The organism is Salmonella sp. NW177, assembly GCF_051811585.1.
Lineage (GTDB): Bacteria > Pseudomonadota > Gammaproteobacteria > Enterobacterales > Enterobacteriaceae > Salmonella > Salmonella enterica.
Genome location: NZ_JAMMZV010000001.1, coordinates 1 through 57,671, shown reverse-complemented (window position 1 = coordinate 57,671; position 57,671 = coordinate 1). Strand labels below are relative to the sequence as shown.

Annotated in this window: 54 protein-coding genes, 1 tRNA gene and 1 pseudogene (1 of these 56 running past the window's edge); 31 read left to right on the top strand and 25 right to left on the bottom strand. The window is 51.8% G+C overall.

Annotated features, from left to right (window positions below; all coding sequences use genetic code 11):
* A protein-coding gene (gene mhbT, locus NA986_RS00280) for a 3-hydroxybenzoate transporter MhbT (RefSeq protein ID WP_023216782.1) crosses the window boundary here: on the bottom strand, positions 1-939 show its 5' portion. The gene continues 420 nt to the left of window position 1, outside the view; the window shows 939 of its 1,359 coding nt (coding positions 1-939); the start codon lies at positions 937-939; its stop codon lies off the left edge, out of view.
* A 125-nt stretch (positions 940-1,064) separates the two neighbouring features.
* Here mhbT and NA986_RS00275 point away from each other — a divergent pair, with 125 nt between their 5' ends.
* The 8 genes from NA986_RS00275 (at position 1,065) to preA (ending at position 8,046) form a co-directional block, all read left to right on the top strand.
* Positions 1,065-1,973 carry a LysR substrate-binding domain-containing protein gene (locus NA986_RS00275; protein ID WP_000024658.1) on the top strand — a complete coding sequence of 303 codons (909 nt, stop codon included), beginning with the start codon at positions 1,065-1,067 and terminating at the stop codon, positions 1,971-1,973.
* 131 nt (positions 1,974-2,104) lie between these two features.
* Positions 2,105-2,503 carry a CidA/LrgA family protein gene (locus NA986_RS00270; protein ID WP_000045719.1) on the top strand — a complete coding sequence of 133 codons (399 nt, stop codon included), beginning with the start codon at positions 2,105-2,107 and terminating at the stop codon, positions 2,501-2,503.
* Positions 2,500-3,195: a CidB/LrgB family autolysis modulator gene (locus tag NA986_RS00265; RefSeq protein WP_000989296.1), complete on the top strand. Its 696-nt coding sequence runs from the start codon at positions 2,500-2,502 to the stop codon at positions 3,193-3,195. Before NA986_RS00270 ends, NA986_RS00265 begins: the two co-directional genes overlap by 4 nt.
* 153 nt (positions 3,196-3,348) lie before the next feature.
* The gene (gene cdd, locus NA986_RS00260; RefSeq protein WP_000553526.1) at positions 3,349-4,233 is read left to right on the top strand and encodes a cytidine deaminase; all 885 of its coding nucleotides are present in this window, start codon (positions 3,349-3,351) and stop codon (positions 4,231-4,233) included.
* Positions 4,234-4,409: 176 nt separating this feature from the next.
* Positions 4,410-5,129 (top strand): outer membrane permeability protein SanA, encoded by a 720-nt coding sequence (sanA, locus tag NA986_RS00255; RefSeq protein WP_000920081.1) that lies wholly within the window; start codon positions 4,410-4,412, stop codon positions 5,127-5,129.
* Complete coding sequence (locus NA986_RS00250) at positions 5,126-5,371, top strand: DUF2542 family protein (RefSeq protein ID WP_023216781.1); 246 nt, start codon at positions 5,126-5,128, stop codon at positions 5,369-5,371. The genes sanA and NA986_RS00250 overlap by 4 nt, the downstream gene beginning before the upstream one ends.
* Before the next feature lie 204 nt (positions 5,372-5,575).
* Positions 5,576-6,817, top strand: a complete 1,242-nt coding sequence (locus tag NA986_RS00245) for an NAD(P)-dependent oxidoreductase (protein ID WP_023216780.1) — start codon at positions 5,576-5,578, stop codon at positions 6,815-6,817.
* A complete protein-coding gene (gene preA / locus NA986_RS00240) occupies positions 6,811-8,046 on the top strand; it encodes an NAD-dependent dihydropyrimidine dehydrogenase subunit PreA (RefSeq protein ID WP_023216779.1) in 1,236 nt (411 codons plus the stop codon). Before NA986_RS00245 ends, preA begins: the two co-directional genes overlap by 7 nt.
* A 74-nt stretch (positions 8,047-8,120) precedes the next feature.
* Here preA and mglC read toward each other — a convergent pair whose 3' ends face one another.
* The 6 genes from mglC to folE all read right to left on the bottom strand — a co-directional run bounded on the left by mglC (position 8,121) and on the right by folE (position 15,295).
* Positions 8,121-9,131, bottom strand: coding sequence for a galactose/methyl galactoside ABC transporter permease MglC (gene mglC, locus NA986_RS00235; RefSeq protein ID WP_001275101.1), 1,011 nt, complete (start codon positions 9,129-9,131; stop codon positions 8,121-8,123).
* A 15-nt stretch (positions 9,132-9,146) separates the two neighbouring features.
* A complete protein-coding gene (gene mglA, locus NA986_RS00230; RefSeq protein ID WP_000535913.1) occupies positions 9,147-10,667 on the bottom strand; it encodes a galactose/methyl galactoside ABC transporter ATP-binding protein MglA in 1,521 nt (506 codons plus the stop codon).
* A 133-nt stretch (positions 10,668-10,800) separates the two neighbouring features.
* The gene (mglB, locus tag NA986_RS00225) at positions 10,801-11,799 is read right to left on the bottom strand and encodes a galactose/glucose ABC transporter substrate-binding protein MglB (protein WP_001036937.1); all 999 of its coding nucleotides are present in this window, start codon (positions 11,797-11,799) and stop codon (positions 10,801-10,803) included.
* Between the two features lie 498 nt (positions 11,800-12,297).
* On the bottom strand, positions 12,298-13,320 hold the full coding sequence (gene galS / locus NA986_RS00220) for an HTH-type transcriptional regulator GalS (protein WP_000628631.1): 1,023 nt from the start codon (positions 13,318-13,320) through the stop codon (positions 12,298-12,300).
* 149 nt (positions 13,321-13,469) lie between these two features.
* Positions 13,470-14,612, bottom strand: a complete 1,143-nt coding sequence (yeiB, locus tag NA986_RS00215; RefSeq protein WP_001619000.1) for a DUF418 domain-containing protein YeiB — start codon at positions 14,610-14,612, stop codon at positions 13,470-13,472.
* A gap of 14 nt (positions 14,613-14,626) precedes the next feature.
* On the bottom strand, positions 14,627-15,295 hold the full coding sequence (gene folE, locus NA986_RS00210; protein ID WP_001139611.1) for a GTP cyclohydrolase I FolE: 669 nt from the start codon (positions 15,293-15,295) through the stop codon (positions 14,627-14,629).
* A gap of 329 nt (positions 15,296-15,624) precedes the next feature.
* Between folE and fghA the strand changes: the two genes are divergently transcribed.
* Complete coding sequence (fghA, locus tag NA986_RS00205) at positions 15,625-16,482, top strand: S-formylglutathione hydrolase (protein WP_000425488.1); 858 nt, start codon at positions 15,625-15,627, stop codon at positions 16,480-16,482.
* Here fghA and NA986_RS00200 read toward each other — a convergent pair.
* The gene (locus NA986_RS00200) at positions 16,471-16,860 is read right to left on the bottom strand and encodes a helix-turn-helix domain-containing protein (RefSeq protein ID WP_000876817.1); all 390 of its coding nucleotides are present in this window, start codon (positions 16,858-16,860) and stop codon (positions 16,471-16,473) included. The two genes, fghA and NA986_RS00200, sit on opposite strands and share 12 nt — an antisense overlap.
* A 4-nt stretch (positions 16,861-16,864) precedes the next feature.
* The gene (locus tag NA986_RS00195; protein ID WP_020899017.1) at positions 16,865-18,232 is read right to left on the bottom strand and encodes an L-serine ammonia-lyase; all 1,368 of its coding nucleotides are present in this window, start codon (positions 18,230-18,232) and stop codon (positions 16,865-16,867) included.
* Between the two features lie 216 nt (positions 18,233-18,448).
* On the opposite strand from NA986_RS00195, the gene serB reads away from it, so the two are divergent.
* Both serB and NA986_RS00185 read left to right on the top strand, forming a co-directional pair.
* On the top strand, positions 18,449-19,336 hold the full coding sequence (gene serB, locus NA986_RS00190) for a phosphoserine phosphatase SerB (RefSeq protein ID WP_070794477.1): 888 nt from the start codon (positions 18,449-18,451) through the stop codon (positions 19,334-19,336).
* A 32-nt stretch (positions 19,337-19,368) separates the two neighbouring features.
* Positions 19,369-20,691: an MFS transporter gene (locus NA986_RS00185; protein WP_000023806.1), complete on the top strand. Its 1,323-nt coding sequence runs from the start codon at positions 19,369-19,371 to the stop codon at positions 20,689-20,691.
* Between the two features lie 43 nt (positions 20,692-20,734).
* Here NA986_RS00185 and cirA read toward each other — a convergent pair whose 3' ends face one another.
* The 3 genes from cirA to yieE form a co-directional block, all read right to left on the bottom strand.
* The gene (gene cirA, locus NA986_RS00180) at positions 20,735-22,726 is read right to left on the bottom strand and encodes a catecholate siderophore receptor CirA (RefSeq protein WP_023216886.1); all 1,992 of its coding nucleotides are present in this window, start codon (positions 22,724-22,726) and stop codon (positions 20,735-20,737) included.
* A gap of 345 nt (positions 22,727-23,071) precedes the next feature.
* Positions 23,072-24,541, bottom strand: coding sequence for a lysine-specific permease (lysP, locus tag NA986_RS00175; RefSeq protein ID WP_000534999.1), 1,470 nt, complete (start codon positions 24,539-24,541; stop codon positions 23,072-23,074).
* 189 nt (positions 24,542-24,730) lie between these two features.
* Complete coding sequence (gene yieE / locus NA986_RS00170; protein WP_000548316.1) at positions 24,731-25,594, bottom strand: DNA-binding transcriptional regulator YeiE; 864 nt, start codon at positions 25,592-25,594, stop codon at positions 24,731-24,733.
* Positions 25,595-25,714: 120 nt separating this feature from the next.
* Between yieE and NA986_RS00165 the strand changes: the two genes are divergently transcribed.
* Positions 25,715-26,764: a YeiH family protein gene (locus NA986_RS00165; RefSeq protein ID WP_000137966.1), complete on the top strand. Its 1,050-nt coding sequence runs from the start codon at positions 25,715-25,717 to the stop codon at positions 26,762-26,764.
* A 78-nt stretch (positions 26,765-26,842) separates the two neighbouring features.
* Complete coding sequence (gene nfo / locus NA986_RS00160; RefSeq protein ID WP_000873912.1) at positions 26,843-27,700, top strand: deoxyribonuclease IV; 858 nt, start codon at positions 26,843-26,845, stop codon at positions 27,698-27,700.
* 64 nt (positions 27,701-27,764) lie between these two features.
* On the opposite strand, the gene fruA is transcribed toward nfo, so the two are convergent.
* Genes fruA through fruB form a run of 3 tightly spaced genes read right to left on the bottom strand, consistent with a single transcriptional unit; the run spans position 27,765 to position 31,538 of the window.
* Positions 27,765-29,453 carry a PTS fructose transporter subunit IIBC gene (fruA, locus tag NA986_RS00155; RefSeq protein ID WP_000854408.1) on the bottom strand — a complete coding sequence of 563 codons (1,689 nt, stop codon included), beginning with the start codon at positions 29,451-29,453 and terminating at the stop codon, positions 27,765-27,767.
* A 16-nt stretch (positions 29,454-29,469) separates the two neighbouring features.
* Entirely contained in the window at positions 29,470-30,408 is a 939-nt protein-coding gene (gene fruK / locus NA986_RS00150; protein WP_000091249.1) for a 1-phosphofructokinase, read from the bottom strand.
* A complete protein-coding gene (gene fruB / locus NA986_RS00145) occupies positions 30,408-31,538 on the bottom strand; it encodes a fused PTS fructose transporter subunit IIA/HPr protein (protein ID WP_000487280.1) in 1,131 nt (376 codons plus the stop codon). The genes fruK and fruB overlap by 1 nt, the downstream gene beginning before the upstream one ends.
* A gap of 369 nt (positions 31,539-31,907) precedes the next feature.
* Between fruB and setB the strand changes: the two genes are divergently transcribed.
* Entirely contained in the window at positions 31,908-33,089 is a 1,182-nt protein-coding gene (setB, locus tag NA986_RS00140) for a sugar efflux transporter SetB (RefSeq protein WP_000551926.1), read from the top strand.
* A 64-nt stretch (positions 33,090-33,153) separates the two neighbouring features.
* Here setB and NA986_RS00135 read toward each other — a convergent pair whose 3' ends face one another.
* The 3 genes from NA986_RS00135 to NA986_RS00125 all read right to left on the bottom strand — a co-directional run bounded on the left by NA986_RS00135 (position 33,154) and on the right by NA986_RS00125 (position 34,585).
* Positions 33,154-33,819 carry a GNVR domain-containing protein gene (locus tag NA986_RS00135; protein ID WP_023216657.1) on the bottom strand — a complete coding sequence of 222 codons (666 nt, stop codon included), beginning with the start codon at positions 33,817-33,819 and terminating at the stop codon, positions 33,154-33,156.
* A gap of 1 nt (position 33,820) precedes the next feature.
* The gene (locus tag NA986_RS00130; protein ID WP_001519564.1) at positions 33,821-33,943 is read right to left on the bottom strand and encodes a membrane protein; all 123 of its coding nucleotides are present in this window, start codon (positions 33,941-33,943) and stop codon (positions 33,821-33,823) included.
* A gap of 387 nt (positions 33,944-34,330) precedes the next feature.
* The gene (locus NA986_RS00125) at positions 34,331-34,585 is read right to left on the bottom strand and encodes a YkgJ family cysteine cluster protein (RefSeq protein ID WP_010989043.1); all 255 of its coding nucleotides are present in this window, start codon (positions 34,583-34,585) and stop codon (positions 34,331-34,333) included.
* A gap of 323 nt (positions 34,586-34,908) precedes the next feature.
* Here NA986_RS00125 and yeiP point away from each other — a divergent pair, with 323 nt between their 5' ends.
* The 9 genes from yeiP (at position 34,909) to yejF (ending at position 45,928) form a co-directional block, all read left to right on the top strand.
* Complete coding sequence (gene yeiP, locus NA986_RS00120) at positions 34,909-35,481, top strand: elongation factor P-like protein YeiP (RefSeq protein ID WP_001136822.1); 573 nt, start codon at positions 34,909-34,911, stop codon at positions 35,479-35,481.
* A gap of 211 nt (positions 35,482-35,692) precedes the next feature.
* A complete protein-coding gene (locus tag NA986_RS00115; protein ID WP_000169353.1) occupies positions 35,693-36,679 on the top strand; it encodes a CobW family GTP-binding protein in 987 nt (328 codons plus the stop codon).
* A 29-nt stretch (positions 36,680-36,708) separates the two neighbouring features.
* Positions 36,709-37,428 (top strand): phosphatase PAP2 family protein, encoded by a 720-nt coding sequence (locus NA986_RS00110; RefSeq protein ID WP_000178095.1) that lies wholly within the window; start codon positions 36,709-36,711, stop codon positions 37,426-37,428.
* 413 nt (positions 37,429-37,841) lie between these two features.
* On the top strand, positions 37,842-38,414 hold the full coding sequence (gene mepS / locus NA986_RS00105) for a bifunctional murein DD-endopeptidase/murein LD-carboxypeptidase (RefSeq protein WP_000241015.1): 573 nt from the start codon (positions 37,842-37,844) through the stop codon (positions 38,412-38,414).
* A gap of 325 nt (positions 38,415-38,739) precedes the next feature.
* Complete coding sequence (locus NA986_RS00100) at positions 38,740-40,296, top strand: cyclic di-GMP phosphodiesterase (RefSeq protein WP_023205322.1); 1,557 nt, start codon at positions 38,740-38,742, stop codon at positions 40,294-40,296.
* Between the two features lie 106 nt (positions 40,297-40,402).
* Positions 40,403-42,208 carry an extracellular solute-binding protein gene (locus NA986_RS00095; protein ID WP_000127032.1) on the top strand — a complete coding sequence of 602 codons (1,806 nt, stop codon included), beginning with the start codon at positions 40,403-40,405 and terminating at the stop codon, positions 42,206-42,208.
* Positions 42,209-42,217: 9 nt separating this feature from the next.
* Complete coding sequence (locus NA986_RS00090) at positions 42,218-43,312, top strand: microcin C ABC transporter permease YejB (RefSeq protein WP_000501623.1); 1,095 nt, start codon at positions 42,218-42,220, stop codon at positions 43,310-43,312.
* Positions 43,312-44,337 (top strand): ABC transporter permease, encoded by a 1,026-nt coding sequence (locus tag NA986_RS00085; RefSeq protein ID WP_001137761.1) that lies wholly within the window; start codon positions 43,312-43,314, stop codon positions 44,335-44,337. Before NA986_RS00090 ends, NA986_RS00085 begins: the two co-directional genes overlap by 1 nt.
* 1 nt (position 44,338) lies before the next feature.
* Entirely contained in the window at positions 44,339-45,928 is a 1,590-nt protein-coding gene (gene yejF / locus NA986_RS00080) for a microcin C ABC transporter ATP-binding protein YejF (protein ID WP_000203612.1), read from the top strand.
* Positions 45,929-45,931: 3 nt separating this feature from the next.
* On the opposite strand, the gene NA986_RS00075 is transcribed toward yejF, so the two are convergent.
* The 3 genes from NA986_RS00075 to rsuA form a co-directional block, all read right to left on the bottom strand.
* A complete protein-coding gene (locus NA986_RS00075; RefSeq protein ID WP_001094639.1) occupies positions 45,932-46,276 on the bottom strand; it encodes a YejG family protein in 345 nt (114 codons plus the stop codon).
* Positions 46,277-46,666: 390 nt separating this feature from the next.
* Entirely contained in the window at positions 46,667-47,857 is a 1,191-nt protein-coding gene (locus NA986_RS00070) for a Bcr/CflA family multidrug efflux MFS transporter (RefSeq protein ID WP_000213349.1), read from the bottom strand.
* Positions 47,858-47,884: 27 nt separating this feature from the next.
* Positions 47,885-48,580, bottom strand: coding sequence for a 16S rRNA pseudouridine(516) synthase RsuA (gene rsuA, locus NA986_RS00065; RefSeq protein ID WP_001234836.1), 696 nt, complete (start codon positions 48,578-48,580; stop codon positions 47,885-47,887).
* A 151-nt stretch (positions 48,581-48,731) separates the two neighbouring features.
* Here rsuA and NA986_RS00060 point away from each other — a divergent pair, with 151 nt between their 5' ends.
* A complete protein-coding gene (locus tag NA986_RS00060; RefSeq protein WP_000578121.1) occupies positions 48,732-50,492 on the top strand; it encodes a DEAD/DEAH box helicase in 1,761 nt (586 codons plus the stop codon).
* 124 nt (positions 50,493-50,616) lie between these two features.
* Positions 50,617-50,901, top strand: coding sequence for a 50S ribosomal protein L25 (rplY, locus tag NA986_RS00055; protein ID WP_000494192.1), 285 nt, complete (start codon positions 50,617-50,619; stop codon positions 50,899-50,901).
* Between the two features lie 108 nt (positions 50,902-51,009).
* Here rplY and NA986_RS00050 read toward each other — a convergent pair whose 3' ends face one another.
* Complete coding sequence (locus NA986_RS00050; RefSeq protein ID WP_023216658.1) at positions 51,010-51,630, bottom strand: hypothetical protein; 621 nt, start codon at positions 51,628-51,630, stop codon at positions 51,010-51,012.
* Positions 51,631-51,657: 27 nt separating this feature from the next.
* Positions 51,658-52,665 (bottom strand): nucleoid-associated protein YejK, encoded by a 1,008-nt coding sequence (gene yejK / locus NA986_RS00045; RefSeq protein WP_000050806.1) that lies wholly within the window; start codon positions 52,663-52,665, stop codon positions 51,658-51,660.
* Positions 52,666-52,844: 179 nt separating this feature from the next.
* On the opposite strand from yejK, the gene NA986_RS00040 reads away from it, so the two are divergent.
* From NA986_RS00040 to NA986_RS00020, 5 genes and pseudogenes are all read left to right on the top strand, one after another.
* Positions 52,845-53,072: a YejL family protein gene (locus NA986_RS00040; protein ID WP_001135904.1), complete on the top strand. Its 228-nt coding sequence runs from the start codon at positions 52,845-52,847 to the stop codon at positions 53,070-53,072.
* 31 nt (positions 53,073-53,103) lie between these two features.
* Complete coding sequence (yejM, locus tag NA986_RS00035; protein ID WP_023138355.1) at positions 53,104-54,864, top strand: LPS biosynthesis-modulating metalloenzyme YejM; 1,761 nt, start codon at positions 53,104-53,106, stop codon at positions 54,862-54,864.
* 73 nt (positions 54,865-54,937) lie between these two features.
* Positions 54,938-55,014: transfer RNA gene (locus NA986_RS00030), tRNA-Pro, on the top strand.
* Positions 54,970-55,062, top strand: a pseudogene (locus NA986_RS00025) (hypothetical protein); the annotation flags it as partial. The gene NA986_RS00030 and the pseudogene NA986_RS00025, both read left to right, overlap by 45 nt.
* The gene (locus NA986_RS00020; protein ID WP_023216659.1) at positions 55,056-55,259 is read left to right on the top strand and encodes a DinI-like family protein; all 204 of its coding nucleotides are present in this window, start codon (positions 55,056-55,058) and stop codon (positions 55,257-55,259) included. The pseudogene NA986_RS00025 and the gene NA986_RS00020, both read left to right, overlap by 7 nt.
* Before the next feature lie 192 nt (positions 55,260-55,451).
* On the opposite strand, the gene pagL is transcribed toward NA986_RS00020, so the two are convergent.
* The gene (gene pagL / locus NA986_RS00015) at positions 55,452-56,015 is read right to left on the bottom strand and encodes a lipid A 3-O-deacylase PagL (protein ID WP_077957215.1); all 564 of its coding nucleotides are present in this window, start codon (positions 56,013-56,015) and stop codon (positions 55,452-55,454) included.
* An 818-nt stretch (positions 56,016-56,833) separates the two neighbouring features.
* Between pagL and narP the strand changes: the two genes are divergently transcribed.
* On the top strand, positions 56,834-57,481 hold the full coding sequence (gene narP / locus NA986_RS00010; protein ID WP_001115500.1) for a nitrate/nitrite response regulator protein NarP: 648 nt from the start codon (positions 56,834-56,836) through the stop codon (positions 57,479-57,481).
* Between the two features lie 43 nt (positions 57,482-57,524).
* On the opposite strand, the gene NA986_RS00005 is transcribed toward narP, so the two are convergent.
* The coding region (locus NA986_RS00005) for a hypothetical protein (protein ID WP_438797556.1) at positions 57,525-57,671 on the bottom strand (147 nt) is incomplete at its 5' end.

Below are 57,671 nucleotides of genomic sequence, written 5' to 3'. Positions count from 1 at the left end.
CATCAACACGCCGAGTAACAGCGCGCCAAGCGTGCCGCCAACCTGGAATGCGGCAGTCACCCACGACGCCTGTTGCAGATCAATACCGCGATGGTTAAGTAACGTCGGCATCCAGCTGGAAAGCAGATAGATAATGAGCAGGCTCATAAAGAACACCACCCATAACATCAGGGTAATGACAAGCTGTCGCCCGGCAAAAAGCTGGCGAATACTGCCTTTGGCGACGGCTGCCACCTCATGCAGAAAGAATTGCGTATCGTGATAGCGCTCGCCGGTAATGGCGCTAACCGTCCGGGCGACAACGGCTTGCGGTAGTTGGCGACGTACCTGCCAGCGGGGAGATTCCGGCAGCGCGAACAGCAGGCCGAAAAACAGCATCAAAGGCAAGATGCCGCCTAACGCCAGAATTCCGTGCCAGCCAATCAGCGGCACCAGTTGCGCGCTCACAATCCCGCCCATCGCCGACCCCAGGGTAAAACCGCAGAACATCAGCGTGACCAGCGCTCCGCGTCGACGAGCAGGAAGGTATTCCGACGTCATGGTGATGGTATTCGGCATCGCTCCGCCCAGTCCCAGACCGGTTAAGAAGCGCAGCAACACCAGGGTTTCTATATCCGGCGAGAAAGCGGAAAGCAGGCTCAATGCGCCGAATAGCGCCACGCAAAGCTCAATGACCCGCTTGCGGCCAAAGCGATCCGCCAGCGGCCCGCATAGCAGCGCGCCGGCCGTAAGCCCCAGCAGCCCTGCGCCAAACAGCGGCGCAAGTTCGCTGGCGCTTAGCTGCCAGTGAGTACGAATATCCGGGGCGATGAAGCCAATCGCGGCGGTGTCGAAACCGTCGAGCATAACCACCAGAAAACAGCAGATGATAACGCGCCACTGCATTTTGCCGACAGGCGCGGCATCAATAAGGGCTTGTAGATCACGTCGTTGAGTCATAGCTAATGCCTCAGTGCAGGGAGATAGATGTTGTTTTTATGTTTGCTATGTTACGAGTTTGTAGAGTGAGCGATAAAATGTACAATGGCTTTTCAGGCAGAGACATAACCTGGAGGTTATAGCGAATGGCGAACTGGGCGCAGAAATTGAAATTACATCACCTGCAAACGCTGGTTGCGCTGGGCGAACAGGGCAACCTGACGCACGTCGCCCGGATGATGAATATCTCCCAGCCGGCGCTATCGAAGTGGTTATCTCAACTCGAAGATGAGATAGGCATCACGCTTTTTGAGCGCCACAGTAAAGGGCTACGCCCCTCGGAAGGCGGTAAATTACTGCTCCAGCACGCCCAGCGCCTAATTAACGATCTGGAGCGTTCACAGTATGAAATCGCCCGTTTCAAGCAGGGCGGCCTGGTTGGCAGCCTGAAGATCGGCTGTTCGCCCGTGGCGACTGACTGCGTATCACAGGCGATTCTGAGCCTGCTTAACGAAATGCCGACGCTGCATCTGAATATTGAAGAAAAGGTAATGACGCCGCTGCTGCACGATTTGCTTGCCGGTCAGGTGGATGTGGTGGTAGGGCGTGTCGGCGGACGCGCCCTGCAACTGCCGCTTAATTATCAGGTACTTTATACCGAGCCGGTCTGCTTTGTGGCGCGTCCGCACCATCCGCTGGCCGCGCGAGCGCAGATCGCCTGGAGCGATCTGGCGCACTGGCGATGGATAGTCTGGCCAACCGGCACTCCTATTCGCATCAGTATTGATAACGCCCTCGTCGATAACGGCGTCATGCTCCCGGAAAACACCATTGAATCGGCGTCAATGAACGTCAGCACCAATTTGCTGCAAAGCAGCGATATGATCTCTATTCTTTCTTTACGGCTGGCGCAACGCTATGCCAGCCAGGGGCAACTGGCGATTTTAAACTTGCCAAAAATTGAGCAAAAAGGCAGCGTAGGGATGTTCTGGCGTAAGAATGAGACGCCGTCTTTGGCCCTGAGTCGCTTTTTGTATTTTTTAGCCCAGGTTTAACGCCGCCGACCAGGGGCATTGCCCGATGTTCCTGCTGTCTATACCCACTATGCTAAGAATTCATGATGTGATCGGTAGCACGTTTTAACGTTTAATTGTATGATGAATCCATCTCATCAAGGGCTTTAAACATGAGTAAGTCACTGAATATTATCTGGCAATATATACGCGCTTTTGTATTGATTTATGCCTGTTTGTACGCAGGCATTTTTCTTGCATCACTGCTTCCTATCACTATTCCCGGCAGCATTATCGGGATGTTAATTCTGTTTGTATTGCTGGCGCTGCAAATTCTGCCGGCAAAGTGGGTTAACCCCGGCTGTTATGTGCTGATTCGTTATATGGCGTTGCTGTTTGTGCCGATTGGCGTCGGGGTCATGCAATATTTTGATTTACTGCGCGCGCAATTCGGCCCGGTGGTGGTCTCTTGCGCTATCAGTACGCTGGTCGTTTTTGTGGTCGTAAGCTGGAGTTCACATCTGATACACGGTGAGCGGAAAGTAGTTGGGCAGAAGGGAACGAAAAAATGATGACATATATCTGGTGGTCGTTACCGCTGACGCTGGCGGTATTTTTCGCCGCCCGCAGACTGGCGGCGCATTTTAAAATGCCGTTGCTGAATCCGCTGCTGGTGGCAATGGTAGTCATTATTCCTTTTCTGTTGCTGACCGGTATTCCCTACGAGCACTACTTCAAAGGCAGCGAAGTACTTAACGATCTGCTGCAACCGGCGGTAGTGGCGCTGGCCTATCCCCTTTATGAACAATTGCACCAGATTCGCGCGCGTTGGAAATCCATTATTAGCATCTGTTTTGTCGGCAGTCTGGTAGCGATGATTACCGGGACATCCGTTGCCTTGCTGATGGGCGCAACGCCTGAAATCGCGGCATCGGTACTGCCTAAATCCGTGACTACGCCTATCGCGATGGCGGTGGGCGGCAGCATCGGCGGCATCCCCGCGATCAGCGCGGTATGCGTAATTTTTGTCGGTATTCTGGGCGCGGTGTTTGGCCACACGCTGTTAAACGCGATGCACATCCGTACTAAGGCCGCACGCGGGCTGGCAATGGGGACCGCCTCACATGCGCTCGGTACTGCGCGCTGTGCCGAGCTGGATTACCAGGAAGGCGCGTTTAGCTCCCTGGCGTTGGTGATCTGCGGCATTATTACCTCGCTGGTAGCGCCCTTTTTGTTTCCGCTCATTCTGGCGGTAATGCGCTAACGACGGGACAAAAGACCGGGTTAAAATTTGCGATACGTCGCGCATTTTTCATTGAAGTTTCACAAGTTGCATAAGCAATGAGATTTAGATCACATATTAAGACATAGCAGGCCCGTAAACTACGGTTCCATTACATTGTTATGAGGCAACGCCATGCATCCACGTTTTCAAACTGCTTTTGCCCAGCTTGCGGATAATTTGCAATCAGCGCTGGCCCCTATCCTGGCGGACCACCATTTTCCCGCCATGCTGACCGCAGAGCAGGTCTCGACGCTTAAAAATACGGCGGGACTGGACGAAGACGCGCTGGCTTTCGCACTGTTACCTCTGGCGGCGGCCTGCGCCCGTACCGATTTGTCCCATTTTAACGTCGGCGCGATTGCGCGCGGCGTTAGCGGCAACTGGTATTTCGGCGCAAATATGGAGTTCCTGGGCGCCACCATGCAACAAACTGTGCATGCTGAACAAAGCGCGATTAGCCACGCCTGGCTACGCGGCGAAAAAGGGCTCGCCGCCGTCACCGTTAACTACACCCCTTGCGGCCACTGTCGCCAGTTTATGAACGAGCTGAACAGCGGTCTGGATCTGCGCATTCATCTGCCGGGCCGCGCGCCGCATACGTTACGCGATTATCTGCCTGACGCTTTCGGGCCAAAAGATCTGGAGATCAAAACGCTGCTGATGGACGAGCAGGATCATGGCTTTACGTTAACGGGCGATACGCTAACGCAAGCGGCGATTACGGCAGCCAATAAGAGCCATATGCCTTATAGCCACTCACCGAGCGGCGTGGCGCTGGAATGTAAAGATGGCCGTATTTTCACCGGCAGCTATGCGGAAAACGCCGCCTTTAACCCTACGCTCCCCCCGCTGCAAGGCGCGCTAAACCTGCTGAGTCTCAATGGTTATGACTATGCGGATATTCAGCGTGCGATTCTGGCGGAAAAAGGCGATGCGGCATTAATTCAATGGGATGCCACCGCCGCAACGCTGAAAGCGTTAGGTTGCCATAATATTGACCGCGTGCTTCTCGGCTAAGCAAATGTGCCGGATAGCGACGCACTGGCGTCTTATCCGGCCTGACTCTCCTCTCCCGCGACCCGATACAAGGGAAATCATGCTGAAAATCTCCGCAATCAGACGGCGGTTTCTTGCGCTACGTCTTCGGGTACAGTAGCCTGATCGTACTTTCATCCTGGTATCGAGTTTCCTGCATGTTAAAGCGCGTGTTTTACAGCCTGTTGGTCCTGGTAGGCTTGCTGCTGTTGACGGTGCTTGGCCTCGATCGGTGGATGAGCTGGAAAACAGCGCCCTATATCTATGACGAGCTACAGGATCTCCCCTACCGCCAGGTTGGCGTCGTGTTAGGGACAGCCAAATACTATCGCAAGGGTGTCATTAATCAGTACTATCGTTACCGTATCCAGGGCGCGTTAAACGCTTACAATAGCGGTAAAGTCAATTACCTGCTGCTCAGCGGCGACAATGCCCTGCAAAGCTATAACGAACCGATGACCATGCGCAAAGACCTTATCGCGGCGGGCGTCGATCCTGCGGACATTGTGCTTGATTACGCTGGCTTCCGTACGCTTGACTCCATTGTGCGTACCCGCAAAGTGTTTGATACCAACGACTTTATTATCATCACTCAGCGCTTCCACTGCGAACGCGCCTTGTTTATTGCGCTGCATATGGGCATTCAGGCGCAGTGTTACGCGGTACCTTCGCCCAAAAATATGCTGACAGTGCGCCTGCGCGAATTTGGCGCCCGCTTTAGCGCGCTGGCGGATCTCTATATTTTTAAACGCGAACCGCGTTTTTTAGGCCCGCTGGTACCTATCCCCACGCAGCATCAGGTGCCGAATGACGCCCAGGGGTATCCGGCCGTTACGCCGGAACAATTGCTTGAACTGGAAAAGAAAAAAGGGAAATGATCATGGATGTACAGACGATATTTGTCATATTAGCCTTTCTGCTACTCCCGCTTTTTTGCTTCCGTGAGGCCTGGAAAGGCTGGCGAACCGGCGCGGTAGATAAAGTTGTCAAAAATGCGCGAAAACCGGTTTATGTCTATCGCCATGCCGATCCCGTACAATATTGGTCTTATCTTTTTCTTTATACCGGTTGCGGTTTTTCATTTACTGGAATGATTATTTATCTTCTTTTTTATCGTTAATCTATTTACTATCCCTTTAAAATTGAGAATAGTTATTATTATGATATAAGGAACAAATGCTGTTTTGCATTCTGGTTTCATTTTTTTGTGAATTCTTTCACAGAATACCCTTCTTTCAATGCTTAGGCTGGCGGTAGATTTTGGATCATTAAAACGCGTTATTTGCGTTTCGCCTTAATTTATTCAAGCATTAAGGAAGATTATATGCCGCAACAAAATTATCTGGATGAACTCACGCCTGGTTTTACGCCATTACTGGCAATAAAAGAGGCTTCACGTTGTTTATTATGTCACGATGCGCCCTGTAGTCAGGCTTGCCCGGCGCAAACCGATCCGGGGAAATTTATTCGTTCTATTTACTTTCGCAATTTTAAAGGCGCAGCGGAAACTATCCGGGAAAATAATGCGCTTGGAGCCGTCTGCGCCAGAGTCTGTCCGACGGAAAAATTATGCCAGCGCGGATGTACACGTTCTGGAATAGATAAACCTATTGATATTGCACGCCTGCAACGTTTTATTACCGATTTTGAACAGCAGACTGCCATGCAGATTTATCAGCCCGGGAGTAAAACACGCGGGAAAGTCGCGATTATTGGCGCGGGTCCGGCAGGTTTGCAGGCAAGCGTGACGCTCACGCATTTAGGCTATGACGTCACCATTTACGAAAAACAGCCGCAGCCCGGCGGATGGCTGCGTCACGGCATCCCGGCATTTCGTCTGCCGCAAAGCGTACTCGATCAGGAAATTGCCCGCATTGTAGAAATGGGCGTCAATATTAAATGTAATTGTGACGTGGGCGGGTCGCTATCGCTTGCGCAACTCAAAGCCGAATATCGCGCCGTGCTGATGACCGTCGGGATGTCCTGTGGCTCTGATTTACCGTTATTTGAGCAAGCCAGTCACGTAGAGATTGCCGTTGATTTTTTACAGCGCGCCCGTCAGGCCGACGGCGATATTAGCGTTCCGCGTAGCGCATTAATTATTGGCGGCGGCGACGTAGCGATGGATGTCGCCAGTACGTTAAAAATTCTCGGCTGCCCTTCCGTCACCTGCGTGGCGCGGGAAGAATTAGCCGAATTCCCCGCCAGCGAAAAAGAATTTACCAGCACGCAGGCATTAGGCGTATCGATTATTGATGGTTTTACGCCTGTCGCCGTCAACGGAAATAAAGTGACCTTCCACCATGTACGCCATTCAGGAGAACTGACGCTGGAAGCGGAAAATATTATTTTGGCCGTGGGGCAGCACGCACGACTGGATGCCTTTGCGGAGATAAAAGCGCAGCATAATATTATCGACACGCACAATTATCAAACCGACGACCCGGCGATCTTTGCCGCTGGCGATATTGTTAAAGGCGATAAGACCGTCGTTTATGCGGTAAAAACCGGAAAAGAAGCCGCTCAGGCTATTCATCATTATTTAGAGGAGGCCTGCTCATGTTAACAAAAGATTTGTCTGTTACCTTTTGCGGCGTTAAGTTTCCCAATCCGTTTTGCCTTTCTTCTTCTCCGGTAGGCAATTGTTATGAGATGTGCGCCAAAGCCTATGATACCGGCTGGGGCGGGATCGTTTTTAAAACCATTGGTTTTTTTATTGCCAACGAAGTTTCTCCACGTTTTGACCACCTGACGAAAGAAGATACCGGTTTTATTGGTTTCAAAAACATGGAGCAAATTGCTGAGCATCCGCTGGAAGAGAATCTGGCCGCCATTCGACGGCTAAAACAGGATTATCCGGATAAGGTGCTGATTGCTTCCATCATGGGGGAAAATGAGCAGCAGTGGCAGGAACTGGCGCGTCTGGTTGAAGAAGCCGGCGCGGATATGATTGAGTGTAACTTCTCTTGCCCGCAGATGACCTCGCACGCCATGGGAAGCGATGTAGGGCAAAGCCCGGAGCTGGTTGAAAAATACTGCCGCGCCGTAAAACGCGGTTCATCTTTGCCAATGCTGGCGAAAATGACGCCGAATATTGGCGATATGTGCGAAGTCGCGCTGGCCGCCAAACGCGGCGGGGCCGACGGTATCGCCACCATCAACACCGTGAAATCCATTACTAACATCGACCTGAACCGCAAAATCGGGATGCCGGTGGTTAACGGTAAATCCAGTATCTCCGGTTATTCAGGAAAAGCGGTGAAACCCATTGCGCTGCGTTTTATCCAGCAGTTGCGAATGCACCCTGAACTGCGCGATTTCCCGATTAGCGGTATCGGCGGCATTGAAACCTGGGAAGACGCTGCCGAATTTCTGCTGCTGGGCGCGGCGACCCTACAGGTGACGACAGGCATTATGCAATACGGTTACCGCATTGTAGAAGATATGGCGAGCGGCCTCAGCCACTATCTGGCCGATCAGGGATTTGCCTCATTACAGGAGATGATCGGGCTGGCGAATGGCAATATTATCCCGGCGGAAGATCTGGATCGCAGCTATATCGTCTATCCGCGGATTAATCAGGAGAAATGCGTCGGCTGCGGACGTTGCTATATCTCCTGCTATGACGGCGGCCATCAGGCGATGGAGTGGGATGAACACAGCCGCACGCCGCATTGCAATACGGAAAAATGCGTCGGTTGTCTGCTGTGCGGTCATGTCTGCCCGGTCGCCTGTATTGATTTAGGCGAGGTCGAATTTAAAAAAGGCGAAAAAGAGCACGCGTTAACGCTGTAGCTCGCGGTATGAAGCCCGGCGCGCATTTTCGCTGCGCCGGGTTATCTGATAAGCAAAGTAATAGGTCTGGATAACTACTTCTTACGCGCGTATTTCAGCGAGTCCAGCGCCACGGCGAAAATGATAATGCCGCCTTTGATAATGTACTGCCAGTACGGGTTTACCCCGATATAGGTCAGGCCATAGTTGATGACGGTAAAGATAATGACGCCGGTCACCACGCCGAAAACCGTCCCCACTCCGCCGCTAAACGATACTCCCCCGACAACGCACGCGGCAATCGCATCCAGTTCATACATAAAGCCGAGGTTGTTGGTGGCAGAACCAATACGCCCTGCTTCCAGTAAGCCGCCGAAGGCATAAAACACGCCGGAGAGCGCATAAATCATCAGCAGGTTCAGCGCCACGTTTACGCCAGAAACTTTCGCCGCCTCCGGGTTGCCGCCAATAGCAAAAATGTTTTTACCAAAACGGGTCTTATTCCACAGCACCCAGACAAACGCTACCGCAATCAGAGCGTAAAAGGTGATGTAGGAGAGCCGGAAACTGCCCATCGCCACAAAGCCCTGTGCAAAGGTGGAAAAGCCGCTGTCAAAGCCGGAAATGGGCGAAGCGCCGACAAAGTCATAGTAAAGGGAGTTGATCCCATAAACGATAATCATCGTGCCAAGCGTGGTAATAAACGGCGTCACGTTCAGGTAAGCAATGATGATGCCGTTCACCAGGCCAATCACCGCGCCAATCGCGCAGACAATCAGGATGACCAGCGCAATCGGCATGGTCGCCATTTCCGGAAACACTTTATTGGCGTTTTCCATTGATTGCAGTAATGTTGCCGCCACGACCGCCGCCAGCCCTACCTGACGCCCCGCCGACAGGTCTGTCCCCTGGGTGACGATGAGTCCCGCCACGCCCAGCGCGATAATAATACGTACCGAAGATTGCGTCAGAATATTACTTAAATTCAGCAAACTTAAAAAAGTCGGGTCCTGGAAAATAATAATCGCCAGCAACACTAAAAGAACGACGTAAATTCCGCCCTCTTTCAGCCAGGTCAAAAAGCTTTTCTTGTTTAACGCACTCATAAGGAGCCCCTGATCTTAAAGGTGCAAAGAAGCAAGACGCAAAATTTCGTTTTGCGTTGTTGTTTTAGTATCGACAATGCCGGAAACGAGACCGTTACTCATCACCAGGATACGATCGGTAATCCCTAACAGCTCCGGCATTTCAGAAGAGATAATGATGATCCCCTTGCCTTTTTTCGCCAGTTCCGCAATAAGCTGATAAATTTCAAACTTTGCGCCGACATCAATGCCGCGGGTCGGTTCGTCCAGCATTAATATTTCCGGCTGCGTTAATAGCCAGCGACCAATGATCACCTTTTGCTGATTGCCGCCGGAAAGCGAACCAATTTGCGTGCGATGCCCCGGCGTTTTTACCCGCATGGAGTCAATGACCCATTGGGTGTCGCTTTTCATCCGGGAATTATCCAGTAACCCCACTTTATTTTTATAATTACGGATATTCGAAATTAATGAGTTAAATCCGATATCCAGATAGGCATAAATTCCGGTAGAACGACGCTCTTCTGTCACCAGCGCAAAACCGTGGTTAATCGCTTCGTTCGCAGTGTGATTATTAATTTTCTTGCCATGTAAAGTGATTGTCCCGGACGACTTCTCACGAATGCCAAACAGCGTTTCGACGATATCGGTACGCTTTGCCCCAACCAGACCGGCAATGCCCAGAATTTCGCCCTTGTGCAAATCAAAGGAGACATCGCGAATGGAAGGCTGGCGCAGCGAGGTCAGGTGACGAACCTCCAGAATCACGTCGCCCGGCTTATTTTCTTTATCCGGAAAGCGCTGGTTCAGGGAACGCCCGACCATCATCGCAATGATCTTATCCATATCCAGCCCTTCCAGCGGCTGGGTGGCAATCCACTGACCGTCGCGCAAGATAGTAATTTCATCGCACAATTGAAAAATTTCTTCCATTTTATGCGAGATATAAACAATGCCGCAGCCGCGTTCTTTCAGCTTGCGAATAATGGTGAACAGATGATTAACCTCTTTCTCAGTTAACGATGAGGTCGGTTCATCCATAATAACGATCTTAGCGTTATAGGAAAACGCCTTCGCAATTTCGATCATCTGCATTTGCGAAACGGATAACGTTCCTACGCGCGCGCGCGGGTCAATATCGATATCCAGTTCATCAAATATCGCTTTGGTATCCTGGTACATTTTATCCTGGTCGACAAACATACCTTTGGTGGGATAACGTCCCAGCCACATGTTATCCATGACCGAACGTTGTAATACCAGGTTTAACTCCTGGTGTACCATCGAAATCCCATTCTCCAGCGCTTCTTTCGCCGAATGGAAGTCCACTTCTTTTCCCTGAAATACAATGCTGCCGGAATCTTTTTGGTAAATACCAAAAAGACATTTTAATAATGTTGATTTGCCTGCGCCGTTTTCGCCCATTAATGCATGAATAGAGTGCGGACGAACGTTTAAGTTGACATTATCAAGCGCTTTCACGCCGGGAAATGATTTGTTAATGCCACGCATTTCCAACAAATATTCACCCGACGACGGAGAGATCGTGCTGCCCATAATGATACCCTGTCGGCCTTTTTAATTATGACTATCCGCGCCGGATGGCAAAAGAAATACGTTATCCGGTCTGCGGCGCGTCACCCTTCCACGGTTTCAGGGCGCAACAAAATTGCGCCCACAGACGGAAAAGTTATTTTTGGGTAAATTCGCTCAGATTGTCTTTGTCCACGCCGACATAAGGCACGCGCACGATTTTGTTCTCAATCTTCCAGTTGGTGCCGTCAGCCGCGCCCTTGCCTTCGGCGAGGTTTTTCGCCAGATCGAATGTCGCTTTCGCCTGATTGTTGGCGTCATTCAGTACCGTACCGGCCATCGCGCCCGATTTCACCAACGCCAGAGCTTCCGGTAACGCATCGACGCCAAAGACCGGAATCGACGATTTATTATGCGCTTTCAGCGCCTCTACCGCGCCCATCGCCATCGCATCGTTATTCGCGATAACCACTTCAATCTTGTTAGCGTTCGGGCCAGACAGCCAGGCATCCATCTTATCTTTTGCCTGCGCGGTATCCCACATGGCGGTGTCTAACGCCAGTTGCTCGGTCTGAATACCTTTAGCATTTAACTCTTTCACCACATACGTCGTACGGGCTTCAGCATCCGGGTGCCCCGGCTCGCCTTTCAGCAGAACATACTGAATTTTACCGTCTTTATTCAGATCCCAACCCTGATTCGCCTGCCAGTGTTTGGCAATCAAGTCGCCCTGAATCACACCGGATTCTTTAGAGTCAGTCCCGACATAATACGCCTTGTCATAGCTGTCCAGCGCTTTGCGGGAAGGCTCTTTGTTAAAGAACACCACCGGCACATTTTGCCCGCGCGCTTTCTCAATCACCGTACCGGCGGCTGCCGGGTCGACCAGGTTAATCGCCAGAGCCTTAACCCCTTTCGCCAATAAAACGTCAATTTGATCATTCTGTTTGGACTGATCGTTTTGCGAGTCATTCATCAGTAGCTGAACATCCGGCGCGGATTTGCCATCTTTTTCAATAGCCTTACGCACCACGGACATAAAGTTATCGTCATATTTATAAATCGTCACGCCAATACGAGTATCAGCCGCGTGCGCGTGCGCGCCGAATAACAGACTTGCCATCACGGCAGAAAGGGTCAGTACCTTCTTATTCATGGTAGCTCCGGTTTTATTATGTAGGGTATAGCGTAAAAAAATGCCCGGCTGTTCAGCACGTTAACGCGTGTTACTGAACGCCGAAGCGTATTTAGAGCCTATCCCACCAGGCGTTATTGGCGCAGCCAGTTTGGACACGGACAGCGCGCAAAAACCGGAGCGTACACGTAGTACGTGAGGTTTGACTCGCTACGCTCGCCCTTCGGGCCGCCGCAAGCGGCGTTCAAAACGCTAACGCGTTTTGGCGAGCACTGCCCAGGTCCAAAATGGCAAGTAAAATAGCCCTAATGGGATAAGCTCTTATTCAACTCTTTATTTTTGTCCGGTAGTCGCGGGATATTGTGATAACGGTTTTTATAAGCGAAATACCCCAGCAAAACTGACAACTAACTGTTACACATTAGTTACAGTGCGACAAACGTTGTCATCATAGCTATCACAATGTTAATAAACTGTGAATTTACTCACAGATTGAAAACGGTTACATGCGGGGCGTAATCAGTTAGTGATCAGTACCGCATTCTGTCGCCACGCCACCGAATGGCGCCGCACCAGGGTCGGCATAAAGCAGTGCGTCGCCGTGATATCCAGCGTACCTGCAGCCCCCTGTAACGCCAGCTCGGTCGCGATTTTCGCCATAGAAGCAATAGGATAGCGCACGGTAGTCAACTGAGGATCGGTATAACGAGCAATAGGGATATCGTCGAAACCGATGACAGACAGATGCAAGGGAATGGCGATGCCGTTGTCTTTTAACGCCGTCAGCGCGCCCGCCGCCATGTTATCGTTATAGGCAAATACCGCCGTCAGTTGCAGATTGCGTCCCAGCAACTCAACCATTGCCGACTCGCCGCCCTGCATGTCCGGCGTGCCGGTGCCTATCCAGCTCTCCGACGCAGCAATCCCCTGCTCTTGCAGCGCGTGTAACCACCCTTCTCTGCGCATCGCGTCATCTTCAATACGGTGGCTGGAGGCCAGGTAGCCGATGCGTTGATGTCCATTATTCAGCAACATTCGGGTCGCCATTCTGGCGCCGCTCACATTGTCGAGACAGACACAACGATGCGCATAACCCGGCACGATACGGTTAATCAGCACCATACCGGGGATCTGATCCATAAAGTCGCTCAGCTCGCGATCGGTTAAGGCTTTTGAGTGAACAATCAATGCGTTACAACGCTGACGGATCAAGACTTCAATCGCATGGCGCTCTTTTTCCGCCTCATGATAACTGTTGCCAATGAGAACATATTTCTGGTGCTGCTGCGCGACCAGATCTACGGCTTTCACCAGAGCGCCGAAAAAGGCATCGGAAACATCCATGACCACGACACCGATGGTATCGCTCACCTGAGTGGCCAGCGCTTGCGCATTCGCATTTGGTCGATATCCCAGCAGGGTGACGGCCTGCATAACGGCGTCACGGGTGTCGGGACTAACCAACGCGCTGTTATTCAGTACGCGGGAAACGGTCGCTACAGACACGCCAGCCTGGCGCGCTACATCACGAATGGTGATCATATTCACTGCCCTGTTTGAGTTCAAAAATGCTCACAAATGCCCCGTTAGCAGGCGGCTATTTTGTCAGCACCCTGCCCAGGGCTGCGTGAGAAACATCACAGGGATGGAAACGGTTACAGCCATTTTGTTAATGAATGTGATCCAGATCGTTATCTGAGCGATCCTGACGCGCGCAACGTGAGTTGACGCCATAACCACTCGACCGGTCCCTGTCGCCAGAAACGTAGCCAGATGACGGAAAAGAGAAGGTTTATTGCCCATACCGGAACGACAAAGAACAAGAGTTCCAGTCGATTGAATTTCATAAATAAGCCAAACTGATAAAACAGCGTGGTACAGATGATCGTCTGCAGCAAATAATTGGTCAGCGCCATTCGCCCTACGCAGGCAATGGCAAGCGTCAGTCTGCATCGGCTAAGCTGCGGCCAGAAGCCAAACATCAGCGCGGCATAGCCCAGCGTTTGCAACGGCGCGCTCAGTTCACGCGGCGCCTGCAATAAAAAGGCGCACCAGCGGTACGCCCAGTCCAGCCGCCATTGTAAAATGACCGCAGGCAGGTTGATCAGTAGCCCTAACGCCACCAGCAGAGCCCCGGTACGGCGATAGTGCCGCAGACTGTACTGACCTTTCAGCCAGCCGCTACGCATTAGCGCGGCGCCCAGCAGCATCATACCCGCCAGTTGCCAGCCATACTGCGCGCCGAGCGCCAGTAAACTATTCGACAGCATCTCTGCCCGGTTGCTGATAGCCTCCATGCCGCCGTTCAGCTTCCAGTATTTTTCATACAATATTGCCGACGCATCCGGCGTCCAGGCGCGGCTGGTTTCGCTACTCGATACCACGCCCAGCAGCAGTAGCACGCCAATCCCTACCAGATAAAGGAGTATGCCGGTATTGAACAGGCTTTTTACCGAAGGCGCATCGCGTATCAGTCGCCAGCAAATTAACCCGACCAGACCGTAGGCCAGCAGAATGTCGCCGTCCCAAAAGAATAACGCATGGATAAAACCTAACAGTACCAATAGCGTTAAGCGCGACTGAATCCACTGTTTACCACGCGGAAGCAGCATTTGTAGCCCCGCGCCAAACAACAACGCGAACAGCGTAAGAAACTTAGCCTGCGCCACAATATCGAGAATCGCCCAGGACCAGGCGTCTTCGGGAACGATCGCGCCGTACCAGGCGGGATTGAGATAAGCCGCCTTCGGCAATCCAAAGGCGCTAATGTTAAGAAGCAGGATACCGAGGATAGCGACGCCACGTACAAAATCCAGCGTGACATTACGTTCCATCGTCTCCGCCTTAATCATGGATGATGGCGAACGGCACGCAGAAACTCCTGGCGCGTATTCTGGCTGGACTTAAACAATCCGCCCAGCGACGTCGTCGTCGTGGCGCTGGTTGCATCACGAATACCGCGCGCTTTCACGCAGTAATGCACCGCATCAATCGATACCGCTACATTATTGGTGCCGAGCAAGGTTTGCAGCGCCGTCAGAATTTGTTGGGTCAAACGTTCCTGAACCTGCGGACGCTGGGCGAAGAATTGCACGATGCGGTTAATTTTCGACAGGCCGATCACGGAATCTTTGGGGATATACGCGACGGTCGCTTTGCCATCAATGGTCACGAAGTGATGTTCACAGGTGCTGGTCAGCGTGATATCGCGGACGGTGACCATTTCATCCACCTTCATTTTATTTTCAATGAGGGTAATTTTCGGGAAATTGGCATAGTCGAGGCCGGCGAAAATCTCGTCAACGTACATCTTAGCGATACGATGCGGCGTTTCCATCAGACTGTCATCGCTCAAATCGAGATTCAGCAACTGCATAATCTCAGTCATATGCCCTGCGATTAGGCTTTTTCGCGTTTCATTATCCAGTTCATCCATAGGCGGGCGCAGCGGCGTTTCCAGCCCCCGGGCAACCAGCGCGTCATGAACCAGGGCCGCTTCTTTACTGAGTGATGGCATTAATCGTGTTCTCCTGCAGGTGTGGCGCCTCTGCCCTGCATGGGGCAAAGTTTGTCAATATTGTGACAGTGTGATTATTGTGCGTGAGGTAGCGCACATAATCCAGTATTCACGCCCATAATTGTTGAAATTGTCGCTGCCTTTCATGACATCTTTTCCGGTGCGAGAATGCTGGCAGGACAAAGGGCATATTTGTTAACGCAACGTTATTTAAATGATGAAGCATGTTTATGTATTACGGAAGTGAAAGTTACTCACAACGCGGTGAATAATCTGTATTATGAAGAATCTGCATACCTTATCAGGTTCACCATAAAAGGAGCCCCCGCATGGAAATGCTCGAAGAGCACCGATGTTTTGGCGGCTGGCAGCAGCGCTGGCGTCATCATGCCGCCACGCTAAACTGCGCCATGACATTCAGCATTTTTCTTCCGCCGACTCAGGATAATGAACCGCCTCCGGTACTGTACTGGTTGTCCGGGTTGACCTGCAATGATGAGAATTTTACTACCAAAGCAGGCGCGCAGCGTATCGCAGCAGAACTGGGCATTGTATTGGTGATGCCGGATACCAGTCCACGCGGTGAACAGGTCGCCGACGATAGCGGATACGATTTAGGCCACGGCGCCGGGTTTTATCTCAATGCCACACAGCCGCCCTGGGCCAGCCATTATCGCATGTACGATTACCTGCGCGATGAGCTTCCGGCGCTTATCCAGACACAGTTTAACGTCAGCGACCGTTGCGCCATCAGCGGGCACTCGATGGGCGGCCACGGCGCATTAATCATGGCGCTGAAAAATCCGGGCAAATACACCAGCGTCTCTGCTTTTGCGCCTATCGTCAACCCCAGCCGCGTGCCGTGGGGAATCAAAGCGCTTACCGCTTATCTCGGCGAAGATGAATCAGCCTGGACTGAGTGGGATAGCTGCGAATTAATGCTGGCCAGCCAGCCGCAGGACGCCATTCCTGTGCTCATCGATCAGGGCGACAGCGATCAATTCCTCGCCGATCAGCTTCAGCCCGCCGTACTGGCGGAAGCCGCGCGGCAAACCGCCTGGCCGATGACGCTACGAATCCAGCCTGGCTACGATCATAGCTATTATTTTATTGCGTCCTTCATCGAGGACCATCTGCGCTTTCATGCCCGGTATTTACGGGACGAGCGTGAGACGTCACCAACATAATGAATTTTCCAGCGCCGCGCTGTAGTTCACCTCCTCCGACTGCGGCGCGGAAGATTTATTATTTAAATCCGCGGCCTGCTGGCGTACCTGAAGGCGGCCGCTGCCCTCTCCGCCTTCATAACTTTCGTGAAAATTACGCAGCTCGGATTCAAACAGCACCGCATCAAGATTATGCAACTTATCCAGCGCCCGCAGGAGAGAAATTAGCGTATCAAGATTGAGCCCTCCCCCCTTCTCGATACGCTTGATGGTAGCGATGCCAACGTGCGCGCGATCGGCAAGCTGCTGCTGGGTCATCGAAAGAGACAGACGCGTCTCCTTTAAGCGGGCGCACAACGACAGGATAATCTCGTCGTTATTCATCGTATTGTATTTCACGCTGTTACCCTCTCTTGCGCGGCTGAATTTTCCCCAGCGAACCATGATACGTTTCACGGTATTTAGCGCTCATGTCTTTACCGGTCTCGTACATCGCAGCAATGATCTCATCGAGCGAAATACAGGGTTCGCTTACGCGGCTTATCGCCATCGTCGCCGCGTTTATCGCTTTCACGGCAGAGATGGCGTTTCTCTCTATGCAGGGAATTTGTACCTGTCCGCCCAGCGGATCGCAGGTCAATCCCAGATGATGTTCCATGGCAATTTCAGCGGCGCTCAGCGTTTGCTCCACGGATGCGCCCATCAGTTCAGCCAGGCCCGCCGCCGCCATTGAGCACGCCACGCCGATTTCCCCCTGACAGCCAACTTCAGATCCCAGAATAGAGGCGTTTTGTTTAAACAACATCGCGATAGCGGCGGCGGTCAGGAAGAAACGGGTCAGAGCACCGGGCTCCAGCGGCGTGACAAATTTATCATACCAGCAGAGCGCTGCCGGAATGATGCCGCACGCGCCATTGGTTGGCGCGGTAACAATCTGTCCGCCGCTGGCATTTTCTTCGCTTACCGCAATCGCGAAGGCATTGACCCAGTTCAGCGCGGTTAAAAAATCGCTGGCGGAACGGTTAGCCTGTAACGTCTTATGTAACGCACAGGCGCGCCGCGGTACCTGATAGGGACCGGGTAATACCCCCTCAGTATGCAGGCCGCGATAAACCGCCTGCTGCATCACGTCCCATATTTGCGCCAGATAATGCTGCAACGTCTGTGGCGAGTGGCGGCACAGCTCATTTTTCATCATCAGCGCCGCCACGGACAGGCCATTACGTCGGCACAGCGCCAGCAACTGCGCGGCATGACTAAATTCAAAGGGCGACACTGTACGCAAAGGAAGCGATGGCGTCAGCGGCTCGCCATGTTTGCGAACCTGTCCGGCGCCGGTCGAAAACCAGGTCTCTTCATACACCGTGAAATAATCATCTCTGGCGCGAAACGTCATGGCATAAGGATGGCCTGGATGCGCCTGGTGATTGGCGATAATCTTGACTTTTATCGTGATTCCGCCCGCGTCAGAGAGCGGGAGTTCGATTTTGTTTTCATTTTCCGCACGCTTAATCACCGCCATATGCGAACGGAGATCGACATTCTCCGGCTGGCAACCCAGCAGCCCAAGATACAGGGCGGTATCCACATTGTGGCACTTGCGGCTTAACGATAACGCGCCATACAGCTCGATTTCAATTTCCCGAATTAGCGGCAACGTCTCTTGTTCTCTGAGCAATGAAATAAAATGACAGGCGGCGCGCATCGGCCCTACGGTACGTGAGCTGGATGGACCTATTACTATTTTGAATATATCAAGGCAACTCTCCATCGTTATATCAATCCTTTCAGTCTCATTCGCGTTCAGTAATAAATAACATCCTCGCACAGTTGGCATATCAAAAGTGATACCTTTTGTGTCTGAACTTTACCTGGTATCAAAAACAACGCTTTTTTAGCCCTTTTCTGGCTGTGATATCTGTGATAGCACGAGATTCCACGCCGCAAAAGAGCCATTATAATACCCGTAAATTAAGGGAGTTATCATATGAGCATTATTTATTTTATTACTACACAGGATATCGATACGTTTCAGAAAAAATTACAGGAAACGTTATTTAATGCCGTCACCATGCCGTTTCCGCTATTATTTGATAAACGTTATGCCGCGCTTATCAATACCGCTTATTTAAAGCTTACGCTGCCAGCGGAATGTCTGACGCCTGAATTTTATCGCTATTTACGCGAACTCTCATTGCAATGGCAGTTTGATTTTTTTATTAAGCCGCAGCCACTGCCTGCTAACGGTATTATCGCGTTTGATATGGACTCGACATTTATTGCGGAAGAAGGCGTGGATGAAATTGCCCTCGAGCTTGGCATGTCGACGCAAATCACCGCCATTACCCAACAGGCGATGGAGGGCAAGCTTGATTTTAACGCCAGTTTTACCCGACGTATCGGAATGTTGAAAGGCACACCGAAAGCAGTGCTGAACGCCGTATGCGATCGCATGACCCTTTCGCCAGGCCTGTTAACTATTCTGCCAGTCATTAAGGCCAAAGGATTTAAAACCGCGATTATCTCCGGGGGACTGGATATATTCACCCAGCGTCTAAAAGAACGGTATCAACTGGATTATGCCTTTTCGAATACGGTTGAAATACGCGATAACGTTCTGACGGATAACATTACTTTGCCGATTATGAATGCCGCAAACAAAAAACAGACGCTGGTTGACCTGGCTGCCCGGTTAAATATTGCCACGGAGAATATTATTGCCTGCGGCGATGGCGCCAACGATCTGCCGATGTTAGAACATGCTGGCACCGGTATTGCCTGGAAAGCGAAGCCGGTTGTACGGGAAAAAATCCACCATCAGATTAATTATCACGGTTTCGAATTGCTTCTTTTTCTTATTGAAGATGAATTATAACGCGACTCACCTCGCCGGAAGGGAATTTTAAAATGAGTATAAAAACATTTATTTTCAGCCAGCCCGATAAGCCGATTGTAAAAGAGAAAAAAGAGATAGACCAGACCTATAAAAAATTTCGTTTTGAGATTATCGCCTCGGTTTTTATCTCTTATGCCGTCTTTTATCTTACCCGTAAAAACTTCTCCGCCGCGATGCCGGCCATGCTGACGGAAACGTCGCTGACCGCAGAAGACTTCGCCATTATGTCTTCCATTTTTTACATTCTTTATGGCGCGATGAAGTTTGTCGGCGGGATGCTGGTCGATAAAATTAACCCGAAAGCCATGACCGGCCCGGTGTTGATTGGCGTGGGGATTGTAAATATTCTGTTCGGCTTTTCCGATAGCGTGGCGGCATTCTACGTGCTGTACAGTCTCAACGCGATCTTACAGGGCACCAGCTTTCCGCCGATGGCGAAAATTATGGCCTCGTGGTTTTCGAAAAACGAACGGGGACGCTGGTGGGCTATCGTTGAAGCGGCGCACAATATCGGCGGCAGCCTCGCGCCGCTGCTGACCAGCTTTGCTATCGCCTTTAGCGGTAGCTGGAAAATGGGGTTTTATGTTCCCGGCGCTATTTCGCTGCTGATGGGGATAGTGGCGCTATTTACCATTAAAGATCGTCCCGGTACGTTAGGTTTGCCCAACGTGGGGCAGTGGCGTAACGACCCGACGGAACTGGCCCAGGTCAAGGCCAGCCCGGTCAACCTGAGCTTCTGGCAGATTTTTGTGAAATATATCCTGACCAATCCACTGGTATGGATCATTATTATCGGTGATATGTCGGTTTATATTGCGCGCACCATCCTTAACGACTGGCCGCAGATTTACTATTCGCAGGTTCACGGCTGGAGCCTGATAAAAGCGAACTCAATTATTTCCTGGTTTGAGGCGGGCGGACTGGCAGGTGGGTTGCTGGCAGGCTACTTGTCTGACTTTATGTTCAAAAGTAACCGCTGGATGACCGGATTAATCTTCGCGTTAGCGCTGTGCATATGCATCGTACTGGTGCCGCTGGTTCAGGATACCTCTTACACCCTCACCGCAATTCTGTTCACCATCATGGGCTTCGCCTTATACGGACCGCATATGCTTTTTGCCGTCGGCTGTCTGGATGTGACCCATAAGGATGCGGCGGGATCGATTACCGGCTTTCGGGGATTGTTCAGCTATGTCGGCGCGGCAATGGCCGGTGTGCCGGTAATTATGGTGAAAAATAGCTGGGCGTGGTCGGGCGTTTATATCTATGCGCTAATCGCCATTCTGCTAACGACTCTGTCGCTGGCGCTGCTCTCCAGGCTGCATCGGTTATAACATTCTGGCGACAGCGGCAAAACGCGGCTGTCGCCAGTCTCTGTCAGAAACGGTAATCCACCGCCATAAAGTAACGACGTCCGTCTTCGGTATAACCGTAGTCGTCGCGTTTGAGATCTTTATCGCCCACGTTCAGAACGCCCGCACGCAGTTTAACGTTTTTCGTCGCCTGCCATGCCGCGCCGGTATCCCAGACCACGTACCCGCCCGGCGTTTTCGCCGTTGCGCTGTCGGCCCGCTTACGCCCGGTATAATTCCCTGATACGTAGAATGACCAGTCTTCGAGCTGCGCCGGTTTCCAGTCCAGCGTACCGTTCGCGGTGTGGAACGGCAGATCGGAAAGCGGCTTGTTCCCGCCATTACTGACGTCGCGTCCGTCGTTATAGGTGTAATTCAACGACAGTTTCCACGCCTCGTTAAACGGAACTTTCAACTCGGTTTCCACGCCCTGAATACGCGCTTTATTCACGTTGTAATAACGGAAGACTGGAACGCGCTGTCCCCGACTGTTGGTTTCGAAACCGACAAAGTTGGAATAGCCGGGCGCGGCGTTAACGTCAGGGGTACGACTAATGCTGATGCGATTGTCCACATCGTTACGGAACGTGGTAACGCTCGCTTCCACGCCCTCCAGTATGCCTTCTTCGCCACGGTAATAAAGGCCGAGCTCCCAGCTTTCACTGGTTTCAGGTTTCAGATCCGGGCTACCGATAATGCGGCATCCGCCACGGCAGGAGTTGGTCGCCCAGTCCGGACTTAATTGCAATAGCGACGGCGCTTTAAAGGCCGTGGCCCACCCACCTTTCACCGTCAGGGTATCCGTTGCGTTATAAACCAGATAAGCACGCGGGCTCCAGTGATCGCCATAGGTTTCATGGTCATCCATACGAATACCGGTGGTCAGCGCCAGCGGTTCGAAGATGCGCCACTCATCTTCAAGGAACAGAGCATACTGGCTGGCGGAGGTTTTAGTACTGGAACCGCCGGTCAGGTTCACCGCATCGCTCAGTTTATCGTGACGCCATTCGCCGCCGAAGGTAAGGAACTGGTTGACAGCCGCTAACGGCAGAACGTATTTCCCGTCAATCGAATTGCTTTCTGACGTGATAGGGCTACTGTTGCCGGGGTTTTTGTTTTCCACTTTTTCGCCGTAGAATTTGAGCTCACTATTGCCGAGATCCCAACGTCCGTTATGGCTCAACGCATAGTTTTGCCGTTCCAGACGGTTTTTATCCAGCGAGTCGGAGTCCCGGTCCTGGCGATCAAAACCGTAACCTGCGGTAACGTCATGATTTTCGTTTGGTGTCCAGGCAAACTCGACGTTTCCATCCCGGCTGGTAAATCCTTCAATGCGCGGCGTTTCACCCGTAGCGGTGGTGGCGGAACTCTGCTGCTCGTCTTTTTCGCGTTTCGCCAGGCTACCGTAGGCTTTCATTCCCAGCACGCCGTCGATCAGCGGACCGCTGGTAAAGAACTGACCGTTATAGGTATCGCCACGGTCGCGATGTTCCTGAATAGTGGAGTCAACCGTGACGCTGCCGTGCCATTTCTGACCAATTTTTTTGGTGATAATGTTGACCACGCCGCCCAGCGCATCGGAGCCATACAGCGAGGACATGGGGCCACGCACCACTTCAATGCGTTCGATAGCGTCAACCGGTATCCAGTTCAGATCAAAATCATTATGGCGGAAGACCGCGTTACGGGAGTTAACGCGCTTACCGTCGATCAGGATCAGCGTATAACTGCTGTCCAGACCACGAATACTCACGCCTTTACGGTTATCCCCTTCGTTAGTGAGCTGTACGCCCGGCACCTCTTTCAGGACATCTTTCAGGTTTTGCACGGGCCTGCGCTGTAAATCTTGCTGGGTAATGACGCTGATACTTGCTGGCGCATCTTTCAGATTTTGTTCGATGGCGGACGCGGTAACGACCATGGTTTCACCATCATCCGTTGCCGCGGCAACCGGCCAGGCCAACGTAACTGCGGACATACAAAGCCCTACCCGAACGAAAGGGTTAAACCTAAACATTCCATTTCTCCATGAGGTAAATACGACAAAAAAATCGGTTATCGCTCACAACGCATTACGTTTCGCCTGCGATAACGGTTATCACGGCGAACTCTTTTTATGCAGGCGAGTCGGGCTCATGAGTGACGGTCGCGCCCGAATCTTCATCCTTTCTGATTTCGATCGTAACGATAAAGCAAACGATAATAATTATCAATTTAATTGTTAATAATTATGTCATTTGAACCAATCATAAAGAAAAAACAAAAAACCCTCTCGAATGAGAGGGTTAGAAGGGTCAGGTTCAGGCAGTCCGTGCCGGATGGCGGCATAAAGCCTTATCCGGCCTATGACGAGAATACTACGTTACTTTTTAACGCGTTCCGGGAAGTGCATTTCGCTATAGCGCACGAAATGCGTACCTTTTATCAGCTTGTAGCCGAACCAGATAAGCAGGAACAGCGGAATACCGATATAGGTCGCCGCGACACCGCCCCAGTCGATGGTATCTTTCAGGAACGCTTCATAGTTCTGCCCCAACGTAATAATCAGGCACAGTACAAAGGCGAAAATCGGCCCCAGCGGGAAGAACCCGGAACGGTACGGCAAATCATTCACATCATACCCTTGTATCACGTAACCGCGACGGAAGCGATAATGGCTAATGGCAATCCCCAGCCAGGCGATGAAGCCCGTCATACCGGAGGTGTTCAACAGCCACAGATAGACCGTCTGGTTGCCGAACATTGAGGTCAAAAAGCAAAGACCGGCAATCACGGTGGTGGCATAAAGCGCATTGCGCGGTACGCCGCCGCGGGACAATTTCGCAAAAATACGCGGGGCCTTACCGTCACAGGCCAGGGTGTAGAGCATACGGGTCGAGGCATACATCCCGGAGTTACCCGCAGACAGTACCGCCGTCAGGATAACCGCATTCATTATCGCCGCCGCAGACAACAAGCCCGCATGCTGGAACACTAAGGTAAACGGACTGACGCTAATGTCTTTGACGTCGTTACGCAGCAGGTTTGGATCGGTATAAGGAATGATCAGGCTGATAATCAAAATCGCGAAAACATAAAACAGCAGAATACGCCAGAACACCTGACGCACCGCGCGCGGAATATTCTTCTCCGGGTTTTCAGATTCCCCGGCGGCAATACCAATCAGCTCAGTTCCCTGGAAAGAGAAGCCCACGATCATCGCGACGCCAATCATTGCCGCAAAACCGCCAGCGAAAGGCGCATCGCCCGTCGTCCAGTTGCTCCAGCCGACCGGCTCGACACCTTTAAAGATGCCGATAATCATCGCTACGCCAACGATGATGAAGATAATAACGGTCGCGACTTTAATTAACGAGAACCAGTACTCCGCCTCGCCAAAACCGCGTACAGAAATGTAGTTCAGCAAGAAAATGACGCAGAGGAATAGCGCGCTCCAGATCCAGCCCGGCGTGTCCGGGAACCACCAGCCCATCACCAATTGTGCGGCAACCAGGTCAACAGCGATAGTCACCGCCCAGTTGTACCAGTAGTTCCAGCCCAGCGCGAAACCAAAGCCTTCTTCCACATAGTTTTGACCATATGTCGCAAACGAGCCAGATACCGGCATATAGGCCGCCAGCTCGCCAAGACTGGTCATCAGGAAGTAGACCATCAAACCAATCAGAATATAAGAAAACAGCGCGCCGCCTGGCCCCGCCTGAGAAATTGTCGCACCAGATGCAACGAAAAGACCTGTCCCGATGGAGCCGCCAATGGCAATCATCGTCAGGTGACGCGCCTTTAATTCGCGACGTAGCGCGGGCGCTTCTGTGGTTTTAGTTTTGGAACCCATGTGAAAATGCTATCCATCCAAAAAATGAGGCGCGATTGTAACAGACGAAATACTATCCTTCCGACACAAATGCGCGGTTATAAGAGACCTTCATGACCGGCCACGGATTATAAGTAAAGCAGAGAATAACGTATACGTAAGCGGATACTAAAAATGGCGATGCCGCCCGGGCAGCCCTCCTCTTCACCTTTATTCACAGTAACTCAAAAAACGCTGCAACGCGTTAGAAAGATGTTTCTGCCGATGATGAACACGCCACAACGTGCGCACCAGGCGCGGTAACGGCACCGCGACTTCGCCCAGGGTTCCCGCCTGAAGTTGTTCAGCAATCACCCGGCGCGATAAACAGCTTATCCCCAGTCCATGACGCACCGCATGTTTGATCGCTTCTGAATTCCCCAACTCCATCGCCATATGAAAGCGCGGCAAATGCGACAACAGCAAATAATCGACAATTTCCCGCGTACCGGAACCGCGCTCGCGTAAAATCCATGGGGATGCCGCAAGCTGTTCCAGCGTCACCGGCCCCTGCGTCAGCGGCGAGGACGGCGCGGCAAAGACCACCAGCTCATCTTCCAGCCACGGCTCAGAGATAATCTCTGTACTGTGACATGGTCCTTCAATCAGGCCGATATCAACCCGAAAATCCAGCACCGCGTTAATCACGTCCTGGCTGTTTCCCACGCTGAGTTCCAGCGGTAAGGCCGGATAATGCTGGCGATAGCGGGCAATCATGGCGGGTAAAATGTAATTGCCGATGGTGCTACTGGCATAAACCCGTATCGCGCCGTTATCTTCACGAAATAGCTGCTCAATTTCTACCGCTTGCTCCAGCAATGCCAGCGCGCGCGGATATAACAAGCGCCCATGTTCGTTGACCACCAGCCGTTTCCCCACCCGATCAAACAACTGTACGCCGAGCTGACCTTCCAGATCGGTGAGCGCGGCGCTAACGGCGGACTGCGATAATGACAGCATGACCGACGCCTGGGTTGTTGAACCGCTTTTCAGTACTTCAGCAAACACTTCAAGTTGTCGTAGCGTAATATGCATAGTCGTATCCCACCGATAGCGTTTCACTTACCACTTATAAAGATTAATTATAAATATATAATCAATTTTATTTTTAAACCAGATCACCGTAACCTTATTGTCCATATACAGGAGAAGGTTATGACAGAACTCACCTTGCAGAATCATCGTCGTACAATGTGGCATTTTATACCGGGGCTCGCTCTGAGCGCCGTCATTACAGGAGTCGCCCTGTGGGGCGGCGCTATCCCTGCCGTTGCAGGCGCGGGGTTCAGCGCCCTGACCCTGGCTATCCTGCTGGGTATGGTTATCGGGAATACCGTCTATCCACAAATATGGAAACAATGCGACGGCGGCGTGCTGTTTGCAAAACAACATCTGCTGCGTTTAGGGATTATCCTTTACGGCTTCCGCCTTACCTTTTCACAAATCGCCGATGTGGGCATTAGCGGTATTGTGATTGACGTATTAACGCTTTCCAGCACGTTCATGCTGGCCTGCTTCTTAGGCCAAAAAGTCTTTGGTCTGGACAGGCACACCAGCTGGCTGATTGGCGCCGGTAGCAGTATCTGCGGCGCGGCGGCGGTACTGGCGACAGAACCGGTGGTAAAAGCGGAAGCCAGTAAGGTTACTGTAGCCGTCGCGACTGTCGTTATTTTCGGCACCATCGCTATTTTCCTTTACCCGGCAATGTATCCGCTGCTGGCGCACTGGTTCAGCCCGGAAACTTACGGCATCTATATCGGCTCAACCATGCATGAAGTCGCGCAAGTGGTCGCAGCGGGTCACGCCGTTAGCCCGGATGCGGAAAATGCGGCAGTTATCGCTAAGATGCTGCGTGTCATGATGCTGGCGCCGTTCCTGATCATTCTGGCGGCGCGCGTTAAACAGCTTTCACCGGCGACCGGCGCGGAAAAAAGCAAAATTACCATTCCGTGGTTTGCTATTTTCTTCATCGTAGTGGCGATCTTCAACTCTTTCCACCTGCTGCCGAAAGCCGTGGTGGATATGCTGGTGACGCTGGACACGGTGCTGCTGGCGATGGCAATGGCGGCGTTGGGTCTGACCACTCACGTTAGCGCATTGAAAAAAGCGGGGGCGAAACCGCTGCTGATGGCGCTGGCATTATTCGCCTGGCTGATTATTGGCGGTGGCGCCATTAACGTCCTAATCCATAGCCTTATCGCATAAATTATTACGTTTCACGCCTGTTAACCCGTTATCATAGCGTTCGTAATGAACCGTTAGCGGGTTTAACAGGAGTCTTTTATGAAATACATCGGAGCGCACGTCAGCGCTGCTGGCGGTCTGGCTAACGCCCCTGCCCGCGCGGCTGAAATTGGCGCAACGGCCTTTGCGCTTTTCACAAAAAACCAGCGTCAGTGGCGTGCCGCCCCCCTTACTCCCCAAGTCATTGATGACTTTAAAATCGCCTGTGAAAAGTATCATTTCTCGGCGGCGCAAATTCTTCCCCACGATAGTTACCTGATTAATCTGGGCCATCCGGTCAGTGAAGCGCTGGAAAAATCACGCGATGCCTTTCTCGATGAAATGCAGCGCTGTGAACAACTCGGCTTAACCTTGCTTAATTTTCATCCCGGTAGCCATCTGATGCAGATTGCACAGGAGGATTGCCTGGCGCGGATCGCGGAATCCATCAATATTGCCCTCGCGCAGACCGAGGGCGTTACGGCGGTTATCGAAAATACAGCCGGTCAGGGCAGTAATCTGGGGTTTGAGTTTGAACAGTTAGCCGCCATCATCGACGGCGTGGAAGATAAGTCGCGCGTTGGCGTCTGTATCGATACCTGCCATGCCTTTGCCGCCGGATACGATCTGCGTACGCCAGAGGCGTGCGAAAAAACGTTCGCCGGATTCGGGAAAATTGTCGGATTTCAGTATTTGCGCGGAATGCACCTTAACGACGCCAAAAGCGCCTTCGGTAGCCGCGTTGACCGCCATCACAGTCTGGGTGAAGGCAATATCGGCCACGATGCGTTTCGTTGGATTATGCAGGATGCGCGTTTTGACGGTATTCCGCTGATACTGGAGACCATTAATCCTGATATCTGGGCGGAAGAGATTGCGTGGTTAAAAGCCCAGCAAATTGCCGAAGCGGTGGCCTGACGCTCAATGTTCTTCAGGTAATAAAAAAGGCAGAGCGCGCTCTGCCTTTTTTAGCGTGTTTCTCTTATGCCGCTTTTGCCGCGACTTCCGTCTCCGGACGTTTCAGGACGGCATAAGCCAGCCCTGCCACCAGCGTACCGGCCACAATTGCCAGCAGGTATCCCAATACCGGCGTAATTGCGCCTGGGATAAGCAGAACAAACAGACCGCCATGCGGCGCCATCAATTTTGCGCCTACCGCCATAGAAATGGCCCCGGTCAACGCGCCGCCAACGATACAGCACGGCAGTACACGCATCGGGTCGCGTGCCGCAAACGGAATAGCGCCTTCAGTGATAAAGCACAGCCCCAGCACCAACGCCGCTTTACCGCCTTCCTGCTGCGCTTTGTCGAACTTACGACGCGCCACCATCGTTGCCAGACCCAGCGCTAACGGCGGTACCATACCTGCGGCCATGATCGCCGCCATCGGCGCGTAAGTTTGCGTACTCAGCAGACCAACGCCAAACGCATACGCCGCTTTGTTCACCGGGCCGCCCATGTCGGTACACATCATCCCGCCGAGAATCGCGCCCAACAGTACCGCGTTTGCCGTCCCCATGGTTTGCAGCCAGTGGGTGAGCCCTTCCAGAATCCCGGCAACCGGTTTACCGATCAGGTAAATCATCGCCAGCCCCACCACCAGACTGGAAATTAACGGGATGATCAGGATTGGCTTCAGCGCTTCCATACTTTGCGGAAGTTTCAGTTTGGTACTGATAAGCTTCGCCATATACCCGGCAAGGAAGCCGGCAATGATCCCGCCGATAAAACCGGAACCGGTGCTAACCGCCAGCATACCGCCAATCAGACCTGGCGTAAGGCCTGGGCGATCCGCGATGGAGAAAGCGATATAACCCGCCAGTACCGGCACCATCAGCGCAAACGCCGAACCGCCGCCAATCTGCATCAGCGCCGCCGCCAGCGTGTCCGGCACCTTAAAGGCTTCAATACCAAAGGCGAAGGAAAGCGCAATACACAGTCCCCCGGCAACCACCATAGGCAGCATGTAAGAAACGCCCGTCAACAGATGCCGGTATGCGCCAGCGCTCTCTTTCTTCCCTTCGGTCGCCGCTTGCGATGCCTTACCCGCCGGTTGATACGGCGTCGCTTCCGCTACGGCTTTATCCAGCTCCTGCGCCGTCTTTTTCAGCGCCAGGCCGGTCGACGTGCGGTACATCGGGAGACCGGCAAACTTCGCCAGATCCACTTCGATATCCGCCGCCACAATCACTAAATCCGCTTCCGCCACCTCTTCCGGGGTGATGGCATTGCCGGCCCCCACGGAGCCGCGCGTTTCGACTTTTACCCACCAGCCGCGTTTTTTCGCTTCTGTTTCAATGGCTTCAGCCGCCATAAAAGTATGGGCGACGCCGGTCGGGCAGGCCGTTACCGCGACCACGCGTTTCGGACCGCCGCTCGCCGCAGGAGCAGCCGCAGCAGGGGCGCTGTAAGGGGTCGCATGGCTTTTGGCTTCACTCAGAAACAGTTCCGGATGCGCGACGGCGCGACCAATATCCCCCAGCCAAACCTTTTTGCCGTTCAGAGCATTGTCGTTCGGCAGAGATTCGCCCAGCACGATCGCCAGCTCAGCATCATTCGGATTGTCGATAATTTCCAGATTTGCTTTATGCGCCGCCGCTCCAAGCAGGGTTTTCGCCATGTAAGCGCGAGCCTGGCCGAGATTAGCGTCAATTATCAGCAGCGTTTTCATTATGCCTCTCCTGCTGTCAGTTAAACGGTTGTAAGTCGACACGCGCCATCATTGCGGCCAACTGAGGACGATCGGTAATACCCACATTGCTCTGGCTGACCGCCAGCGCGGCAACCGCCGTCGCCAGACGCAGCGTATGTTCGCTGGACTCGCGCATCAGCAGGCCGTAAATCAATCCGCCAACCATGGAATCGCCTGCGCCGACGGTACTTACCACGTCAACCGCCGGTGGTTTAGCGATCCATTCTCCTGAGGCGTTAACCCACAGCGCGCCTTCCGCCCCCAGCGAAATCACCACATGGGCGATACCCTGTTCGCGTAACGCGTGCGCCGCATCAATCACATCTTTCATTTCCGGGAGCTTACGACCCGCCCAAATTTCCAGTTCGCGGCGATTCGGTTTCACCAGCCACGGCGCAGCTTTAAGACCGGCGACTAACGCTTCACGGCTACTATCAAAGATAATGCATGGACACTGGCTGCGCAGACGCGTCATCCAGTCGGTGAACGCTTCCGGACTCACGCCAGCCGGTAAGCTACCGCTGACGCAGACCATATCGAACTGGCCCAGCCAGCTCAGGGAGTCGTTAACAAAGCGTTCCCAGTCTGCGGGGGTCACGTCAAAGCCGGAAAAGTTGAAGTCGGTCACTTCGCCATCTTTTTCCGTCAGCTTCACGTTGATGCGGGTCCGGCCCTGAACCACCTGAAAGCGGTTAGCGATGCCCAGTTCGCTGAACAATTGCTGAAAACCGTCCTGGTTATCTTTACCGAGAAAACCGCCGACGGTGACGTCGATGCCTAAGTCTTTCAGCACCTTGGCAACGTTAATGCCTTTGCCCGCCGCGTGCAGACCCGTGGTTTTCACCAGGTTCACTTCGCCGCGTTCGATTTCAGGGCAAAACCCAACCAGATCATAAGCCGGATTAAGGGTAATGGTGGCGACACGCCTGCTCATTATGCGCCCTCCCCGAGACCGGCGGCGATCGCATCGCCAATCGCTTTCAGCGCCTGTTCAGCATCTTCACCCTGCGCGGTAAAGCGCAGACGATGGCCTTTCTTCACGCCTAATGCCACCACTTTCATCAGACTACGTCCGTTTGCCGGTTTGCCGGTTCCATCAAGGTTTGTCACGGTAATTTCACTGTTGAATTGTTTAATCGTATTCACCAGCATGGTGCCCGGACGGGCATGGAGACCATGCTCATTACGCACTACAAATTCCGCGCTCAGTACGTCATCCGTCAGCGCATCATCACTGGTCAGCAACGCCAGCAGCGTCGCGGCGTCGGCGCTCAGCAGACGATCGGCTTTATTGTTCAGCAACAGGTCGCCGAGGCGTTTTAGCACGGCAATCGGCTGCTCATCGTTCATCGCGACAGTGACTAATAAGGCTGCTTTTTCACCCTCTACGTCAAACGCCTGGGTCGCACGGCTTACCGCAACAGCGCTGCGCAAATTGCCTTCCGCGCTGTCGTTCAGCCAGATGCCTTGTCCCAGATTCATCGGACTATCGTTAATCGTTTTTGCGACGAACGCCGCATCAACCGCTCCCGCCTCTTTCAGACGCGCCGCATTTAGCGCCTGCAATGTGACCAGCGAGCTGGCGATGACATCCAGCGTCATCGTCTCGTTATCAAGTTTTAATTGTTCACTTTGCTTCTCGCCCATCAGCAATGCGCGCAGCTCTTCCGCCGTTGTCGCGGATTTCAGCTGTTCAGCCACGGAGTCATCGCTCAGCACATGCGTCAGCTGACGCAGCAGGCCGAGGTGTTCGTCCGAACTGGCGGCAATACCAATCGCCACGTAGGCGACCTGGCCTTCTCCCCAGATAACGCCCTGCGGAAATTGAAAGACCTGGACGCCGGTTTTCAGCACCTGATCGCGCGTGTCTGTTGTGCCATGGGGAATCGCAATACCATTGCCAAGAAAGGTCGAGGTTTGCTGTTCGCGCGCCAGCATACCGTCAACATAGCCGCCCGCCACATTCCCCGCCTGCGCTAACGCGGCGGCGATTTGCCGAATGGCCTCTTCTTTATTTCCGGCCTGCTCGCCCGGATGAATGTCCTGAACCGATAACTGGAACATGTGTCTCCTCTCCTGCTGAATTGAAACGATTCAGCCACTATGAGAAAAAAAGCGCCAATCTGAGTTATCAAAAAAACCAGATCGCGCTGAAACGTTTCAAGAAGTCTGGATCTTTCTGCTTCAGCACGCAAGAAAAGTTACCGGTTTTGTAGCAATTTTTTGAGGTGAAGCACATTTTTTCTCCAACAGACCCTCAATAGCTGACGCATAAAAGGCTTCAGCTTTTTTCTTTCAGCTTGCGTCAGCACCCCCCTGGTAACAAACTGGAATGCTATTTTGATTTTTCGTGTCGATTTTGATTCAGACGCCTGTTTATTTTCTGACGGGCAGCGTAAACTCCGCCTCTCTTCACACCACTGATATAGAAACATGCACAACAGTCCCGCCGCCGCTGCGCCTAAATCGTTTGACCTGGCGTCTACCGCCTTTTTGATCGTCGCTTTTCTCACCGGTATTGCCGGTGCGCTACAGGCGCCGACGCTCAGTATTTTTCTGACGGATGAGGTTCACGCCCGTCCCGGCATGGTGGGATTCTTTTTTACCGGCAGCGCGGTTATCGGCATTATCGTGAGCCAGTTTCTGGCGGGTCGCTCAGATAAAAAAGGCGATCGCAAAAAACTGATCGTTTTCTGTTGCGTGCTGGGCATGTTGGCCTGCGTGCTGTTTGCCTGGAACCGCAACTACTTTATTTTGCTGTTTATCGGCGTCTTTCTCAGTAGCTTCGGCTCTACCGCCAACCCGCAGATGTTTGCGCTCGCCCGTGAACATGCCGATCGTACAGGTCGTGAAGCGGTGATGTTCAGCTCAATCCTCCGCGCCCAGGTCTCATTGGCCTGGGTCATTGGGCCGCCGCTGGCCTATGCGCTGGCGATGGGTTTTAGCTTTACGGTGATGTATTTGAGCGCGGCGGTAGCTTTTATCGTCTGCGGCGTCATAGTGTGGTTCTTTTTACCGTCAATGCGCAAAGATGCGCCGCTGGCGACCGGCACGCTGGAAGCACCGCGTCGTAATCGCCGCGATACGCTGTTGCTGTTTGTCATCTGTACGTTAATGTGGGGAACTAACAGCCTGTATATCATTAATATGCCGCTGTTTATCATCAATGAGCTGCATCTTCCGGAAAAACTTGCAGGCGTGATGATGGGCACCGCCGCCGGGCTGGAGATTCCCACAATGCTGATTGCAGGTTACTTCGCCAAACGGTTGGGAAAACGCCTGTTAATGTGCATCGCCGTTGTCGCCGGACTGTGCTTTTATGCGGGGATGTTGCTGGCGCACGCACCGGCGACGTTGCTCGGCTTGCAGTTGCTGAACGCGATTTACATCGGCATTCTTGGCGGGATTGGCATGCTCTATTTTCAGGATCTCATGCCAGGCCAGGCGGGTTCAGCCACCACGCTGTATACCAATACCATTCGCGTCGGCTGGATCATTGCCGGTTCGTTGGCGGGAATCGCCGCAGAAATCTGGAATTATCATGCGGTCTTCTGGTTTGCGTTAGTTATGATTGTCGCCACCATGTTCTGCCTGGCGCGTATTAAAGATGTTTAACTTGCAAGCCTGATACTTTTACTCTTCGACACATTTCAGCGCAGAGTTTACCTCTGCGCAATGTTCATGCGCGGTCATTCATTGTCTTTTTCTCAATACGATATTCTGTTAGCGCCCTCCTACATAAAAGACCGGTTATTGAGAAAATTACGCCCATCAGCCCGCAAAGGACCAACACCAGCCGCATCTTATATTTTGGTGTAACAGCAACATCTATCACTTCAATGTTAGCATTATTTTTAACCGCCTCCGACAACAATGATAGCTTTGCATATGTTTCCGTTTGTAACATATTTTTATGCACGCTATAACGTTTAATGTCACCGTCATCGATATACCATGCTGCCATTTTATCGACACTATTTTTCAGGGTGGAAATAATATTATTGACGCTTTCTTCCCTCCCCTGCGCCTTAAAAAGGACAAGCTGTTTTTTCGCGTCAAAACTTATTTTATTTTTATATTCCGCAGGCAAGAAACGGCTAAACTGGTTAAGGATAACCGTTGTTTTACATTGAATATCATTAGTATAGCCACATAACGCATAGGTAGCAGGCGTATCCAGATTAGGTTTGATCGTAATACTCACAACCTTTGTATCATGCTGCACGCTCACAAAAACATAGCCAATGGCGACAAAAATAAAGGTAACGATCACGATACTTAGCCATTTTCTTATAAGGAATAAGGAAACGTCGACTAAATCAATTTCACTATTTTCTCCCCGCATTTCACATCCCTTTTAAAACGCTAATAGTCAACCCGAATACTGAAATAACAAAAAGCAACACCAGCGTAAAAATAAACGCCCTGGCTGCGAACGTATATTTCTTCATAAGATAAAACCCACACATAAGAATTCGAGTATTTTAAAGGAAAATAACAATACATTCACACTGGTTATATCGATCGGTAAATACATCAATGATAGATATAAACTATCAAATTCATGATATCGATCGTTACAAATAATTAAAATCGATCAAAATTCCTCTTTTTAATAGATAAAAACTATCATATAAATAAAATTGATCGTTTTTGTTTTATGTGACGGTTCATTCGGTACACGTTCAGGCACCAACGGGGTTGAGCGGCGACATCTACCGCTTCAGAAGCCACGAAATAAGGGAATCATGTATTACGCTATTTAATGGTAAAAGGAGGTAATTTGAGGCGCAGCTTTTGCAGACTATTTCGGGATATAACGTAAGCCCCTGCACGTTTATCAAAAACGGCTTAGCTCATGGTAAGGTTTTCTGTTCGAGTTCCAGCAAATAAATAATGGCCTCTTCCCGGGTCGTTAAACACATGTCCCCTGTCGGTTGCAAACCAGAGCACACTTTTGGGCGTAAAGGCGAGCCAAAGATAAGGCACAAGTTATCTTCCGAAAGCTGCACGCATCTGGTATTCATCGGCTTGCCATACGGCATTCCGGGTATCGGCGACGAAATTGAAGGCGCAATACAGCAAGCGCCACAACCGCTACGACAGTCCATGCTCAGCCCTCTATTTATAACCAAATGAAAGATAACAGAATTTGTCCAAAGAAAAATCCAGATTTAAAATGTGGACGTCATCATGATCAGGCCTGCCCTCAGACATTCCGAAGACAAGGCTGGAAACAGAAGGGACAACACAGCACACTTCCCCCCTCCGGGCGACATGCCATCGCGTATTCTCGTTGAACGCGGAGCGGAAAGCGGGCGAACAGTATCACCTTTTTTGCACCAGCAAAAGTGACAATTCCACTTGCCTGGACGGCCCGGCGCGAGTAGTTTTACGCGATATTTTAGATAATCTCTACAACAGGATCTCCTCGATGCCAAGAGCGAACGAAATCAAAAAAGGTATGGTACTGAACTACAACGGCAAATTGCTGATTGTGAAAGATATCGACATTCAGTCGCCTACCGCCCGTGGCGCCGCCACACTGTATAAAATGCGTTTTTCCGATGTCCGCACCGGTCTGAAAGTGGAAGAACGTTTCAAAGGCGACGATATCGTTGATACCGTCACCCTGAGCCGTCGCGGCGTTGACTTTTCTTATGTCGATGGCAACGAATATGTGTTCATGGATAAAGAAGACTATACGCCGTATACCTTCACCAAAGATCAGATTGAAGAAGAGTTGCTGTTTATGCCTGAAGGCGGAATGCCGGATATGCAGGTTCTGACCTGGGACGGCCAACTGCTGGCGCTAGAGCTTCCGCAGACCGTGGATCTGGAAATCGTCGAAACCGCGCCGGGTATTAAAGGAGCGTCCGCCAGCGCACGTAACAAACCCGCGACATTAAGCACCGGTCTGGTGATTCAGGTTCCCGAATACCTGAGCGCAGGTGAGAAAATCCGCATTCATATCGAAGAGCGCCGTTATATGGGGCGCGCGGATTAAGTTTCGCATTTTTCGGCTGCGCCCCAGGGCGCAGCCTGACCCTTTTCTTTATTAACTGTTCTGCACCAGGCAAGAGAAACGTTAAAAATTTAACATTTTCTGCTCTTAAGATGGCAGAAGCACGACTTCGTCAACTCAGAGCTTCTCTTTTTCACGTTTATTCGCCAGGATTATTAAAGTTGTTATGTTGTATCAATATTCTGGAGCTGACGTGACCAAAACCAATCTTATTACTGGATTTCTCGGTAGCGGAAAAACCACCTCTATCCTTCATTTATTAGCTCATAAAGATCCGGCTGAAAAGTGGGCCGTCCTGGTCAATGAATTTGGCGAAGTGGGTATTGACGGCGCGCTGCTTGCCGACAGCGGCGCACTGCTAAAAGAGATCCCCGGCGGCTGCATGTGCTGCGTCAACGGATTGCCTATGCAGGTGGGGCTCAACACGCTGCTACGCCAGGGCAAACCTGATCGGTTGCTGATTGAACCAACCGGACTGGGGCACCCAAAACAGATTCTGGATTTATTAACTGCGCCGGTTTATGAGCCGTGGATTGATTTACGCGCTACGCTCTGCATCCTTGACCCTCGCCTGCTACTGGACCAACAGAGCGTCGCCAATGAAAATTTCCGCGATCAGCTCGCCTCAGCCGATATTATCATCGCCAATAAGACCGATCGCGCCACGGCGCAGAGCGATGCCGCCCTGCAACAGTGGTGGCGACAGTACGGCGGCGATCGTCAACTGATTCATGCCGAACATGGACAGATAGACGGTAAGCTTCTTGATTTACCACGACAAAATCTGGCGGAACTGCCGGCCAGCGCCGCGCATTCTCACACTCATACCAGTAAAAAAGGACTCGCCGCGCTAAATCTGCCCGCCCAGCAGCGCTGGCGACGCAGCCTCAATAGCGGACAGGGTCATCAGGCCTGCGGCTGGATTTTCGATGCCGATACCGTGTTTGACACCATTGGCCTCCTCGAATGGGCGCGTCTGGCGCCGGTGGGCCGGGTGAAAGGCGTTATGCGCATACAAGAGGGGCTGGTACGCATCAATCGCCAGGGCGATGACCTGCACATCGAAACACAGAGTGTCGCGCCGCCGGATAGCCGGGTTGAACTTATCTCAAACACAGAAACCGACTGGAATACGTTACAGACGGCCTTGTTGAAGCTTCGTTTAGCGACGCACGCGTAAGGTTGCCACCGTTTAAAAACTATGGCGAAATGACGATGAAAACCCGCTATTCCTTGATAATTCTGCTTAATGCCGCCGGTCTGGCGCTGTTTTTGTCATGGTATCTTCCCGTCAATCACGGCTTCTGGTTCACCATTGATTCCGGCATATTCCACTTCTTTAACCAGAAACTGGTGGAAAGCCACGCGTTCCTTTGGTGGGTCGCTATTACCAATAATCGGGCGTTTGACGGCTGTTCGCTGCTGGCGATGGGGGGACTGATGCTCAGTTTCTGGCTAAAAGAAAACGCATCGGGCCGGCGGCGCATTGTGATAATCGGATTGGTCATGCTGCTAACAGCGGTGGTGCTTAACCAACTCGGTCAAGCGCTGATCCCCGTCAAGCGCGCCAGCCCAACGCTCTCTTTTGAGCATATTTATCGCGTCAGCGAGTTGCTGCACATCCCGACAAAAGACGCGTCAAAAGACAGTTTCCCAGGCGATCACGGTATGATGCTGCTGATATTTTCCGCCTTTATGCTGCGTTATTTCGGCAAAACGGCGGGGATTATCGCCCTTATTATATTTGTGGTTTTCGCGTTTCCCCGCGTTATGATTGGCGCTCACTGGTTCACCGATATTGTGGTCGGTTCGCTCACGGTTATTTTGATTGGCCTCCCCTGGTGGCTGATGACCCCGCTCAGCGACCGGGCGATAGCGCTTTTTGAGAATTATCTCCCGGGTGGAAATAAACAAATTTTAAACAAATAACCCATGCAATTAACATTACCTTCAGCGATAGTTTTACATCGTTGAAGGTAATTTATGATGATATTCCCCCAGCCCATCATTTTTCGGTCATATTATTCCTGTGCAAAATGAACAGGTTGCACGATTTTTAAACGATTTGCGCTTAATTTGACCCGTGCTGAAAGTTCACTTTTCGTATCATAAATTCTTATAAAAAATCACGCGAAATCGCTCGCAATGACAGCAACAATCGGGTAATCTCAAACTCGTTTTGCCTCGCCAGATAATTATTCTCATTGCGAATAAATTTGTGCGTTCCGCCACAGATTTGTGCACAAAGAATTGTCTCAAGCTGTGCAGGTAATTAGTCTCATCACGTTTGGCATTTTTATAACGATATTTATCGTTAAGGACTTCAAGGGAAAACAAACAACATGGTCAAATCTCAACCGATTTTGAGATATATTTTGCGCGGGATTCCTGCGATTGCAGTTGCGGTTCTGCTTTCTGCTTGTAGCACAACCACCAATACCGCAAAGAATATGCATTCTGAGACGCATGCTGTGGGCAATAGCGATAGCTCTTCACTGCAAGCCTCTCAGGATGAATTTGAAAATATGGTGCGTAACCTCGACGTTAAGTCGCGGATTATGGATCAGTATGCTGACTGGAAAGGCGTGCGTTACCGCCTGGGCGGCAGCACTAAGAAAGGCGTCGACTGTTCCAGCTTTGTACAGCGCACCTTCCGTGAACAGTTTGGTTTAGAGCTTCCGCGTTCAACCTATGAACAGCAGGAAATGGGCAAAGCAGTTTCACGCAATAACCTGCGTACGGGCGATCTGGTTCTGTTCCGCGCCGGTTCCACTGGTCGCCATGTCGGTATTTATATCGGCAATAACCAGTTTGTCCATGCGTCTACCAGTAGCGGCGTCATTATCTCCAGTATGAACGAACCGTACTGGAAAAAACGCTACAATGAAGCGCGTCGAGTTCTGAGCCGCAGCTAATCTTCATCAGGCAGCACCTCCCTTGGCTTACCTGATGAGACGACATAAAAAGCACTGCTTCGGCAGTGCTTTTGCTTATTATCCCTTCTGAATCCGTTTTGCCGCATGGCGACGTGTGGCGTCTTATCCAGCCTACAACACACGAACATAGGCCTGATAAACATAGCGCCATCAGACATTCAGGTCGTTTCCCCCAACGCCTACTGCGACAATACGCTTTCCTGCGCATCACAGAAAAGCATGACTATCCGGGGTAATCCAGGCTATAGTCTTATAAATCAACCAGTTTAACCGGCATCCACCTTTTCAGGTCACACCAGGAATTATGCTTACACGCGACTCCTCTTCCGGTCGGAAAATCCTGCTTACCTGTATCATTACGGGGATAGCGGCAGCATTACTTATTGGTAGCCTGCAATTTTTCCTGTCGTGGCATAAACGGGATGTTAAATACAATACGCTTCTTTCTGATGTACAACATTACCTGGCCAGCTATTTCGCCGACCTGAAAGCCACCACCGATATTCTTCAGCCGTTGACGATCAACACCTGTCAGCAGGTTGGCGCAGAACTCACCTCAAGAGCCGCTTTTAGCCTTAATGTCCGCGCCTTCTTATTGATTAAAGATAAAAAAGTGTTCTGCTCTTCCGCCACTGGCGCCATGAATATGCCGCTTCAGCAATTGGTGCCGGATATAGATATCCGCAAAGACGTTGCTATGGCGATTCTGCCCGGCACGCCAATGATGCCCAACAAACCGACAATGGTGATTTGGTATCGAAACCCATTACTAAATGACAGCGGCGTATTCACATCGCTGAATATTAACCTGACGCCCTACTTACTCTATACCACGCGCCAGGACGATTTTAACGGCATCGCGCTGATTGTCGGCAATACCGCGCTGTCGACCTTTTCTTCGCGTCTGCTGGCCGTCGCGGAGCTGCCGGGCACGCCATCACGACAGGCAACTATCAACGGCCTGCCGCTTAAAATACAGCTTTATGCCGATAGCTGGACCTACAATGACTTGTGGTATGCGTTGATGCTGGGCTGCATTAGCGGCATCGTAGCGGGGTTTATCTGTTACTTTATCTATGCCCTCCGGACGCGACCGGGCAAAGAGATTTTAACGGCGATCAAACACGAGCAGTTTTATGTGGTTTATCAGCCCGTCGTCGATACTCGTACGCTGAGCGTCACCGGGCTTGAAGTCTTACTGCGCTGGCGTCACCCTACGGCAGGCGAGATTCCGCCGGATGCCTTTATCCACTATGCCGAAGCGCAACAACTTATCGTACCGTTAACGCAGCATCTGTTCGAGCTGATCGCCCGCGACGCACCCACGCTACAGAAGGTGATGCCCGTCGGTGCCAAATTTGGCATTAACATCGCGCCGGAACATCTGCACAGCGACAGTTTTAAAGAGGATATGCACCGGCTCAGGGACGCCCTGCCCGCGCACCATTTTCATATCGTGCTGGAAATCACTGAACGCGATATGCTCCAGCAGTATGAAGCGGCCAAACTGTTCGAATGGCTGCATTCCGCCGGGTTTGAAATCGCTATAGATGATTTCGGTACAGGCCATAGCGCCCTGATTTATCTGGAGCGATTTACTTTAGATTATCTGAAAATCGATCGCGGCTTTATCCAGGCGATCGGCACGGAAACCGTCACGTCTCCGGTTCTGGATACCGTGCTGACGCTCTCCAGACGCCTGAATATGCTGACGGTGGCCGAGGGCGTTGAAACGCCGGAGCAGGCCCGTTGGCTACGCGATCACGGTGTTAATTACTTGCAGGGGTACTGGATTAGCCGTCCTTTACCCCTAAAAGATTTCGTGCTGTGGATGTCGGCGCCTTCCGTGCCTGAATGGTAGTCCCCTTACGGTTTTAACGGATTCACATCAGACGCAACGTCACTTATTATTCAGCGAAACGCCTGCCGGTTTGCAGCGGGCAATACGATAAGGAAACCGCCTTCAGATGACTGCGCGCGTAATACTTCTGCTTGTCGCACTGCTTAGCGCTGGCGCCCAGGCCCAGGAAATCAAAGAAAGCTACGCTTTCGCCGTACTCGGCGAACCTAAGTATGCTTTTAACTTTGATCACTTTGATTATGTGAATCCTGCTGCGCCGAAAGGCGGTCAGATGACGCTTTCCGCCATTGGTACGTTCGATAATTTCAATCGCTATTCGCTGCGCGGCAATCCCGGCGTACGTACCGAAGCCCTTTACGATACGCTTTTTACCACCTCGGATGATGAGCCCGGAAGCTATTATCCGCTGATTGCCGACCATGCCCGCTATGCCGCCGACTATTCCTGGGTGGAAATCTCGATTAACCCCCGCGCTCGTTTTCACGATGGCACGCCCATTACCGCCCGCGATGTGGCCTTTACCTTTCATAAGTTTATGACTGAAGGCGTACCGCAGTTCCGTCTGGTCTATAAAGGTACTACCGTGAAGGCGATTGCGCCTTTAACCGTGCGAATTGAGCTGGCGAAGCCTGGTAAAGAAGACATGCTTAGTCTGTTTTCACTACCGATCATGCCCGAAAAATTCTGGAAAAATCACAAGCTCAGCGATCCGCTTTCAACGCCGCCCTTAGCCAGCGGGCCATACCGGATTACTCAGTGGAAAATGGGCCAGTACATTGTCTATTCACGCGTCAAAAACTACTGGGCGGCTAATCTGCCGGTCAATCGTGGACGTTTTAACCTCGACACTATCCGCTACGATTACTACCTTGATGACAATGTCGCTTTCGAGGCGTTTAAAGCGGGCGCATTTGATCTACGGCTGGAAAACGACGCTAAAAACTGGGCAACGCGCTATATCGGTAAAAATTTCGATAATCATTACATCATTAAAGAAGAGCAGAAAAACGAGTCGGCGCAGGACACACGCTGGCTGGCCTTTAATATTCAGCGCCCGGTATTTAAAGACCGGCGGGTACGTGAAGCTGTCACCCTGGCCTTCGATTTTGAGTGGATGAATAAAGCGCTGTTCTATAATGCCTGGAGCCGAACCAACAGTTACTTCCAGAATACCGAGTACGCCGCCAGAAATTACCCTGACGCCGATGAGCTGGTATTACTCGCGCCGATGAAAAAAGATCTTCCTCCTGAAGTCTTCACTCAGATCTATCAGCCGCCGGTCTCTAACGGCGACGGCTACGATCGCGAAAATCTTCTTAAAGCTGACGCCTTGTTGACGCAGGCCGGATGGGTGATCAACGGACAGCAACGGGTCAATAGCGTCACCGGTAAGCCTCTGACGTTTGAACTTCTCCTTCCTGCCAGCAGTAATAGCCAGTGGGTTCTGCCCTTCCAGCATAATCTTCAGCGTCTGGGCATTACGATGACTATCCGTCAGGTTGATAATTCTCAGCTCACCAACCGGATGCGTAGCCGCGACTATGACATGATGCCGAGGCTATGGCGGGCGATGCCCTGGCCCAGCTCCGATCTACAAATCTCATGGGCGTCGGAATACATTGACTCCAGTTATAACGCTCCCGGCGTACAAAGCCCGGTGGTGGATAAGCTGATCGCGCAAATTATCGCAGCGCAGGGTGATAAAGCGAAACTGGTGCCGCTGGGACGGGCGCTGGATCGCGTGCTGACCTGGAACTATTACATGCTGCCGATGTGGTATATGGCGCAAGACAGGCTCGCCTGGTGGGATAAATTCTCCCATCCGGCGATTCGCCCTGTATATACCATCGGGTTAGATACCTGGTGGTATGATGTCAACAAAGCCGCCAAACTACCGGCAGCCAGGAGGTAGTAAGAATCAATGGGCGCCTATCTTATCCGCCGTCTGTTACTGGTGATCCCCACGCTATGGGCCATTATTACCATTAACTTTTTTATCGTGCAGATCGCTCCCGGCGGCCCTGTCGATCAGGCTATTGCCGCGATTGAATTTGGCCAGGGCGGCGCGTTGCCCGGCGCCAGCGGCGAAGGCGTTCGCGCCAGTCATGCGCAAACCGGCGTCGGCAATATCAGCGACAGCCATTATCGCGGCGGCCGGGGACTCGATCCGGAGGTGATCGCGGAGATCACCCATCGCTACGGCTTCGACAAACCGCTGCATGAGCGTTATTTCAAGATGCTACGGGACTATCTCTCTTTTGACTTCGGCGACAGTCTGTTTCGCAGCGCATCCGTACTAACGCTGATCAAAGATAGCCTTCCCGTCTCCATTACCCTGGGATTATGGAGCACGCTGATTATTTACCTGGTGTCTATCCCGCTGGGGATCCGCAAAGCCGTCCATAACGGCAGTCGCTTTGATGTGTGGAGCAGCGCGTTTATCATTATTGGTTATGCGATCCCCGCCTTTCTGTTCGCTATTTTATTAATCGTCTTTTTTGCCGGCGGCAGCTACTACGATATCTTTCCGCTACGTGGCCTGGTCTCCGCCAACTTTGACACGTTACCGTGGTACCAGAAAATCACCGATTATTTGTGGCATATTACGCTACCGGTGTTGGCGACCGTCATCGGCGGTTTTGCCGCCCTGACGATGCTGACGAAAAATTCGTTTCTCGACGAGGTGCGTAAACAGTATGTCGTTACCGCTCGCGCTAAAGGCGTGAGTGAAAAAAACATTCTCTGGAAACATGTTTTTCGTAACGCCATGCTGCTGGTGATCGCCGGGTTTCCCGCCACTTTTATCAGTATGTTTTTCACCGGCTCGTTGCTAATTGAAGTCATGTTCTCGCTCAACGGCCTGGGGCTGCTGGGTTATGAAGCAACCGTTTCGCGCGACTATCCGGTGATGTTCGGCACGCTTTATATCTTTACCCTGATTGGCTTATTACTGAATATCCTGAGCGATATCAGCTATACGCTGGTCGATCCACGCATTGATTTTGAGGGACGATAATGCCGCGATTAAGCCCGGTCAATCAGGCCCGCTGGGCGCGTTTCCGCCATAATCGCCGGGGCTACTGGTCACTATGGATTTTCCTGGTCGTGTTCAGCCTGAGCTTATGCGCGGAACTGATTGCTAACGATAAGCCATTGCTGGTGCGCTATGAAGGCCAGTGGTATTTTCCGCTGGTAAAAAATTACAGCGAGCGCGATTTCGGCGGCCCGCTGGCGACAACGGCAGACTATCAGGACCCATGGCTACAACGGCAGCTTGAGAATCGGGGCTGGGTGTTGTGGGCCCCCGTACGCTTTGGCGCCAATACCATTAATTTTGCCACCACGCAGCCTTTCCCCTCCCCGCCTTCGGCGAAAAACTGGCTGGGCACCGATGCGAATGGCGGCGACGTTTTCGCCCGCATCCTGTACGGCACCCGCATTTCTATTTTATTCGGTCTGATGTTAACGATTTGCTCCAGCGTCATGGGTGTACTGGCGGGCGCGCTACAGGGCTATTATGGCGGCAAAGTCGATTTATGGGGGCAACGTCTCATCGAAGTCTGGTCGGGGATGCCGACCCTGTTTCTGATTATTTTACTTTCCAGCGTAGTGCAGCCTAACTTCTGGTGGCTGCTGGCCATAACCGTGCTGTTTGGCTGGATGAGTCTGGTGGGCGTGGTGCGCGCCGAGTTTTTACGGACCCGCAATTTTGACTATATCCGCGCCGCGCAGGCGCTTGGCGTCAGCGATCGTGACATTATCCTGCGCCATATGTTGCCTAATGCGATGGTCGCTACCCTGACATTTTTACCGTTCATTTTATGTAGCTCCATCACCACCCTGACGTCGCTGGATTTTCTGGGATTCGGTCTGCCGCTTGGCTCCCCTTCTCTCGGCGAACTTCTTTTACAGGGGAAAAACAACTTACAGGCTCCCTGGCTGGGGATCGCCGCCTTTCTGTCTGTCGCCATTCTGCTATCGCTGCTGATTTTTATCGGCGAAGCGGTACGCGACGCCTTTGATCCTGCTAAGGCGGTATAAGATGACATCTCCATTGCTTGCGATTGAAAATTTATCGGTAGGTTTCCGTCAGCAACAGCACGTGCGCCCTGTCGTTAACGCCATTTCGTTACAGGTGAACGCCGGGGAAACGCTGGCGCTGGTCGGCGAGTCCGGGTCAGGAAAAAGCGTGACGGCGCTTTCCATTCTGCGTCTTTTGCCTACCCCTCCCGCCGTCTACCTCTCCGGCGATATTCGCTTTCACGGCGAATCATTGCTTCATGCCAGCGAGCAGACGCTACGCGGCGTGCGCGGCAATAAAATCGCCATGATTTTTCAGGAACCGATGGTTTCACTTAACCCGCTGCATACGCTGGAAAAACAGCTCTATGAAGTGCTGTCGCTCCATCGGGGAATGCGTCGGGAGGCGGCAAGGGCGGAGATGATCGGTTGTCTGGATCGGGTCGGTATCCGCCAGGCGAGCCAGCGTCTGCGCGATTATCCGCATCAGCTTTCCGGCGGCGAACGCCAGCGCGTCATGATAGCCATGGCGCTGTTAACACGGCCGGAATTACTGATCGCCGATGAGCCGACCACCGCCCTCGACGTCTCCGTACAGGCGCAGATTTTATCTCTACTGCGGGAACTCCAGCGCGAGCTCAATATGGGATTGCTGTTTATCACCCATAACCTCAGCATTGTAAAAAAACTGGCGGATTCAGTGGCGGTAATGCAACACGGCAAGTGCGTAGAGAACCAACGCGCCGACACGCTGCTCTCCGCGCCGACCCATCCGTACACGCAAAAACTACTCAACAGCGAACCCACTGGCGATCCGGTTCCGCTCCCCGCCGGGCAGGCGCCGTTGCTGGAAGTGGACAAGCTGCGCGTCGCCTTCCCAATCCGCAAAGGCATTCTGAAGCGCGTCGTGGATCATAATGTGGTGGTTAACAATATCAGTTTCACCCTGCATCCAGGCGAAACGCTGGGTCTGGTCGGCGAGTCAGGATCGGGAAAAAGCACCACCGGTCTGGCGCTGTTACGGCTTATCCGCTCCGAAGGCCGCATCGTGTTTGACGGTCAATCGCTGGATACGTTAAACCGCCGCCAGCTTTTACCTGTTCGCCACCGTATCCAGGTCGTATTCCAGGACCCAAACTCATCGCTAAACCCGCGTTTAAACGTGTTGCAAATTATCGAAGAAGGCCTGCGCGTCCACCAGCCTACGCTTTCAGGCGCGCAGCGCGAACAGCAGGTGAAAGCGGTCATGATGGAAGTCGGCCTGGACCCGGAAACACGGCATCGTTACCCCGCTGAGTTTTCCGGCGGCCAGCGTCAACGTATCGCCGTCGCCAGGGCGCTGATTTTAAAACCGTCGCTTATTATTCTGGATGAACCGACCTCATCGCTGGATAAAACCGTTCAGGCGCAGATTCTTGCCCTCCTGAAATCGCTCCAGCAAAAGCACCGTCTGGCCTATATCTTCATTAGCCACGATCTGCATGTAGTACGCGCGCTGTGCCATCAGGTTATCGTGCTGCGACAGGGGGAGGTGGTTGAACAGGGGCAATGCGAGCGCGTGTTTACCGCACCGCAACAAGCGTATACGCGTCAGCTACTCGCGTTAAGCTGACGCCTAAAAAGGATTATTGTTAGAAAAAGGTTCCGCTATCGCCACGCCGAAATTTTTCAGCCGACAGGTGGCGGCAAACTCATCCTGACGATTAACGAACAGGCACGGTTCCCCTTCGCACTCCAGCACGGAGCAAGGAACTTCAATATCGCTTAGCGCCTGGCTGAGCTTATGCATCACTGACCACGCGCTATCGCCTGCCGGACTCAACAGTTTAAGCGCCACCAGACTATTCTCGGTGCTCTGCCCGTTTTGCGGAATCGGTTCAACCTTTGACCCCGCAAAACCCGCCGACCAGCGATAGTTTTGCGGCAGACGGTGAACAATTGAGAGCTGTAATGTATTCACTTTCTTTCCCCGGAAGCACAATTAATTCACAATTTGCTTACATTTATATTAACACATCATTGACAACCCGTCCTTAAACAGATTGCTAACGCCCTTCTCTCCGTCAGTGGCTCTACAGCAAGCGGGAGTTAAAATAGTTTTACCGACGCGGAGATAGCGGCGGGCTATATGTACCCGTTTCTGCGATCTAACTCAACCTTTTTAACTACAATGATGTGACTTTTTACATAAATGGATTTTACATAAAATAAACATAAAGGAGGAAAATGATGAATTGGTAATTGATATACATCAACTATGAAAGCCGTTTGGCTTTGCCATCGTGTAGCGGATAGCGTCCCCCAACGCCGCCTGCGCATTCTTCGGCGCCATTGAGGGACAGCGCGCCCGTCACCGTTTTTTGGGACGGCTGGCGTAGAGATAAAACAGAATGGAACAGGCGGCGCAAAGCGCAATCGACCAGATCATCGGCCACGCACTGGTAAAGGTAGCCAGCGACAGCAACGCGCCGACGATAGCGCCAATACCAAAGCGGAAAGTGCCCGCCAACGAAGACGCCGTTCCGGCCATATGCGGAAACTCATCCAAAATGACCGCCATCGCATTGGACGAAACCATCGACACACAGCCGACAAACGCCGCAACGCCGACCACCAGCGCCCAGAATCCAATGCCCATCAGCGCGCTGAAAACCATCCACACCGCCATCGCAAACTGAATCCATAGCCCGGCCCGAAACATGTTTAGCGCCCCTACCCGTCTGACAAAACGGCTGTTGATAATCGTCATCACAAACAGAAATACGATGTTCAACGCGAAGTAGTAGCCGAAATCCTGCGGCGGAACATGATTAATTTCGATATAGACAAACGGCCCCGCGCTCAAAAAAGAGAACATACCGGCAAAACTAAACCCGCTCGCCAGCATATAGCTCAGTACGCGTTTGTGGCGAAACAACGCGGCAAAGTTACCTATTGTGGTACGAATATGAAAAGGCTGACGCCGCTCAACGGGCAGCGTCTCTTTAATCAGAGCAAAGATCATGACTGACGCCAGAATCGCCGCAATGGCCAGTATCCAGAAGATATAGTGCCAGCTTAACCATACCAACACCCAGCCGCCGACAATGGGCGCCATTAACGGCGCTATCGTAGTGACCAGCATGACAAATGACATCATGCGCGAAAACTCTTCCTTTGGATAAATATCCCGCATCAGCGCATTGATGACGACGCTTGCCGCCGCGGCCGCCAAACCGTGAAAGAAACGCATCACGATCAGTTGATCGATAGTCTGCGCCAACGCACAGGCGACCGCCGCAGCAGCAAATACCAGCGTCCCGCCCAGGATGACCGGCTTACGCCCGAGGCTATCCGCCATCGGTCCATAGATAAGCTGACCCAGCGCAAACCCCAGAATATAGGTGCTGAGCGTCATCTGCGCGCTACCGGCAGGCACGCCGAATTGCGCAGAAATCACCGGCAGCGCTGGAAGATACATATCAATCGACAGCGGCATTAACATGGCCAACAGGCCAAGGATAAAGACAATGGCAAAGGAAGAGTGCTGCCGGGTGGTCACATCGAACTCCTGAATTTAACGAGATAGTTAGCCGACGCTGGCGATTTCTTCTTCAGTCAACGGGCGGTACTCGCCGGGAGCCAGATTCTCATCCAGCGTAATGGCGCCAATCCGTTCGCGGTGCAGTTCCACAACGCGATTGCCTACTGCGGCAAACATCCGCTTCACCTGATGATAACGGCCTTCGCTGATGGTCAGACGGACCTGCACAGGCGTTATCACCTCCAGCGTAGCGGGTTTAGTGAGATCTTTTTCATTATGCAACTGCACGCCTTTCGCAAATTGCGCTGCCGTATCGTCGGCCACCGGCGACTCCAGGGTCACCAGATAGGTTTTTTCACAGTGATGGCGCGGCGACGTAATGCGGTGCGACCACTGACCGTCATCTGTCATTAACACCAGACCGGTAGTATCGATATCCAGACGTCCTGCGGCATGCAGCTTATACGCCACCGGCTCATCCAGGAAATACAGTACCGTTGGATGATCGGGATCATCGGTTGAACAAACGTATCCCTGCGGCTTGTTAAGCATAAAATAGCGTGGCCCGTGTTGCTGCGCTAAGGGATTGCCGTCATACGCAACCGCATGTTCCGGGAGCAATTTGAAGGCCGCATTTTTAATGATGTCGCCATCGACGGTAACGCGGTTACCACGAATTTCACGCCCGGCAATAGCGCGGCTGACGCCAAGCTGCTGAGCGATAAATTTATCAAGTCGCATGTGTGTGGTTTAGCCTGTAATAATACGGAAATCGGGCATTCTACCCGAAAAAAGGGAATTGCTATCCGCTCAGTATAGCGGGCTAACTATATCTCTCAAGGGAAATGATTCATGGCATACTATTCCCGGAACCGTTTAACGTAGTGAGACCATGATTTTTACACTCCGCCCCTACCAGCAAGAAGCCGTAGACGCCACGCTCAGCCACTTTCGCCGCCACCGTACGCCCGCCGTGATTGTTCTGCCGACCGGCGCAGGTAAAAGCCTGGTGATCGCCGAACTGGCGCGCGTCGCCCGCGGACGGGTACTGGTGCTGGCGCATGTGAAAGAGCTGGTCGCGCAGAACCACGCCAAATATTGCGCGCTGGGGCTGGAAGCGGATATTTTCGCCGCCGGACTCAAACGTAAAGAGAGTCAGGGCAAAGTCGTGTTCGGCAGCGTACAGTCGGTGGCGCGTAATCTTGACGCCTTCCAGGAGGAGTTTTCGCTGTTGATTGTCGATGAATGCCACCGCATCGGTGACGATGAAGACAGTCAGTATCAGCAAATCCTCACTCACCTGAGTAAAGTTAATCCTCACTTACGTCTGCTTGGGCTCACCGCCACGCCTTTTCGCCTCGGAAAAGGCTGGATTTATCAATTTCATTATCACGGTATGGTGCGCGGCAACGACAACGCTCTGTTTCGCGACTGTATTTATGAACTGCCGCTGCGCTATATGATTAAACACGGCTATCTGACGCCGCCTGAGCGGCTTGATATGCCAGTGGTCCAATACGATTTCAGCCGCCTGCAGGCCCAAAGCAATGGGCTGTTCAGCGAAGCCGACCTGAACCGTGAGCTGAAAAAGCAGCAGCGGATTACGCCGCACATCATCAGCCAGATTATGGAATTTGCGCAAACGCGCAAAGGCGTGATGATTTTCGCCGCCACGGTCGAACATGCGAAAGAGATTGTCGGTCTGCTTCCGGCGGACGACGCGGCGCTGATTACCGGCGATACGCCAGGGCCCGAGCGCGACGCGCTGATTGATAATTTCAAGGCGCAGCGTTTTCGCTATCTGGTTAACGTCTCGGTGCTGACCACCGGCTTTGACGCCCCACACGTTGATCTCATCGCGATTCTACGTCCCACCGAGTCAGTTAGTCTTTACCAACAAATTGTCGGGCGTGGTCTGCGCCTTGCGCCGGGAAAGACCGATTGCCTGATTCTTGATTACGCTGGCAACCCGCACGACCTGTATGCCCCGGAGGTCGGTAGCCCGAAGGGAAAAAGCGATAACGTCCCTGTCCAGGTATTTTGCCCGGCCTGCGGCTTTGCCAACACCTTCTGGGGGAAAACCACTGCCGACGGCACGCTGATTGAACACTTTGGCCGTCGCTGCCAGGGCTGGTTTGAGGATGACGACGGCCATCGCGAGCAGTGCGATTTTCGCTTTCGCTTCAAAAACTGCCCGCAGTGTAATGCCGAAAACGATATTGCCGCCCGACGCTGCCGGGAATGTGACGCCATTCTGGTCGACCCGGACGATATGTTAAAAGCGGCGCTCAGGCTCAAGGATGCGTTAGTCCTGCGCTGTAGCGGAATGACGATGCAGCATGGGCAGGATGAGAAAGGCGAGTGGCTGAAAATCACTTACTATGACGAGGACGGTGCGGATGTCAGTGAGCGCTTCCGCTTGCACACGCCCGCCCAGCGTACCGCTTTCGAACAGCTATTTATTCGCCCGCATACGCGCACGCCTGGCGTTCCTTTACGCTGGATCACGGCGGCGGATATTGTCGCGCAGCAGGCGCTGTTGCGACATCCCGACTTTGTGGTCGCGCGGATGAAAGGCCAGTACTGGCAGGTGCGTGAAAAAGTGTTCGACTATGAAGGCCGCTTCCGCCGGGCGCACGAATTACGTGGTTAATTGTACTTTTCATTGATGTAACGGCGATTTGAGTATAGAATCCCGCCCGCCTTTGCATACGCAAAGCAGATCACTTACCTGTTGCTGGGTCGCCTGTAGCAGGAATTATTAAAGAGAGATTTAAATGTTTACTATCAACGCAGAAGTACGTAAAGAGCAGGGTAAGGGTGCGAGCCGCCGCCTGCGCGCCGCTAACAAGTTCCCGGCAATCATCTACGGCGGTTCTGAAGCCCCGATTGCTATCGAACTGGACCACGACCAGGTGATGAACATGCAAGCTAAAGCTGAATTCTACAGCGAAGTTCTGACCCTCGTTGTTGACGGTAAAGAAGTAAAAGTTAAAGCTCAGGCTGTACAGCGTCACGCTTACAAACCGAAGCTGACTCACATCGACTTCGTTCGCGCGTAATCGCCTGGAAGTTGAAGAAAAACCCCGCCCCGGCGGGGTTTTTTTATGCGTTTAATTGAATTTGACGACATGCAGAGCAACGAGAACCCACTTTGCTTTTCTGCTTTCTTACACCTCGCCATATTCAATTAGCGCCTCCCCTAATCGAGGATCTGTAGTTTCCGCCGCGGTATTCATACCTTTAAGCCGATTGAATAATGCCCGTTGACGAACGCTGGCACTTTCTGGTTTCCATGGCAAAATTCGTATTGGTATAGTTTGCCCGTCATTCAACGCATCAAATACCTTTTCATTGGTCAGTAAGTCGCCGCAGCTCCATGTCTTGCTATCAAACTGAAAATCAAATAAGACATGGAGCTCCAGTTCATCTACACGCACTTGACGCTTTGCATTATCGATGCGTATTTCCACCTTCTCTTTATGCGTCAAAGTTGCATCAAGATTGAGTCCATACCGTTTCAACTGCCCCTTGTCGTAATAGTAACGTATGCTGGACCAGGTTGATTTAAAAGCAAATCCAGTAATGGATAAACCACTTAACAAGAACAGCGGGCATATGAACAAGCTCAGTAACCAGTTGGCGCCATAAGTATAAAACAGTACCAACGAGAGAACGGTGAACACCATCCCGAGCACCAACATCATCAAAAATGCGACAATGTGCGCATACAAAACCTGCCGAAATAAACTGAAATTAACAGGCGGCTTCTGACGTATTCCTTTACTCACTACGGCGTCCTTTTATGTCGTATGCCTTTATTTCCCGCCCGACGTGCGTCGCTGCAACTGGTCGCGCAGATTCGGCGGCGTCCCTTTGATAGTCAGGGTATCGGTCGCCGGGTCCCAGAAAATCCGCTCGCCCAGCAGCATCGCATCAAAGTTAATCGTTAACCCGCCGCCGCTGCCAGCATATTTGGTTAGCTGGCGCAGCGTACTGCGATCCGCCGGAAAGCTCTCTTCCAGCTCATAGCCTTTTTCGGCGGTAAATTCGCTGAAGCTGACTTCACTGACGCCGGAAAGCTCTTTAGACAGTGATTCCAGCTCAATCTCTTCCCCGGCTTGTAACTGCTCGTTGCAGTAGCTGTACACCTGCTGACGCACGTTCTGACGTTCTGCTTTATCCAACTGCGCTTCTGCGGTGAAATCATCCACTGCCTGCAACAGGCCGCGATTCTGCGCTTTGGCGTTCAACCCTTCGCTGGCGCCGAGGAAATCCATAAAGAAGTCAGCGACCTTGCGCCCTACCCGACCTTTCAGGAACGTCAGATAGCGGGTCGATTGCGGATTAGTTTCCCACTCGGTAAGATCGATACGCGCCACGATATCCGCATGGTTGATATCAAGATAATGCGTCGGGTTAATGTCCAGATTTTCATTGACCCGCATACTGCTCAGGTTGTTCAGTACCGTAACCAGCAGATACTCCACCGCCAGGTAGCGATAATGGCAGAACAATACAATGCCGCCGTCCGCAAAGGGATATTTCGCCAGTTCGTCACGCAGGCGTCCGGTCGCCGCCCGGCTAAAGGCAAGAAAATCTTCTTCCCCCTGACGTTGCAACCGCAGCGCTTGCGCCAGTTCACTCTCTTCATTAAACAGGCCATACGCCTTATTCTTGGCGCTATAGACCCGATGCAGTTCAGCCACCATCTCGACAACGGTGGTTGTCGGCTCCAGCAATGAATCGCGCAAGACCAGCTCAAGATTTTGCTCATCGCGCTTGATAAGCTGGTGCAGGGCAATCTGGTTGATATCCAGACTCATGATAAACTCTCCTTTAAGACCGGGCGGTATTCAACCACCGCCTGCCGGAAGACGCAAGCAATCGCCCTGTCATTTCAGGCGTTATCCGTAACGCGAATGATTTAGGGGATAAAAATGCAGAAAAAAAACTGTTGCTACGGTAATATGTTGCCCTTTCATGAACAAACAGATTTTGATTTATGCCACAACTCTCCCGCTATAGTGATGAACATGTTGAACAATTGCTGAGCGAACTGCTCAGTGTACTGGAAAAACATAAGGCGCCGACCGATCTTTCCCTGATGGTGCTGGGAAATATGGTCACCAACCTTATCAACACCAGCGTGGCGCCGGCTCAACGCCAGGCGATTGCGAACTCTTTTGCCCGCGCCTTGCAGTCTTCGATTAGCGAAGACAACGCGCACTAAAAAGCCGACTCCGGAGAAACAAGCGACAGGTATGGTAACTCATCGTCAGCGCTACCGTGAAAAAGTCTCCCAGATGGTTAGCTGGGGGCACTGGTTCGCTCTGTTCAATATACTGTTGGCTACGTTGCTCGGCAGCCGTTACCTGTTTGTCGCCGACTGGCCGACAACGCTTGCGGGTCGCATATACTCCTACCTGAGCATTGTCGGGCACTTTAGCTTTCTGGTGTTCGCCAGCTATTTGCTTATTCTTTTTCCGCTCACGTTTATCGTGATGTCCCAGCGGCTGATGCGGTTTATATCAGCCATTCTGGCGACCGCGGGTATGACGTTGTTGCTTATCGACAGCGAAGTCTTTACCCGTTTTCACCTGCATCTTAATCCCATTGTCTGGGAGCTGGTCATCAACCCTGACCAGAACGAAATGGCGCGCGACTGGCAGCTTATGTTTATTAGCGTGCCGGTTATCTTATTGATTGAGATGCTATTTGCGACATGGAGTTGGCAAAAGCTGCGCAGTCTTACGCGCCGCCGCCATTTCGCAAGGCCGCTTGCGGCATTCTTTTTCGTCTCCTTTATCGCATCGCATCTTATCTACATCTGGGCAGACGCTAATTTTTACCGGCCGATTACCATGCAGCGGGCAAACCTGCCGCTCTCTTATCCGATGACGGCGCGACGTTTTCTTGAAAAACACGGTCTGCTGGATGCGCAGGAATATCAGCGCCGTCTGGTAGAGCAAGGCAATCCGGAAGCGGTCTCCGTACAGTACCCGCTCAGCAATTTGCACTATCGCGATATGGGCACCGGTCAGAATGTGCTGCTCATTACCGTAGACGGCCTGAACTATTCTCGCTTTGAGAAGCAGATGCCGGAGCTGGCTACATTTGCCGAGCAAAACATCGACTTCACCCGTCATATGAGTTCAGGGAATACCACTGATAACGGTATTTTCGGCCTGTTCTATGGCATATCGCCAGGCTATATGGATGGCGTGTTATCCACCAGAACCCCTGCGGCGCTCATTACCGCGTTGAATCAGCAAGGCTACCAACTGGGACTGTTTTCTTCGGATGGCTTCGCCAGCCCGCTTTACCGTCAGGCATTACTGTCCGATTTCTCGATGCCGACAGCGCAGACGCAGTCTGATGCGCAAACGGCCAGCCAGTGGATAGACTGGCTTGGACGCTACGCACAGGAAGATAACCGCTGGTTCTCATGGGTATCGTTTAACGGTACTAACATTGATGACAGTAATCAGAAGAATTTTGTTAAGCGTTACGCCAGCGCCGCCAGCGACGTGGATGCGCAAATCAATCGGGTTCTGAACGCGCTGCGAGAGGCCGGTAAATTCGACAATACCGTCGTGATCATTACCGCAGGACGCGGCATACCGTTGACGCCGGAAGAAAATCGCTTCGACTGGTCGCAAGGTCATCTGCAAGTACCGCTGGTGATCCACTGGCCGGGGACGCCTGCGCAGCGTATTAATGTGCTTACCGATCATACCGATGTGATGACCACGTTGATGCAACGCCTGTTACATGTCAGCACGCCAGCGAACGAATATTCACAGGGCCAGGACATCTTTACCGTTCCACGTCGTCATAACTGGGTAACGGCGGCAGACGGCAGTACGCTGGCAATCACGACGCCGCAAATGACTCTGGTGCTCAATAATAACGGTCATTATCAGACCTATGACTTACACGGCGAGAAGATCAAAGATCAGAAGCCGCAGCTCAGTCTGCTGCTGCAAGTGCTAACAGAAGAGAAACGTTTTATCGCTAACTGATTAATTATAAATCAGTTAGCACCGTTTCCCCTTGCATTCGCGTTGGAAAGAGGTAGTATTAGCACCCACAAGTCGGCACGTAGCGCAGCCTGGTAGCGCACCGTCATGGGGTGTCGGGGGTCGGAGGTTCAAATCCTCTCGTGCCGACCAAAATTCCCCTTAAAAACCAGCCTCTCAGGGCTGGTTTTTTTATGCCTGCAATTAAAAAGTTAGCTGATGCCAGAGACGTTATTTTGCATGAACTGATTTTGCATAAACTGATCGGACACCTTTCCCGTGCAGTGGTCAACGTAAAGTCAATGCAGGCAAATAACGTAAACCATGTTTGTACTAAAACAGAAAAAGCGCATCTATACCCTATGCTGGAAGAAATGTTTGCAGTGGCAGGTAAATGAGTAAGCAATCTGTCGCAGCAATAATAAAACGTTCTGGTAAGGTAAACGGCCTACCACTTCTTTGTCACTAACAATTAGCCTCCCTGTCGCCATAGGGCCGATAATGATCGGCTAGTCACAACACGTTTTTGTAGACAACGTACGGTGATGAATTACTCCTTCAGCCAGCAACTCGCTAATTGTTATTCAACTTCAGAAATTATAACTAAGTGAAGCACCTACAAAATTATGCCCTGAATTTTTATCCGTGAGTGATCCATTCGAGAAATGCCGGATATAAGCTTCTGTAGAAAAAGCCCCAAAGTTCCAGCCAAGAAACGCTTTTTCTCCAAAGGTAAATGCAGAATTGACACGCATATCATCTCGCGACTTAGATTTTATATAAGCCCCCAGACCAATACCGGTATAGGTACCAGCGAAATGAACCAGCGCCACATCCTTCGAGATACCCAATACGCCCTGGTTATATTTATTGCAGGGAACGCTGCCAGAATGTTTACTGCAATCATCGATACCCTTAGCCTTAAATCCTCCTAACTCCAGATTATTTCTTGCCTGTAAAAAGAAAAAATCGCTGGGTTCACTGTATGTCAGAAATGCCGTATATAAGTGCTCAACCCCTCCTCTTCTTATACTTTCTCCCGCAGCAAAAGAGATCTGATGCTTGTTGCCCTTGCCAAAAAAAACATTATCATTAGCAGAACATGCGAATGCACAAGGTAATAATATATATATAAATATTCTCTTCATATACACTCCACCACCATTTCAATGTCAATAGTTATTTTTAACCGGCTAACATATTTAAAATTTTCTACGCCACGCTTACGCTCACAGAAACGGCTGATATAGCATCCAGTATTAATATTATTTTCATAATTACTCCAACCAGCATTTTTGATGCAAACAGGCTGGACATGGACTGTGTGCAGAAATCAAAACATACTCACTACACTCTCCCCTTGAGTCGCCCCAACGGGTGCTCAAAACGCCGCGAGTGTTGTTCAGGCACATCCAGGATAAGTTATAAGTGAATGACTCTCATTCCTGACCACATTTTCATTTATGATAAGAATATCGTCAGAATCTCTTTATCGCATAAAAATACCTCTGCTATTGACTTAATATTTAATTTAACAGATGTCGCGGTTTATTCGTTCTGCTCAGATGTATTTCATTGACATTAATAAAACCATAAATAAATTCAATTAAAATAATTTGTTAATAATGAAAAGCTTTAGACGTTATGACTTTTAATAAGGAATTTCCTGCCAGTAAAGATAGTCTGGACTTACGGGTGCAAGGGCGCAGCTACATATGCCACACTTCTGTTATGTCACATTGTCCGAAAAAAGCGTCCAGACCAGTATTCAACTTCAGAGAGTATTCTGTTTTCTCTCACAACGGGTTGTTTTATCCTTTCTATCGTTCAGCTAATGACTCGCCTGTCACAGGTTTTACTACTTACCCATGCACTAATTAGGGTAAAATTTACGCGCTTGACAATGTGGCAAATCTGGACGATTTCCGCGCTGAAAACAATAATCATTCTAATAAAACTCAGGAGATACAGCATGCCTGAAGTAACACCTTTTCAGGTGCTTATTGTGGACGACCATCCACTTATGCGGCGAGGTATTCGTCAATTACTGGAACTGGACCCGGCTTTTTATGTCGTTGCCGAAGCGGGTGACGGGGCGAGTGCGATCGATCTGGCGAATCGCATTGAGCCCGATCTGATCCTGCTGGATCTGAATATGAAAGGTCTGAGCGGGTTAGATACCCTGAACGCGCTACGCCGGGATGGTGTGACGGCGCAAATTATTATTCTTACCGTCTCGGATTCCGCCAGCGACATCTACGCGCTGATCGACGCCGGCGCCGACGGTTATCTGCTCAAAGATAGCGATCCGGAAGTGCTGCTGGAGGCCATTCGCAAAGGCGCTAACGGCGGTAAAGTCTTTAGCGATCGGGTCAATGAATATCTGCGTGAGCGCGAACGGTTTGGCGCGCAGGAAGATCCCTTTAGTATCCTGACCGAACGAGAGTTAGATGTCTTGCATGAGCTGGCGCAGGGGCTTTCTAACAAACAGATTGCGTCAGTACTGAATATTTCTGAGCAGACGGTTAAGGTGCACATTCGTAATCTACTTCGCAAGCTAAACGTGCGCTCGCGCGTCGCGGCGACCATTCTATTTTTACAAACACGCGGAATGCAGTAACAAGCCAGGCCCGGTGGCGCCACGCCACCGGGCCGTCAGGGTCTTATTTCTCCTGCGCCAGCCGGATACTGCGCTCTATCACCGCCCGCCGGGTATCGTCTGCCGGCAGCAGTTTCAGCATCATCTCCCAGGCCGCCACCGCCTCGCCAAAGCGCTGCTGCTCAAAGGCGTTAAACGCATACAGGCTTAA

Coding starts and splice junctions, on each gene's coding strand:
- NA986_RS00275 (WP_000024658.1), top strand. CDS start 1,065: ATGGCGAACTGGGCGCAGAAATTGAAATTACATCACCTGCAAACGCTG.
- NA986_RS00270 (WP_000045719.1), top strand. CDS start 2,105: ATGAGTAAGTCACTGAATATTATCTGGCAATATATACGCGCTTTTGTA.
- NA986_RS00265 (WP_000989296.1), top strand. CDS start 2,500: ATGATGACATATATCTGGTGGTCGTTACCGCTGACGCTGGCGGTATTT.
- cdd (WP_000553526.1), top strand. CDS start 3,349: ATGCATCCACGTTTTCAAACTGCTTTTGCCCAGCTTGCGGATAATTTG.
- sanA (WP_000920081.1), top strand. CDS start 4,410: ATGTTAAAGCGCGTGTTTTACAGCCTGTTGGTCCTGGTAGGCTTGCTG.
- NA986_RS00250 (WP_023216781.1), top strand. CDS start 5,126: ATGATCATGGATGTACAGACGATATTTGTCATATTAGCCTTTCTGCTA.
- NA986_RS00245 (WP_023216780.1), top strand. CDS start 5,576: ATGCCGCAACAAAATTATCTGGATGAACTCACGCCTGGTTTTACGCCA.
- preA (WP_023216779.1), top strand. CDS start 6,811: ATGTTAACAAAAGATTTGTCTGTTACCTTTTGCGGCGTTAAGTTTCCC.
- mglC (WP_001275101.1), bottom strand. CDS start 9,131: ATGAGTGCGTTAAACAAGAAAAGCTTTTTGACCTGGCTGAAAGAGGGC.
- mglA (WP_000535913.1), bottom strand. CDS start 10,667: ATGGGCAGCACGATCTCTCCGTCGTCGGGTGAATATTTGTTGGAAATG.
- mglB (WP_001036937.1), bottom strand. CDS start 11,799: ATGAATAAGAAGGTACTGACCCTTTCTGCCGTGATGGCAAGTCTGTTA.
- galS (WP_000628631.1), bottom strand. CDS start 13,320: ATGATCACCATTCGTGATGTAGCGCGCCAGGCTGGCGTGTCTGTAGCG.
- yeiB (WP_001619000.1), bottom strand. CDS start 14,612: ATGGAACGTAATGTCACGCTGGATTTTGTACGTGGCGTCGCTATCCTC.
- folE (WP_001139611.1), bottom strand. CDS start 15,295: ATGCCATCACTCAGTAAAGAAGCGGCCCTGGTTCATGACGCGCTGGTT.
- fghA (WP_000425488.1), top strand. CDS start 15,625: ATGGAAATGCTCGAAGAGCACCGATGTTTTGGCGGCTGGCAGCAGCGC.
- NA986_RS00195 (WP_020899017.1), bottom strand. CDS start 18,232: ATGGAGAGTTGCCTTGATATATTCAAAATAGTAATAGGTCCATCCAGC.
- serB (WP_070794477.1), top strand. CDS start 18,449: ATGAGCATTATTTATTTTATTACTACACAGGATATCGATACGTTTCAG.
- NA986_RS00185 (WP_000023806.1), top strand. CDS start 19,369: ATGAGTATAAAAACATTTATTTTCAGCCAGCCCGATAAGCCGATTGTA.
- cirA (WP_023216886.1), bottom strand. CDS start 22,726: ATGTTTAGGTTTAACCCTTTCGTTCGGGTAGGGCTTTGTATGTCCGCA.
- lysP (WP_000534999.1), bottom strand. CDS start 24,541: ATGGGTTCCAAAACTAAAACCACAGAAGCGCCCGCGCTACGTCGCGAA.
- yieE (WP_000548316.1), bottom strand. CDS start 25,594: ATGCATATTACGCTACGACAACTTGAAGTGTTTGCTGAAGTACTGAAA.
- NA986_RS00165 (WP_000137966.1), top strand. CDS start 25,715: ATGACAGAACTCACCTTGCAGAATCATCGTCGTACAATGTGGCATTTT.
- nfo (WP_000873912.1), top strand. CDS start 26,843: ATGAAATACATCGGAGCGCACGTCAGCGCTGCTGGCGGTCTGGCTAAC.
- fruA (WP_000854408.1), bottom strand. CDS start 29,453: ATGAAAACGCTGCTGATAATTGACGCTAATCTCGGCCAGGCTCGCGCT.
- fruK (WP_000091249.1), bottom strand. CDS start 30,408: ATGAGCAGGCGTGTCGCCACCATTACCCTTAATCCGGCTTATGATCTG.
- fruB (WP_000487280.1), bottom strand. CDS start 31,538: ATGTTCCAGTTATCGGTTCAGGACATTCATCCGGGCGAGCAGGCCGGA.
- setB (WP_000551926.1), top strand. CDS start 31,908: ATGCACAACAGTCCCGCCGCCGCTGCGCCTAAATCGTTTGACCTGGCG.
- NA986_RS00135 (WP_023216657.1), bottom strand. CDS start 33,819: ATGCGGGGAGAAAATAGTGAAATTGATTTAGTCGACGTTTCCTTATTC.
- NA986_RS00130 (WP_001519564.1), bottom strand. CDS start 33,943: ATGTGTGGGTTTTATCTTATGAAGAAATATACGTTCGCAGCCAGGGCG.
- NA986_RS00125 (WP_010989043.1), bottom strand. CDS start 34,585: ATGGACTGTCGTAGCGGTTGTGGCGCTTGCTGTATTGCGCCTTCAATT.
- yeiP (WP_001136822.1), top strand. CDS start 34,909: ATGCCAAGAGCGAACGAAATCAAAAAAGGTATGGTACTGAACTACAAC.
- NA986_RS00110 (WP_000178095.1), top strand. CDS start 36,709: ATGACGATGAAAACCCGCTATTCCTTGATAATTCTGCTTAATGCCGCC.
- mepS (WP_000241015.1), top strand. CDS start 37,842: ATGGTCAAATCTCAACCGATTTTGAGATATATTTTGCGCGGGATTCCT.
- NA986_RS00100 (WP_023205322.1), top strand. CDS start 38,740: ATGCTTACACGCGACTCCTCTTCCGGTCGGAAAATCCTGCTTACCTGT.
- NA986_RS00095 (WP_000127032.1), top strand. CDS start 40,403: ATGACTGCGCGCGTAATACTTCTGCTTGTCGCACTGCTTAGCGCTGGC.
- NA986_RS00090 (WP_000501623.1), top strand. CDS start 42,218: ATGGGCGCCTATCTTATCCGCCGTCTGTTACTGGTGATCCCCACGCTA.
- NA986_RS00085 (WP_001137761.1), top strand. CDS start 43,312: ATGCCGCGATTAAGCCCGGTCAATCAGGCCCGCTGGGCGCGTTTCCGC.
- yejF (WP_000203612.1), top strand. CDS start 44,339: ATGACATCTCCATTGCTTGCGATTGAAAATTTATCGGTAGGTTTCCGT.
- rsuA (WP_001234836.1), bottom strand. CDS start 48,580: ATGCGACTTGATAAATTTATCGCTCAGCAGCTTGGCGTCAGCCGCGCT.
- NA986_RS00060 (WP_000578121.1), top strand. CDS start 48,732: ATGATTTTTACACTCCGCCCCTACCAGCAAGAAGCCGTAGACGCCACG.
- rplY (WP_000494192.1), top strand. CDS start 50,617: ATGTTTACTATCAACGCAGAAGTACGTAAAGAGCAGGGTAAGGGTGCG.
- yejK (WP_000050806.1), bottom strand. CDS start 52,665: ATGAGTCTGGATATCAACCAGATTGCCCTGCACCAGCTTATCAAGCGC.
- NA986_RS00040 (WP_001135904.1), top strand. CDS start 52,845: ATGCCACAACTCTCCCGCTATAGTGATGAACATGTTGAACAATTGCTG.
- yejM (WP_023138355.1), top strand. CDS start 53,104: ATGGTAACTCATCGTCAGCGCTACCGTGAAAAAGTCTCCCAGATGGTT.
- NA986_RS00020 (WP_023216659.1), top strand. CDS start 55,056: ATGCCTGCAATTAAAAAGTTAGCTGATGCCAGAGACGTTATTTTGCAT.
- narP (WP_001115500.1), top strand. CDS start 56,834: ATGCCTGAAGTAACACCTTTTCAGGTGCTTATTGTGGACGACCATCCA.